Consider the following 57,671-nt stretch of genomic DNA (forward strand, 5'->3'; position numbering starts at 1 on the left):
AAAAAAGATTTTGACAAAACGCTGAATCTTCAAGCCATAAAACCCTACGGCGACACAATGAACGACGGCAAGGTTCAAGTTAGCTTCACATTACCAGTTCCAGATGGTGATGAAGCAGTCGAAGCCGCCAAACTGCTCATGAAAAAAATGGGGCTTGACAATCCGATGATAGTATATCACCACCAACTTACGCCGGGTTTTACATTCTTCATTGGTTATGGGGATTGTGTCTATACGATAGATTACACAGCAATTAAAGTACCTAAGGTCGAAGTACACAGAATGACAATGGAAGAAATTGACGAGTTCATAGAAAAGAACATTGGAAGAAAGCTTGTTGTGGTTGGCGCAACAACAGGAACGGATGCACATACCGTAGGACTGGATGCTATACTAAACATGAAAGGTTTTGCCGGACATTACGGACTTGAAAGATACAAGATGTTTGAAGTCTACAACATGGGAAGCCAGGTACCAAATGAAGAATTCGTTGCCAAAGCAATAGAAGTCAAAGCCGACGCTTTACTTGTCTCACAAACAGTTACACAAAAAAATGTGCATATAAAAAACCTAACAAATTTGATTGAAATACTCGAAGCTGAGGGAATAAGAAAAGATGTGATAGTCATTGTCGGAGGTCCAAGGATAACTCATGAACTTGCTAAGGAACTTGGATTCGACGCAGGGTTTGGTCCTGGTACATTCGCTGAAGACGTTGGTGCATTCATAGCTCAAGAATGGGTAAGGAGACATAAACAAGTATAAAAAATGGATGGATTGAGTTAAAAAAAGTTGTAAAAAAACACTAACTGAGTTATAATTAAGAAAAGAAACAAAAAGAGGAATCGCTCAATTTTGTTCACCGGGGAATGAAAATAGTAAGTACATTCCCAAGTTTTTTTGTTTTACTGTACTGTATTAATTCACACATCTTTGAGAGGAGATGTAATTTTGTGACAGTGGTAAACATCAACAAAATGTACCCACCTGAAATTGGCGGCGTTGAAGTGGTAACCGAAGCAATTGCAAAAATTGTAGCAGAACATGGATTCAAATCTAAGGTTTTGACTTTCAACTCCGAAAGACATTTAAAAATAGAACATCTCAACAACATAGAAGTGTGGAGAATCCCTGTGAACATAAAAATTGATCCTGTTAGAATATCTCTTTTTTATGCAAAGTATTTCAAGAATATTATAAACGACGCTGACAAATTGATTTTCCATTTCCCTTCTTTTCAACCGGAACTGAACTTCTTGTTACACCAGAGGTATATAAACAAAACCAAAATTTGCTTTTTTCACGCAGAAGTGTCAGGCAGGGGATTGGTTGGTCACTTTTACAATCACTTTTTAACAGACAAGTTTTTGAATAAAATGGAAAAAATTATTGTAACATCACCAATGATGATAGAAAGCAACGATGTTCTAAAGAAATACAAACATAAGATTGAAATAATACCACTTTTTGTAGATACCGAACACTTCTTTTATAGACCCCAAAACAAAAGATCTGTGATCATAGAATCACTTAACTTTAAGCACAGAAACCCAAAGATAGTTTTGTACGTAGGTAGATTTGGAAGATATAAAGGTTTGGAATATTTGGTAAAAGCCTTCGCAAAACTTCCAAATAATTATGTCCTTGTTATGATTGGCAAAGGACCAAAGAAACCTTTTGTCAAAAAGCTTTGTGAAAAATTGATGATACAAGATAGAGTTCTTTTCTTGGAGAATATTCCATATTCTGATCTACCGGAATTTTATAGCGCTGCCGATGTTTTTGTTTTACCCTCTACGGATAGAGGCGAAGCATTTGGTATTGTGGTATTAGAGGCTATGGCGTGCGGCATTCCAGTTATAACAACAGAGCTTGGAACCGGTACAACATATCATAATCTTAACAAAGTAACGGGGTTACACGTGAAACCAAGAGATGTAGAAGGAATCTCAAATGCGATAAAATTAATCACTACAGAAAATTGGAAGCAAACAAAGAAAGACGAAATAGTAAGTCGCTCGAAAGAGTTTGACTTAAAGATTTTCAAAAAGCGCATAATTGAACTCTTGGAAAGCACCTAAAATCTTTTGTGGAGGGGTAAAGTGAAGAAAACCATTGTTTTGGATTGTAGAATGTACGGAATGTCAGGTGTTGGAAGATACATAGAAAACCTGATAGATGAGATCGTAGAAAAAGAATTAGAAGAATATAACTTCATCCTAATAGGCTATAAGAACAAACTCAAACAATATAGCAATTCACCAAATGTACTTGCCGTCGTTAACACTAACCTCAAACCTTTCAGTCTCCGAGAGACTATCTTAGGTTATTTTTTCTTCAGAAGGCTATCAAAAAGATCCTCGCTCGTTCATTTCACGCACATCAACCTACCATTCATTGTTCCCAAAAATTCCATACTAACCTTACATGATTTAATTCCTTTCCTTTTTCCTCAGTATTTTTCAAAACTTAAGTTATTTGCTTACAAAACAATATTAAAAATAAATAAAAACAGATTTGCCAAATTCATCGTTGTCTCTGAATCTACAAAAAAGGATCTAATAAATTTGTTAAAGGTAAAAGAAGATAAAATACATGTAATCTACGAAAAAACATCGTTGTTCAAACGCATTAGAAATATTCAAGATTTGGAGACTCTCTGCAACAAGTTTGCTTCAACATTACCAGAGAACTACTTTCTTTACGTTGGAAATAGAAAAAAGCACAAAAATCTTGAATTCATGATAAAAGTTATGGACATGATATTTAATTTCTTTCCCGACTTCTACTTTGTGATTGCCGGAACTAAAGACAGTAGTTTTGATTTCGTAGATAAATCTCTTCTAAGCGTGAAGAACAAGAACAACTTTATCCAAATACTTCAACCATCAGATGATGAATTGATATGTCTTTACAAAAAGGCGTATGCACTTTTGTTGATTTCACAATACGAAGGTTTTGGTATCCCCATCATTGAAGCTGCTTTCTTTGGAGTACCTGCTGTTGTTTCAAATGTGTCCTCACTACCTGAAGTTGCGGGTGATTCAGGCATTTATGTAAATCCATACGATGAAAATGAAGCATTCGAAAAAATTTACAATTTTATAATCAATAAAGAATTAAAAAATGAAAAATCTTTAAATGCATTAAAAAATTATGAACGCTTCTACAATTATCCACAGTTAGAACTGTTAAAGAAAGTTTACAAAAGTCTCTTAGAAAACTAAATTAAATTTCGGTTAGAAGAAAAATGGAAGTGAGAATGATGTTAGGTACAATTCTTTGGAATGTTAAAAAATTGCGAAGTCTAATATCTTGCTTTTCCCAAAAAAACATACAAACTTACTTGAATAAAATGGAACTTTATAAGAAAAAATCACAATCAAATACAGCAAACGTTCAAGAATTAATAATCGATACTACCAAGAACACACCGTTAATAAGTGTAGTGACGCCAGCTTATAATGCTGAGAGATTTTTACCCTCGCTTGCCGAAAGTTTAAAAAGACAAACAGTCTCTAGAGACATGCAATGGGTAGTAGTTGACGATTGTTCGACGGATAATACACAAAGTCTTCTTTTATCTTTGGCAAAGCAATATAAAGATTTTTCAGTAAAAGTTATTAAAAATAAAATTAACAAAGGGGCTTCATTCTCGTTAAACAGAGGATTCCAAGTTTCAGATGGTAAATATATAGCTTGGATAAGTGCAGACGATGAATATCTTGATACGAAAAAGCTAGAAAAAGATCTACAAATCCTCGAAAAAGGCAGCGATGTAGTTTTTTCAAAGTACACCCTGATTAAATACAGCAAAGGTAGCTCAAAGCTGGTCGAAAGCATCATTCCTGAAGACAACACTGAACTATTTTTATATCTCACTTTCTCTTCAAATTTAAACGGTTCATCTTTGGTCCTGAAAAAGGAACATTACTTGATGGTTGGCGGATTTGATGAGAATTTGTGGAATGTCGACAGTGATTATGACCTTTTTGCTAAGCTATCACTCCTTAATCTAAAGTTTGCTTTGAGTGATTCGACGGTGTTACGACGTATCCATAAACACCAGACCTCTCAACAAATGCCTATAATGCGTTTGGGAACTTCTTTAACAAGAAGTAGATTTTCAAAGATAGAAACCCTCAGAGAACTTATGATTAAAAAGCTCCAGAATATCAGAAATTTCACGGACAGTTTCAACTTGGCTGCAAATTTTTCGTTCTTCTTCTTAGATATATCAGAAAATGCGAAATTACCGATACTTTTGCGGTTTTTGAAAAGCCTCTTAAGACCTTATTCAGAAACAACGGCTAATGTAATGCAAATTTACAAAAATTTTGTAGAATACATGACAAACTTAGATAACTTCTCTGCATTTAAGAAACTTATAGAAAATAAAAAAATGTAATTCTTTAAGAACGGAGGCTGAATTTATGGAAAATATAAGAGTCCTAATCACAGGGGGATTAGGTTTCATAGGTAAGTGTTTGAAATCAAAGTTGCAAGAAAAGGGATATGAAGTTGTCGTACTTGATTTGCAGGTTAGAGACTATGATGATTACGTTCGGGCCGATGTAACTGAATTTCTTGATTTATGGAAAACAGTTAAGAACTTCGGAAAATTTGATTATGTAATACACATGGCTGGTGAGGTTGGCAGACTAGTTGGGGAAGAACATCCTCACAAAATGATTTACGTCAATGACATTGGGACTTTGAATGTTATTCATATATGCTTAGAAATGGGAGCTAAGTTGGTGTACTTTTCAACTTCGGAAATATACGGGAAACTGTTCGAACAGGAAGAAGTTAGTGAAGAGAGTGTAAAACATTTGTCACCTTTTATGCTGACAAATGTTTACGCTATGAGTAAGTATTTTGGGGAAGCTCTCGTTAATCATTACGTCGTGAATTACGGATTAAAAGCAGTGGGCATTAGACCATTTATGGTTTACGGACCAGGTGTCGTTTCGAGCAAATACAAATCTGCTGTTGATCAATTCATATACAACGCACTTAACGGGAAAGAATTTTATGTCCATAAAAACACGGAAAGAGCATGGTGCTACATAGACGATTTTGTTGATGGGATTATATTAATCATAGAAAAACACAAATTCACTGAACGTATTTACGAGGCGTACAATGTGGGAACACAGGATTACAAACCCATGGAGGAAGTTGCTGAGATAGTGCTGAGATATACAAATGCACCAAGAAGCTTAATAAAGCTGATAGAACCACCTGACAAGTTTTTAGTCACTAAGAAAAGATTTTCAAACAAGAAAATTGCAAACTTAGGTTTCAAACAAAAAGTATCGTTAGAAGAAGGTATAAAGAAAACCATAGAATGGCACAGGAGTGCTATAAATGATAGCAATAATTGGTAGCGATGGATTTATCGGTAATTATGTAAAAAAATGGGCTGAAAAACTTAATATAGAACACAAGGGAATATACTTTAGTAATAATCTAAAGGGTGATATATCCTTTGAAGAATATTTAAATAGTGAGGAAAAGAAAATCACCACTACTTTGATTATAACTGCAGGAAATTCTGACCACAATTTACCAAGAACGGACTTTCTTAGCACCTTGGAGAAAGATCTAAGATATTTAGAAAGGTTAGAAAAATCAAAGGTATCAGCAGACGTTGTATTTTTGTCCAGTGCAGCTGTCTATTACGGTTGTAAGGGAGATGTTGACGAAAACACCGCAGTGCAACCCTTAGATTATTACGGGCTTAGCAAATTGTACGCAGAACACATGGTAAATTTCATGTGTAGAAAAGCAAATACAAGGCTAATCATCTTTAGATTGACTAATGCATTTGGAGTTAACGATAAGAGGAAAAGGCTTTTTGATAATATCTTAGAATGCTTGAAAGAACAAAGAACTTTTAGTTTATACGGGAAAGGCGAGTCTTATGTAAATCCTTTGCGCGTTGACAAAGTTTCGGAGATAATTCTCAAGAGTGCGCTGAAAATAAACGAATTAGTGAAGGAAAACAATACTGAGATTGTAAACCTATGCTCTTTATCGCCCTACAAGGTTGTTGACATAGTAAAATACATAAGCAAAAAATATGGATTAAAATTCCGATTCACTGGGCAAGAAGACTACATAGTAGAATTTAACACAACCACAAAAAAACTCCAAAAGCTGCTGGACATTTTGTCCGTGAAGATAAGTCCATTATACGATCAAATAGACGAATTATTAGAAAAAGCACTAAAGGGAGAGAATATTTAGATGTCGTTTTTGAGAAAATATTTCTCCTTTTCAACGGGAGTTTGGTTTAACGCACTAATAGGAATTCTTTGGACAGCTTATATATCCAGACACTTGAATCCTGACGAACTTGGCATTATAACCATGTACATGTCACTGTATAGCGGTCTGTCAGCGCTTGCACTAATGGGCTCTTCTGATACCATAATGAGATTTTACAGAGAATATGAATTGAAAAATTACTTAGTCTGGCTAACAAGTTTACCTTCATTAATAATGAGTCTATTGATTTTTTTGGCCATGTTGTTTCTGCGTAGTAAAGTTAATTTTATAATCTGGGGAGAAAAGACTGGTATATTTTTCCTTCTAATACCGATACAAGTGTCTTTAAACGTTGTATTCACGATAAACATGAGTCTGATAAGAAGTCAAGAAAGAGGATTGATCTATTCAGCTTTTAGTATACTCGATAATTCTTTGTACACTTTATTTACTATAATTGTTTTAACTCTACTTCGTAAAAATTTTATTTGGGTCATATTTTCAAGTTTTTTGAGTTTATCGATAACTTCGTTTTGCACTTATTTATATTTGGAAGATTACTGGAAGTTTTCAAAAGTCGGCTTGAAGGATCTAAGAGAGATACTCTCATATAGTTTTCCTCTGACATTTGGCTCTTTGCTATGGTGGTTTACAAATTGGACAGATAGGTTTATGTTAAGAGGATTATCAAATTTTAATGAAATAGGTCTGTACAGTGTTGGTTCAAAATTCGCAAGTATTTTGAATTTAATAACAAGTGGATTTTCGACACTTTGGTTTCCGTACGCGTATAGTTTATTTCAGTCCGAAAAGGCGAAGGATATGTTTAAAAAAATGTCAATGATGATATCTTTTCTAACTTTCAACATAGCTTTGATAATTAATTTAACGAAACATTGGATTTTTCAGCTACTATTTTCAAAAAACTACATCAAAGCAATCAACGTTGTCCCGTTTTTACTCCTGCCTGTTGTTTTAACAACCATCTTAGTAGTTGTCGGAAGAGGGATAAATTTCTCGAAAAAAACATACTTATCAATTTATACAAATGGTGCAGCAATAGTCACAAACATAATAATTAACTATCTTTTGATACCAAAGCTTGGTGCAATAGGTGCAGCTATAGGCACAGCCATAAGCTTTATAATATTTTTTACTGTAGAATACATATTTTCAATAAAGTTTTACAAAGTTAATTACCAAATTTGGAAGGTCTATACGTTATCCTTTTTGTTCATTTTTGGAGCCATCTTGGAACTTTTCAACAGCAGGATATTTTATTACTTTTTAAACTTTGTTATTTTTTTGCTTGCTTTATTATTCTACTACAACGAGTTTAAGATTTTACTTAAGAAATTTCTTTCTATACTAGAAAAAACTGAATCAAAAGGAGGCGATTAAACTTGCTTGTAGATATAACAGCATATATAGGGATAATACTTACAGCGTTGTTCTCACATATAAACTATTCAGTTAACATGCGTACACCGAAATATGCTATCTTAAGTATTTTTATAGCAGTATTTGCGTTGTATTTATCTATATTCAGTATAGAAAAAAAATCCATCAAGTTTAGGATCACCTTTGCCCATGTATTGTGGCTTTCATTCTCGTATGTTGCTTTCTTATCATGCATAAACGTGGCAATCAATTATCCAGCTTTTCTTAGAAGATCTGTGGATGTAGCTTTTTATATATTGCTAAATGTATTACTATCGTTTTTTATAACAAACTTTATGAATGACAAAAAAAGAATAGAAAAATACCTTCTCATATTTCTAATTACAGGTTTTGTTATAGCCTTAAACGGTGTTCTTAACTATTATACCTCCTACGACATATTTTTAGGTGTTGTGGAAGGGTTGCTATACAGAGATAGAATAAAATCTACTATCGGAAACGTTATATTTGTGGCAAATTACTTGAACATGTTAATACCAATATCTTTTTACTTCATAGTTAAAGGACAACCAGATGAACATACTAGTTATGGTAAGCTACCTTTTTCTCTGATTGCTGAAAAACTCTTTGCTTTGCTAAACGCCCTACTTTATATCTTTATCCTTACCATTGCCCAAGTGAGAGCGGAATTTATAGCGTGGTTGTTGCAGACTATTATCCTGGTCACATTAACTATTTGGTTTAGCTTAAATAGGGAAGAAAAACTCATGATTAAAATAAGAAGCTATCTTAATTACCTGAAAATTGGTCTTTTGACAATCGCACTCCTTTGGTTTGCCATGGTCTCTGTTTTATTTTACCTTGTTCCGTCGGTAGTTAACAATTATGGTGATCTTGGTGGTGGTGGAGTAACGTTAACAGAGAGGCTGGAATCGAAAACAATAAATCGTGACTTAACCATACGACTACTCGCATGGATTTCTGCAATCAAATTATGGCAGAGGCATAAATTATTAGGTAATGGCATAAATACTTATCAGATACTTGGTTCAAACGTCATATCGGATCTTGCAAACAGCAAACCAGAATACAATTTCGCATGGCAACCTTTCGATAGTGTCCACAATGATTACTTACAAATTCTATCGGAAACAGGAATATTGGGATTTGTTATAATATTAACCTTGTTTTTATATCTACTAATATATGTTATAAAAAACCTGTCTGTCCTAAGAGAAAATAACAACATGGATGACTTGATCTTATTTGTTTGTTTGATACTATCTGTTACTTCGTTTGCAGTCCAGGCGTTCTTTTCTCCCATAGTTCAAGTTTTACCAAGTTCATTGCTTGCAAATTTCATTATAAGTACAGGATTAGGAGTGTACTTCAACAAAGTTAAAATGAAAGAAATAGAACTGACTGGTAAAATAAAAACAGTAACTTGTTTGGTCATCTTATCAATAGCTTTATCCGGTGCATATTTTCGAACAACACACTATCTTTCAGAATATTATTACGGCAGAGCAAGGGTGGCTAATGAATTCCTCTCAACGTTCGAAGATCAGAAAGAAACGACAGAAAGTAAGTTGGAAGAACTCGAAAACTTAAAAAAGGACAATAAAATTAACTCAAGTGAATACGAGAAAAACAAGAGAGAATTACATACTCAACTGAGTACTATTACGAGGGAAATACGGCAAGCATATGTGCATGGGGAAAGTGCCTTTTTGGCGAGTATAAAATTTGACAGAACTAATGGAGCGTCGATGTTTTATTTTTCTGGCTTTGCGTACCATCCTTTAAGAATAGATAAATTATCACGCGATATGGAAAAACACTACGAAAAGATACTCAATCAAGATTACGACCGACTGCAAAAGATAATAGACAAAAACGAAAAAAGAACCGACTTGACGTTTTTATTGGAATACATAAAAAAGCATCCTTACTTGCTCAAAAGTAGAAATTTCACTGAAAACCTCTCAAAAGCCCAAGCATCACTTGATAGTTTATCCTTATTCTCTATGGCGTTGAAAAGATACGCGGAACCAAACACTTATAGTCTTATTTCAAGAAGATACCAGGTTTTGTGCGAATCCTTAGATGAATTAAGGAAATTTACAAATGATGACACGGTAAAGGCAACACTTCTAGAGAAGAAAAACTATTATTTCCAAGAGCTTACCAAGAATGGACACAGGTTGTTTTACCTTATTAGCGGCGGATGGTTCACTTATCCGGCTTATAAAAACCTTGATATAGAGCTTTCCAGTATATCTAATCAAGATATGCACAGAAACATCGCAAGCTTTGTACTAATGAGTAGGGTTGACTCATTTGACCTCTTGTACAAAACTCTGAAAAGCATAGCAGAAAAGGAAATACAAACGTGCTTAAATTTAGAAAAACAAAATATTCCCACAATTCCAGATGGAGTATTATCTTACCTCCACGCGTTGGTAGTAAAACAAATTAATAATCAAGATAAAGAAAAAGCTGAGAAGTTAATAAATGAGATTTTAGACTCATATCGCGAATGTTACTCAATAGCGTGCCAGCGTCTTGAAAATAAGAAAATTTACAAAGATTCTTATAAAAAACTCCAAGATGTTGTAATCAAAAGACTTAAAGGCTCGCTGAAAAATAAGTTGGCAAACAATGCTATAAACGAATTGATTAACGAATTAGAAGATTCAGGAAAGGAAGCATTCGAAAAGCTCACAAACTATGATTTCAAAAAGTACATAAATAGCTACATCGATTTACTTACAAAGAAAGACATCTCACAGTGGCCATTTGTTGGTTTGAACAGCCCTTGGAAATCTTTGATGCAACCACACATACAAAAGATAACATTTTCATCTTTAAGCCTAACAAATTCCTTAGACATTTTTGGGAAAGTAGGTAACGTACTTTCAGCAATACTCGATAGTAAATCCAATCAATCAGTTTTTGCCCTCGAAAGATACATGATGTTCAAAAACCATTACGAAATTATCGAAAGTTTGAAAAACAAGCTAAAGAAATAAAAAACCATCCCCAAAAGGGGATGGTTTTTTATTCTTTTCAACTTACCACCATTTCTGCAAATTAAATGTCAGCACAATGTTATTACCTGAAGAAGTAACTTCTCCCATTCCATTTGCTCTCACCAAGTTTATATCTACATCTTGGCCTGAGTATGTAATAGTTATGCTGTAAGTACCCGGTTGTCCAGTAACTGAACTTGGCGTACCAATAGTAAAGTTAGCTGGTATAGCGTTTATATAACCGGGAACAAGCTCAGCAGTACCTATCTGTGCTGTTGGGTTTGTTGGTTTTTGTGTGTTCCAGTAGTTTTCAATAGCTGCTTTAAGGTTTCTGAAGTTTTGAGCAACTTGGCTTGCTTTTGCGTTCCTAACAGCATTTAATGCAAGTGGTGTTGCAACTGCCATAAGTGCTGCTATAACTGCTAAAACTATCAAAAGTTCTACCAACGTGAAACCTTTCTTCATAATCCCAACCTCCCTAAGCTTAGATGTTCGATTTTATTATACCATAAATTTTTAAAATATTACAACAATTTGGAATGTTCCGAAGTCTTTTAATGATGAAATGCGCAAAATCAACGACAAACAGCAAATATTTTTGATTATCAAATTTTCATAGTTTTACTTTCCTAAAATATTTTTACACACTTCAACAGCTTGTTGTGCATCTTTCGCATAATAGCTACCGAATCTTTTAGCTAATTCTTCATTCATAGATGCACCGCCGGCGATCACAGGTATTTCTATACCAGCTTGTCTTAACGTTTTTACAACTTCACCAACTTGAAGAACCGTTGTTGTCATCATTGCCGATAGTCCAATTATGTCTGGTTTCAACTCTTTTGCCTTTTGAAGGATAGTACTAGCTGGTACATCTTTGCCTATATCTATCACTTCAAAACCTGCACTTTCAAGAATAGTAGCTACTATCTTTTTACCAATATCATGTATATCTCCTTCTACTGTTGCTAGCAATACTTTCCCAAGTTTTACAGATTCTTTGTCTTCTATCATGCTAAGTAACTTATCGAATATGGGTTTGACTGTTTCTGCCGCGAGTATTAGGTGAGGCAAGAATATTTTATTTTGCGCGTACAAGTTTCCTATTTCTTCCATAGTGTTTGTAAGTATCGTTTGTGCTATTTCAATTGGCTTCATCATTGGTAGGTGGTTCATAATATATTTTTCAGAATTTATTATATCACCGGACAATAATAATTTTGCAAGTTCGTTTTGTGTTACATGCGTATTTACAATCAACGATTCCTTTTTTAAGATCCTTTTCATCCCGCTAAGGACGGTCATAGTTGTTATTTCAGCTGTGTTGAGTATCGCTGCTGATAATCCAAAATGCATGGCAAGCGCAAGAAAAGATGCGTTTAGTTGCTCTCGGTTTGGCATTCCAAAGCTGAAGTTGGAAAGTCCGATGGATGTTTGTATGTCATCATTCGACAGTAATTTTATTGTCTCAAGGGTAACATTGTAGTCCTGATTTGCCCCAATTGGTAAAACGATGGGATCTACGAAGATTCTAGAGCGTTCTATTCCTCTTGATTCCACATACTCAACTGCTTTTTTGGCAACTGTGTATCGCTCGAACGCATTGTCTGGAATCTTTTTGTCCATAGCGAGAATTATTAGTATACCACCGTACCTCTTTAAAAGCTTGATTTTTTCATCGAGCTCATTACTGATTGCTTTTGATGAATTGATTATAGCCCTACCAGGATATTCAAATAACGCAGCTTCAAGAAAATTGTTGAATTGTATATCAAGTGATAATGGCAAACTCACTATTCTGTCAAGTTCAAGAACAATTTTCTTAAAGTGTTCATCCGTAAGCACATTCTCAAGTCCAAGGTTAACATCAAGTACCTGAGCACCTTCTCTTTCTTGATCTTTTGCGAGTTTTATAACACTTTCAAAGTTGTATTCTTTTATTTGTGAGTGCAATTTCTTCTTGGCCGATGCATTTATTCGTTCACCTATTATCAAGAAAGGCGAGATGTTAGACATATGGGTTCTATTAGTTACCACTTTCAGTTGTTGAACTTGCCTTTTCGATGGTTCTCGATCTCCTATGAAATTAACCATATATTTAATATGCTCGGGTGCCGTCCCGCAGCAGCCCCCAACGATGTTAGCGCCAAGTTCCACGTAATCTTCGATGTGCATAGCAAACTCCTCGGGTGTGGTCTTGTAAGTAAGCTTTCCATCTGTCGAAAGTGTGGGTTTTCCAGCATTTGGTTCGGCAAATATTGGTTTCCTTGAAAAAAGTGATAGTTTTCTTACCAAAGGTGTCATTTTGTCTGGTGTTAGCGTGCAATTTATTCCAATTGCATCAACATCCAAATCGTTGAAAAGTGCTACGTATAATTCCAAGCTTGTTCCTGTTACAGAAACACCATTTTCTTCCAAAGTCATACTAACAAGGATAGGTATATCATTGGAGACATCTCTTGCTGCTAAGTAAGCCAACTTTAACTCTTTAATGTCTGTCATAGTTTCTATTATTATTCCATCTACACCAGATTCAACAAGAAGACTTACCTGTTCTTTAAATACTTCATAAACATAGCGTGAGCTCAGTTCACCAATTGGTTCAAGCATTTCACCAACAGAAGATATATCGCCAAGTATATAAACTCTTTTTTTAGAACTACCTGCCGCTTGTTTTGCTATCTTGACAGCTTGTACATTGATTTCACAGGTGAAATCTTCGTAACCCAGCTTTTTCAATTTATGCCTGTTGGCGCTGAAGGTGTTCGTTAGGAGAAAGTCAACTCCAGCTTTAACGTATTCAGTCTGCAATTCCAAAACAGCTTCAGGATTTTTCAAATTTAAAATCTCTATTGGTTCTTTCCCTTTAATGTATCCCCTTTTGAACAATTCAGTTCCATACGCACCATCTAAGAAAAGTATTCGATTCTCAACAATTTTTGAGAATTCTTCTCTTGTCAAATCCGATCGCCTCCTTGTTGTACAACCTCCCAAATTCTCCAGGTTTTTGAATATATTATATATCTAATTTCTCGGTTGACAATCGCATGAGTTACGGGTTATAATTATACATGAATATATGCTCATATGTTCAATAATAAATTTGACAAGCGAATGTGGGGGTGGTATTTTTGTTTTTTGAACTGAACAAAGACTTGAGCGATATATCAGAGTTCTTTTCCTTACTTTCTGATCCAACAAGGCTGAAGATAATTATTTGTCTAAAAGAATCTGAACAAAGCGTTTCAGAGCTATCTAAAAATTTAGGAATTTCCCAATCTGCAGTATCTCATCAGCTGAGAATTTTGAGACAAGGTAGGGTAGTGAGGTATAGGAAAGTTGGAAAAAAAGTCCTGTATTCTTTGGATGATGAACACGTTGTGCGGATAATCGACCAAGCTATAGAACATCAAAAGCACGGGTAAAAGAATTTTTTATTCTTTGCTAAAGGAGAGTCGAAATTTATGAAAAGGTCAGATAATTGTCACATTCACAACGAAAAAAATGTAGATCACAAACACATTCATCAACACGAAACTCACACTTTAACAAGTTCCAAGATTTTGTACGTTGTTTTACTTAATCTCTTGATAACAGGATCGGAATTTGTTGGTGGTTTAATATCACGTAGTCTTGCGTTGCTTTCCGATTCTATGCACAATCTCAGTGATGTTTCTTCAATAATCATAAGTTATTTTGCACACAAAATATCTAAGAAGTCAGCAGATGAGAGAAACACATTTGGTTACAAGAGGGCAAAGATTTTAGCAGCATTTATAAATTCAACAGTGTTGATGATAATAGTTGCTTTTTTAACTAAAGAAGCCATCGAACGACTTATAAATCCACAAATAATAAATGCAAAAATCGTTTTGATTATCGGTGGAATTGGTCTTTTTTCAAATGTTTTAAGCATGCTGTTTTTGAAACCCCATTCCAGCAAAGATATTAATATAAAATCTTCATACTTGCACATGCTTTCAGATTCTCTTTCTTCTGTAGCGGTGATAATTGGTTCTGTGATGGTTCATTATTTTAAGATTTATAGGATAGATCCCATTCTAACTATAGGAATTGCTTTTTACATTGGAAAAGAAAGTGTTGAAATGTTCCTAAAAACTTTGAGGATTTTGATGCAGTCATCCCCAGAAGATATAAACATAGATGAGGTTGTTGAAGAAATTAGAAAAATTCCAGAGGTGGAAAATGTTCATCATGTTCATATATGGAATCTTGATGATAATATTGTTTTCTTTGAAGCACACGTCAATTTGAAAACAGATATGAATATAAGCACAACTATGGTTGTTCAAAAAGGTATTGAGAAGATTTTGATTGATTTTGGTATAAATCATGTTACTTTACAATTCGAGCACAATGGGTGTCCAGATTGTAATGTGATTTCACACAGGGCTAATCATTGATACCTGCAATAAATGTTGTAGTTTTTCGCGGAAGCATTACACCAAATCTGTTAACTTTCACTTTTTCCGCGATGTTAAGAAGCTCAACGTAAATGTTGTTCACAGTTATGTTTAAGTCACCATATCCAGGCGAAAATCTCATGCTTGTTTTAATCGAAAGACCTTGCAAGTAATGAAATTGAAAATAGTCATTTAAGGTTTCAAGTGCTTCGCTGCCCCAAGCATCAAGTAACATACCTATCATAGTTGACTCTTCGGAAAGTTTGTCAATTACTAAATCAAATTTATCACCAAGTGTTGAGGCACAGATAATGAATTTTTTGTAGTTTGAAAACTTTTCAGGTATTGCACCGTCTGGTATACTATCTTTGTCAAATACATCCCAGTATACAATAGGGGCGGCGTTTGAAAGACCTATCAAGTACACTTTGTTCACAAAATCCATTAATTTTTCATCGTTTATCACACTTTTGTATCTTGCGCCCGCTCGTGCAAGAAATATCTTTTTAGATGGCATGTAATGATATTTATCTGGAATAAATGTCTTCACAACTTCACCTCACATCGATTTGGAGGTAGATACGTGTATGAAGAAAGGTGTTGAAATAAACAATATTTGCAAGGTCTGTGGTGGAAAATGTTGTAAAACATTTCCTGGACCCGCCACCCCAGAAGACTTCGGAGCACCGGATCTTGAAAAGCTGAGAAAAAATTTATTGAATTCTCTTATTTCAGGTAGATGGACCGTGGATTGGATAAATCAAGAGAATAATCTTTACTTCGTAAGACCTGCCGTCAAAGGTTTTGAAAATGTTGTTTTTGATCATACTTACAACGGAATATGCACGTTTCTAACTGAGTCTGGTTGTGAACTGAGTTTTGAAAACAGACCAGAAAGTTGCCGAATGCTTGTACCAAAGTTGTATGAAAAATGTGATACCCAAGGTTATACAAGAATGTATGTTGCAAAATTGTGGAAAGATTATATAAATATCTTACTCGATGTTGCTATACAAGCAGAAAATGGTGAATTTTCAAATTTTCTATGATAGCGAAAGCGAACTAAAAATAATCTTCCGGATCACCAAATCTGTAACCTTGTGATATGGCGTAAGGTATCAACTCCGATAATATTTTAATAGTCTTTAGACCCCTATCTCTGCCGTCGTGAAATAGATAAATACCTCCCGGTTTCAAGGATTGTTTGTATCTTTCGATAGTCTGTTCGACAGGTTCCTGGAACCAGTCGTAACCAGCTGTCCAATTGATTATCTTATAACCGTATTCTTTGGCAATTTCCTTAACCCAGTCCTTAGAATACCCTTCCGGCATTCTGAGATATCTTATTTTTATCTCTGGTATTATTTTTTTTATATTCTCTTCAGTTTTTTCTATATCACTTCTCAAAGTTTCCTTGAGTGTTTCTAAATCAGCTGTTTTTTGTAATTTATAATATGATCTGTGGCAATAAGTGTGCGAACCTATTGAATGTCCTTCTTCGTATTCCCTTTTCAAATGTTCTCGATAACCCAAGACAGTATCCCCGGATACAAAGAAGATTGCCTTTATGTTATATTGTTTAAGTAAATCTAATATCTGCGGAGTGTAATTTCCTGGACCATCATCGATAGTAATAAATATGACTTTTTCATTTGTGCGTGCTCTGGTGAAAAAAATTTCATCGTTAGCATTATCATTTTTTCTAAGATCGATCATACTCTCTGTTTTCGTGGTTTCCGTAGTTACATCTTGATTTTTTGTCTGTTCGTTCGGAAAAGTTGAATAAATATCCTGTCTTTCATGTGCTGTAACACTTTCCGTTTTGGAAGTCGTACTTCCTGTGTCGGAGTAAGTCTTGCTGTTTGTAGTATCAGACACCTCAATTATTAATTCCGTGAATGTCTCCTTTTTTTCATTTGTGGTCTGAAAATCATGGCTTTTTGAAGTGAACGATCTTATATCTATGGTTGAGCTTGCATCAAATTTTTCGTCTTTATTCGACATTTCATGGTTACTTTTATCTTGACTGTTTTCTTGCTGCACAGTGGTTAGTTCTCTTGAATTATTCCACACATAGAAAGTTGCAAAAGAGATACTCAAAAGTATTATAGAGACTATGATCAAAATTATGGAGAATATTCTATTCACTTCTATTTACCTCCTTATAATTTTTAACGTCACTTTATCCTATTGTTTTTTTATCCATTCTTTGAATGCATTAGTTATAGGTAATCTTCTGTCTTTTCCAAAAGCTCTGTGTGTGATCTTTGGACCTGGAGGTGTTTGCCTTCTTTTGTATTCGTTGGTGTCAACCATCCAGGCTACTTTTCTTACCGTTCCTTCATCGAATCCTTCTTCTATAATATCGTTTATACTATGATCTTCTTCAACGTAAAGCTTAAGGATTTGATCAAGTGTTTCGTAAGGTGGTAATTTATCTTGATCAGTTTGATTTTCCCTAAGTTCTGCACTTGGTGCTTTTTCAAACACGCGTTTTGGTATGATTTCCTTTCCTGTCTTCTTATTTACATACTCTGCAAGTTTGTAAACAAATGTTTTGTACACATCTTTTATAACAGAATATCCACCAGCTGTGTCTCCATATAATGTTGAATATCCTGTGCTACTTTCACTTTTGTTTCCAGTTGTTAGTACAATCCAACCAAACTTATTTGATAAAGCCATTAGTATAACTCCTCGAATTCTTGCTTGGAGATTCTCCTCTGTTATGTCAAATGGCATACCCTCAAACACAGGTTGCAATGTCTTTAAATAAGTGTTGTATATATCAGTTATCGGTATAGTTAAGTATTTTATCCCAAGGTTCTCCGCCAATATTTTAGCATCTTCCTTACTATGATGTGATGAAAATGGACCTGGCATGGATACTCCAATAACATTTTCGCAACCAAGTGCGTCAACGGCTATACAAGCCACAAGACTGCTGTCTATACCACCACTAAGACCTATTACCGCCTTTTTCATTCCGTTTTTGTGTATATAATCCCTTGTGCTGAGTACAAGCGCATTGTACACCTCTGCAACAGTGTCGAGAGGAGCTTCTATTCGGTTTTCAATCCTTCGTTTTTCTTCGTGATATCTTATCGGTATACTCACCATTTCCAGTTCTTCACATGAAGATTTTAAGATGTGTTTATCTTGTCTTCTTCTTGGATCCTTCAAACGAGCTTTATTTATATTCACTAAATCAACGTCAACAATTAACAAATCTTCTTCAAATTGTTTTGCTCTACCTATTACCTCTCCTTTTTCATTTACAACCAAACTTGCACCATCAAAAACAAGTTCATCTTGTCCACCTATACAATTCACATAAGCAACAACGGCAAGGTTATCGTTTGCCCTAACAGAAAGCATTCGCTCTCTCCAAGCAAGTTTTCCCATATAAAATGGCGAAGCTGAAAGGTTAAGTATGATCTGTGCCTCGCCAATTAATGATTCCAACCTTGCTGGTCCACCAGGATACCATATATCTTCACAAATTGTAACTCCTACACGTGCTCCATACAGATCTACAACAAGACCTTTACTACCTTTTTGAAAGTATCTCATCTCATCGAAAACACCATAATTTGGTAAGTAGTTCTTTCTGTACACTGCATGTACCTTGCCACCACTTATCACCGCCGCTGCGTTATAAATATCACTATCTTCATCTACAAACCCAACTAAAACTACAGTTCTGTCAGGTACTTGCGCAGCAATTTCTTCAACCGCACGAATATTCTCAGTAATAAAATGTGGTTTGAAAAGAAGATCTTCAGGTGGATAACCAGGAACTGAAAGTTCCGGAAACAGTATCACATCCGCATTATACTCCAGTGCATTTTTGATATAGCTTAAAATTTTATTTTTATTACCCTCAATATCTCCAACAGTTGGATTTATCTGTGCAAGAGCCAGTCTAATTTTTCTCATATCTCTTCCTCCTTGCAGATTTCAGAATTTTCAGCTTTTCCTTTATTTGTTCAAACGAAAGCATGAAAGGTAACATCGTAAGTGTGAGAACTGTGGCTGTTGTTATGCCAAGCGAAACAAGAATAGAAATTCTTTTGAAAAGTGCCAGTTCACCACCAAAAAGCAAAGTCAGAAATCCACCAACAATTCCCAACGCGTTTCCTACGATTGCAGGTCCAACATTCTTGACAGAAGTTAGAATGTTACTACTTTTATTATAATCATGTCCTATATGTATTGAATAGTCGATGGCTAAACCTATAATTATGCTCGATGTTAGTGCGGTAGAAATTTCAAGTTTCATATTGAACAAAGACATGTACACAAAGTTAAGCACGGTTGCAAAAACAACGGGCAAAACAAGTTTCAAACTTTCCAAGAAATCTCTGAAAACTACTAAGATAGTTATAAATACGATTATAAGGGCGGCAACCAAACTCTGAATTTGACTAATAAGTATATTATCATTTACTGCTTTCCAAATAAATGGTGCCCCAGCTAAGTAATAACTATAGCTGTACTGTTCCAGCACCTCACGTATGAGCTGAGAAACTTTTTCAAGATTTTCGTTACCTTCTGTCGTTAAATTAACAGACAGTCTTATTGTCTTACCGTCTGCAATGTAATGTTTCAGCATCGGTTGGGTTCTCGAAGCTAAAACAAGTACGGTGACAGGCACGTTTCTTGGAAAATCAATACTTGATATGTATTTTGACTTGGAAAGTTCAGAGATTATTTTATCAAGATTGTAATTGTCAAACGGTAAGAATACACCTGTTTTTTTCTCAAGAACGATGTATATACTATCTCTCATTTTGAATTTTTCTTCCAAAATCTTGTATCCCCTATTTATATCTGAATTCTTTGCAAAATAATCCGTGCTTGTAAGACCTACTTTTATTTTAGGAATTAGGAACAATGAGGAAAGAACCAATATTAAGGTTAAGGTTAAAATAAGTATCGCAACTTTGTGACCAAAATAACGTATTCCAAAGGTCTTTGGTATTCGTTTCGATTTAGCTTTTGCAAAATGTAATAGCTCATGCCCAACTGTTATAGTCAGTACAAAATCAATCAACAATCCAATCGATACAAGGATACCAAATTCTCTGAAAGCAGGTATTTTTACGAATACAAACGACATAAATCCGATAGCGGTGGTGAGCATAGATAGAAATATTGGAATACTGATGTGTTTTCTCACATCGTCACTTCTAAACGTTGCATTGTAGTAATGCAATGGATAAGCAGAACCTATTATTATCAAAAATGATGGTACCATTGCAGTAAGTATATTAACAACACCACCAACTGAAAAGTAAATAGCGTAAGTGTAAATTGAAGCTAGTATTGGTATGAACAAAGACACTACCGCCGCTCTAATACATTGAGTTTGATAAAAAAATATGAGTAATATAACAACAAACATGGCAACAGGGTAAAAAAACATTGATCGCTTTAACTCGTCAAATAGTTTATTATTTACTGACGCTTCAGAAAGTACTATAACAGGCTCGTCTTTCAGTTCCGCTGTAATTTTTCTCACGATTGGTTCAACTTGTCCATTAACATCAACTATCGCAAGTAACATTGCATAGTAGCCGTCTTCAGAAACAAAAGTTTTCATGTGTTCAGGTAACTGGGACAGCTTTAGAGAGTCATTTTCAATATACACCTCACTACCCGGGTAATTGAGTATCGATATTACTACTCTAACATTTTTTAATCTTTCTATCTTTGATTGAAGTCTTCTAAGCTCTTTAAGTGAACCCTGCATATTCAATGGTACTTCTGATTTGTAAATAATTGATATATTTTCTTTATCGCCAAATTTCAAAGACATACGGATCATATTCTGAACCGCTGGATCTTCAATCTCTGTTATGGGTCTACCAGGTTTGTAACCTGGTAAAAATGTTTCTATCCTTGTTTCTATTCTTGCATAATTTAATATCAATATGATTGATAATATCAATAACAAACTCGATATTATAGTGAACTTGAAATTTTCAAGAAAGTGTATGGTTTGTTTAAGCACTTAGAACTCCCCCTAAATATAGATCATCTTTTTTGTCATTCCACCGTCAACAATAAAACACTGTCCAGTTATAAATCCACTTTTCGAATTATCGATGAGAAATTCCACAACGTTAACTACATCCTCTATTTTTCCAGCCCTTCCAACCAAATGTTGTTTGTGTTCCTTATCTGAAATCTCTTCATTATAGTGCAGTATCCAACCCGGACAAATAGCATTCACTCTTATCCTTGGTCCTAAGGAATTTGCAAGTGCGTGAGTTAATCCAAGTACCCCCGCTTTTGAAGAACTATAAGCCTCATTGCCAGGTTCAGACATAAGTGCACGTGTCGATGAAATATTGACTATCGCACCATTTCCTGGGTTCTCAAGTATAAGAGGAACACCAAATCTTGCCATCAAAAAGTAACCTGTTAGGTTTACTTCTATAACTCTCCTCCATTCAGATACAGTCAAGCTAAGGAAATCTTTGAAACCACCAATGGCTGCATTATTAACTATCGCATCAAGTCGACCAAATTGTTCTTTTATTTTCAGATAAAATTCGCTAACCGCATATTCGTCGGAAACATCACCATGATAGAGAAGCACGTTATTTGCCTTTGGAAAGTTATCAAGTGATCTCTCATTGAAATCTATTATTGCCACATTCCAGTTTAAATTAAGAAAATGCAAAGCGATTCCCTTTCCTATATTGCTTCCACCACCGCTTATAGCAATAACTTTTTCCACACAAATCACCTCACACAAATTGTGGATACAAAAAAGTTCTTCCAATTAATCATAAAACAAATGACGTGTCTGGAATATCTACGCTGCTATAATGTAATTATATACCAAACTAAAAAAAGACATTGGAAAACAACCATGAATATTTCTTAACATTTTAATTTACTTGCAGGTCTCACTACAACCATTCAGTGGTATAATTTCTTTTGAATTTGTTTAAATGGATGGTGGTTTTGATGTTTCGATTTTTGGGTTTTGTGATATTCATAGTTGTCTTTACCTTATCAGCCATTACCTTACCTGCAACTGTTCAGAAGGAGGTGAAGGGAATGCTTACAGTAACAAGTGTGTTTAAGCATGGCGAATTTATTCCAAAAAAGTACACATGTGAGGGTGAAGATATTAACCCAGAGCTCATTGTATCCAACATTCCACAAAATGCCAAAACATTGGCTGTAATATGCGATGACCCTGACGCACCAATAGGCACATTCGTTCATTGGGTAGCTTGGAACATCCCTGTGAATAGTCAAACAGTAAAAATCCAAGAAGGTATCAAAAAAGTGGAAAATTTTCAAGGTATTATGCAAGGGTACAACGACTTTGGTAAGGTAGGTTACAATGGTCCATGTCCACCGAAAGGCCACGGAATTCATCACTACCACTTTAAAGTTTACGCACTTGATGTAGTATTGGATCTTAAAGGAAAAGTTAAGAAGGTAGACCTTGAAAAAGCTATGAAAAGTCATATAATTGCTCAAGGAGAAATTATAGGATTATACGAAAGAAAGTAACTAAATATCAAAATTAGAAGACTAAGCTCGTGAATCGGAGGATTGAGAATGGAGAAGGTTTTTGTTGTACGATATTCAGAAATCGGTTTGAAAGGTAAAAACCGCGAGTTTTTCGAGAAGAAACTTATAGATAATATTATAAAAATAGTCCGACCAGCGGCCGTTAATAAAAGGTATGGTCGAATAATAGTGCGTATAGGTAAAAACGATCCAACAGCACTCGAAGAAAGATTAAAGTATGTTATGGGAATTCAAAACTATAGCTTAGGATATGCTCTACCACACAACTTGGAAGAAGTAGAAAACCTTGCCCTTAAATTGGCTAAGATTCAAGTAGAAAAGGGAGCAAAGAGCTTTAAGATCTCTTCTCAGAGGGGTTACAAAGATTTTCCGTTGAATAGTATAGAACTTAATAGGAAGATAGGTGCATTTGTTTATGAAAACATACCTGGTATAAAAGTAGATGTGCACAATCCTGACTTTGAAATAGGAATAGACGTTAGAGAAAAGGAAATCTTTGTCTTCACAGGTAAAAACTATCTTTCTGGTGGACTTCCCATAGGCGTTTCTGGCAGGGCTTTACTACTTCTAAGTGGTGGAATAGATAGTCCAGTTGCAGGATGGTACGCTATGAGAAGAGGGTTGGAATTACAAACACTCACATTTTTAAGTCCACCTATGACCACCGAAAAATCAGTTCAGAAGATACTCGACCTAGGTAAAGTACTGAGTAGGTACCTTCCAAATGGATTACGAATGTGGATAGTCCCTCTTACCAACGTACAGATGTACATAAAAGAAAATGCACCAGATGAGTACTCACTTGTACTCCAAAGAAGATCAATGATGAGAATTGCAAGTATGATAGCAAGAAGGATAAAAGCCAAAGCAATTGTCACAGGTGAAAACCTTGGACAAGTGGCAAGTCAAACTATAACAAATATGGCAGCAATAGAAGAAGCAAGTTCACTTATAATCTTAAGACCGCTTGTGGGTTTTGACAAGTTAGAAATAGCAAACAAAGCAAAAGAGATAGGTACTTTTGACATCTCTATACAACCTTACATAGATAGTTGTGTAGCATTTGCTCCAAAAAAGCCAGCCACAAAGTCCAGTATCAATGAAATAAAGAAAATCGAAGAGAAACTTGAGAAATTATCAGATCTTGAATACGAAGCGTTTAAAAATAGAGAAGCCTATAGAATTCAGAATGAATAAACACTAAAAAAGAAAACTACCTGCCGATTAAGGCAGGTAGTTTTCTCTTTCTTAATAAAATCTTGTATGGTATAATTATACAAGATTTTGCTGTAGTAATATTCTCAGTATTCTTAAGGAGGTAGATAAGTATGTACGTTAACACAAAGGATATTCTCGAAAAGGCAAGTAAAGAATACTATGCAGTCCCAGCTTTTAACATCAACAACATGGAGTTTTTCCATGCTATCTTGGAAGGAGCAGTTGAGAAAAAAGCACCGTTGATCATTGAAACAAGCGAAGGTGCAATAAAGTATGCAGGAAACGGTGACATATTTAAGGGCGCAAGATATTTTGTCGAATTAGTAAGATTATTTGCAGATAGTGTTGATATACCAATTGCGTTGCACCTTGACCATGGTAAGCACTTTGAGTATATAATAGCAGCGATAAAGGCAGGTTATTCTTCTGTAATGATTGATGCCTCAGAAGAACCTTTTGAAGAAAACATTAAGAAAACAAAAGAAATAGTTAAGATTGCCCATGCTGCAGGTGTCTCGGTAGAAGCTGAGCTTGGACAATTAGCAGGGGTCGAAGACAATGTCTCAGCGGCTGAAAATGTACTTGTGGATCCTGATCAGGCAAACCTATTTGTGGAAGAGACAAACATTGATTTCCTTGCACCAGCTATTGGCACAAGCCACGGTGCGTTTAAGTTTAAAGGTGAAGCAAAGCTTGATTTTGAAAGACTTAGAAAAGTAAAGCAACTCACCGGAATACCTCTTGTTTTACACGGAGCTTCAAGTGTCCTTCCGGAATATGTAAAGATGGCGGAAGAATACGGTGCAGATCTTGGTGGTGCAAAAGGAGTACCTGAAGAAGAGTTGAAAAAATGCGTAGAGCTTGGTATAAACAAAGTTAATACCGACACAGATTTAAGAATAGCCTTTATCGCCGGGCTCAGAAAATATTTGAAAGAAAATCCAAAAGAATTCGATCCAAGACACTACCTTGGAGCAGGAAAAAAACTTGTAAAAGAAGTTGTGATGAATAGACTCGAGTTCCTTGGATGTGCAGGCAAAGCATGAAATTTTTATCGCCTATAACAGGAGGGATTTTTTGTGCGAGTACTCGTTGTTAACTGTGGAAGTTCTTCAATCAAGTACCAGTTTCTTGATATGGATACAGAGCAGGTTCTTTGTAAAGGACTTGCAGAAAGAATTGGAATCCCTGGTAGCAGAATAGTCCACAAAAAAGATGATCAAAAAACAGTCATCGAGAAACCGATGAAAGACCACGAAGAGGCACTCAGATATGTTCTTGAACTTGTTGTTGACGAAAAACTTGGCGGTGTAAAGGATTTGAAAGAAATCGATGCCGTAGGTCACAGAGTAGTTCATGGTGGGGAGAAATTTTCCGGTTCTGTACTTGTAGATGATGAAGTCATGAGAGCTCTCGAAGAGTATTCTTACCTTGCACCACTGCATAATCCACCAAATATAATGGGTATAAGAGCAATGATGAAACTTTTGCCAAATGTCCCGAACGTTGCCGTTTTTGATACAGCCTTCCATTCCAAAATGCCAGCAAAGGCTTATCTCTATGCAATTCCTTACGAATATTACAAAAAATATAAGATCAGAAGATACGGCTTTCACGGTACAAGCCATAGATATGTATCAATGAGAACTGCCCAGATACTGGGACTTGATTATCATAAATCAAAAATAATAACTGTCCATCTTGGTAATGGCGCATCCGTTGCTGCAGTTATGAATGGACGTAGCATCGATACATCAATGGGATTCACCCCACTTGAAGGTCTTGTTATGGGAACTCGTTCTGGAGATATTGATCCATCGATTGTCACATTCCTAATGGAAAGAGAAGGATTAACAGCAGAAGAAGTTTACACGATATTGAACAAAAAAAGTGGGGTACTCGGACTAACAGATGGTTTTAGTTCAGACATGAGAGATATAGAGGATAAAGCACTTGAAGGAGATCCAGTGTGTAGATTAGCGTTAGACATATACGAATACAGAATAGCCAAATACATAGGTGCTTATGTAGCGGCGATGAATGGTGTTGACGCTATTGCCTTCACAGCGGGCGTTGGTGAAAATTCACCCGTGACAAGAAAAGAGGTATGCGAAAATTATCTCTCATACCTCGGAATAAAGATAGATGATGAGAAAAACAATGTGAAAGGTGAAGAAAGAATTATCTCAACACCGGATTCAAAAGTTAAAGTCCTGATCGTACCAACTAACGAGGAATTAATGATAGCTAAAGACACTAAGGAAATAATTGAAAAGGGAATTAAACAACTTGAATATTGATTCACGTATTAAACAAGATAAACAAGCGCTGGGGATACCTTCCCAGCGTTTTTTATTAAGTGTTACAAGATCTTTTCATTAACATGTGGTATAATATCTTCGAAATGGAGTTTAATTAGGAGTTGATATGGGTGCTAATTCGCAAAAGATTTGTTTACCTTGATGCACCGTTAAGAATTGAAGCCAAAGTAGACCATTTGAAAACAAATGAGTCAACACAAGAAGATGAAAAACAAAAAGAATTAATGGAAATGGTTGCTCGAGCAAACAAAGAGGCTGAGCAAATTGTTTTTCAAGCCCAACAAAAAGCAAACGAAATAATACTACAAGCTCAGGAAGAGTACAACAAAATAATACAACAAGCAAACGAACAAGCACAAAACATCTTGGAACAGACAAAACAAGAGCTTCAAATAAGCAAAAAACAATACCAGGACAGGATGATAAAAATACTGCAGTCTTTCGAAAATATTTTTGACGAGCTATTGTCCAATTACGCAGAAAAATTGTCAAATATTAGCAGCACACTGATAGAAAAATTTCTTGAAAAGCAAATAGATCCAGAGGTTACAAAAAGGAAATTAGAAAAAGTATTAGCTCACGTTATTGGAGCAACAAAAGTGAGAATACACATCAACCCGGACGATCTAAATCTACTTGAAAAAGATCTAATCAATGAAATAAAATCAAAGGGATACGAAATAGTTCCAAACGATTCCGTTTCGTACGGTGTAATTGCAGAAACAGACTTGGGTACCATGGATACTACATTAAAATTTCAGTTCACATTACTCGATGAAATATTCGAAGAAGTATTTAAAACGGAAAAGTGAGGTGCTGAGATTACGAGCAAGATAAGTGAGAGTATAAAAATTCTTGAAATTGTACAAAACAAAGTGAAGAAAATAAATCCATACGATTACATAGGTGAGGTTCAAAAAATAATAGGTCTAACAATAGAATCGCGAGGACCCGACGCTGCACTCGGTGAACTTTGCAAAATATTAGTCGGTAACAAAAAGGTGCTTGCTGAAGTAGTTGGTTTCAAAGAGGATTTTACAGTCTTAATGCCACTTGAAGATGTGACTGGCTTGAAAAAAGGTTGTGAAGTGATAAGAACAGGAAGGACTGTAAGTGTACCAGTTGGTGAAGAATTAAAAGGCAGAGTTATCGATGCACTTGGGAGACCTATCGACGGAAAAAGATTGATCTTGAAAGAATATAGACAAATCATAAACGAAGCACCTAACCCACTTGTAAGAAAACGCATCCTTGAACCTCTGCCTGTTGGAGTTAGATCTATAGATGGATTCCTTACTCTCGGTAAAGGACAACGTATAGGAATCTTTGCTGGTAGTGGAGTGGGAAAGAGTACATTGCTTGGTATGATAGCTCGAAATACAACAGCTGATATAAATGTAATAGCTCTGATAGGCGAACGAGGAAGGGAAGTCAGAGAATTTTTGGAGAAAGACTTAGGTGAAGATGGAATAAAACGTTCAGTTGTTGTTGTATCAACGTCTGACCAACCAGCGTTACTACGAATTAAAGCATTACTAACCGCAACAACCATAGCTGAATTCTTTAGAGACAAAGGTTACACCGTTATGTTAATGGTCGATTCCCTAACAAGATGGGCAATGGCTCAAAGAGAAGTGGGACTTGCCATTGGTGAACCACCAACGACGAGGGGATATCCACCAAGTGTTTTTGCACAACTTCCAAAGATACTTGAAAGAGCTGGTAATTCCGATAAAGGAAGTATAACTGGTATATATACCGTGCTTGTAGAAGCTGATGACTTCAACGAACCGATTTCCGATACTGTACGCGGTATAGTTGATGGACATATAATATTATCTCGAAAACTTGCTGAAATGAACCATTTTCCTGCCGTCGATGTATTGATGAGCATAAGTAGGCTTATGCCAGATATCGCAAAGCCTGAACATTTACAAGCTTCCCGAATTTTAAGAGACATCATGGCTACATATTATGATGCAAAAGATTTAATAGATGTTGGAGCGTATAAAAAAGGAACAAACCCAAAAATAGATAAATCTATAGAATTAATTGACGAAATAAATAAATTCCTTAGACAGGGTGTAAAAGAAAAAATGAATTTTCAAGACATTGTAGATTATCTTTTGTCCATAGCTAAAAAGACATGAAAAACTAAAAGTTTCCCCTACTTAAACTCGCCCTTCCATTCGCAACTTTCCTCTTAGATAGCTTATAAATTACCACGAAAAATCAGGAAAAACAAAGAACAACAAAGATAGGAGAAAAAAAATACCAGAATAGAGAAAGTTCCGTTATTAGTCACGGTAGAATAGATTTCTAAAAATTGCCACAATAGTGATATATTAGCAATGTAATCGATTACTGTAATCGATTACATTAATAAACAACAAAGGTAAAAGAAGGTGAAAATCAGTATGACAATAAAAGAAATTGCAAGTTTATGTGGGGTTTCCGTAGCGACAATATCACGAGTTTTCAACGAACCACAGAAGGTGAATCCGCAAACAAGACAAAAGGTCTTAGAGATAGCGCAAAAATATGGGTATACACCACATGCAGTTGCCAAATCTCTGAGAACAAAAAGAACGGGTGTTTTTGCACTTACTGTAATGAGTGGAGTTGAGAGAGTTTTTGAAGATTCCTACGTGGCCAAATTTTTGAAAGGAGCTGTTAATTATTTTTCAAAACACAAGCTTAAGTTGATTGTTGATGTTTTTACTGATGGTGATGTTATTGATTACTATAAAAACTTTGTTCTTTCAAAACTCGTCGATGGTTTTATACTCATGGATTTAAAAGATGACGATCCAAGAGTTGAGCTATTAAATAGCATGAAAATCCCGTTTGTATGCGTTGGAAGAAACAACAAGAACAATTTTGTGTTTGTAGATTCTGATAATTTTTCGGGTGGGTACCAAGCTGGGGAACATCTTAAAGAAATTGGATGCAAAAGCCTTCTTTTTGTTGGTGGTGATCCTTCTTTGCCTTTTGAACGTGAACGCTACGCTGGTTTTGAAACTGGACTGAAAGGAATGGATGAAGAAATAGTTATATTTAAAGAATATGCTTATTATGACGATGAATTGGTTAAGAGAATTGTAAGAAAGTATATTGAAAAGATAGATGGGATTTTTTGTACTTCCGATGTGATGGCTTACGCTTCTTTGAGAGCATGTGAAGAAGATGGAATAAGCATACCTATAGTTGGTTTCGACAATATTCTTTTGTCGGAAATAGCAGGTCTAACAACAGTGGACCAGAACATAGAGCTAATTGGCGAGAAGGTAGCACATAAGTTGCACATGCTTTCTTTAAATAAAAGAGTGAGTTCTGAAGTGGTAAAAACTAAATTGATTCTTAGGGGAACAAAAAAGTTCCTTACTTCAAAAGAGGGAGGTCGAAGGGTATGAAAAGGTTAGTAACGGTACTTTTGGCAGTTTTACTCTCAGTTGGTTTGATGGCGGCAACAAAGGTAACTATCTCTGGTTGGCCCGGAAACCCTGTTGAAGAAGCTACTATCAAAAAAGCAGTCGAAACTTTCAACTCTACGATCGGCAAGCAAAAAGGCATCGAAGTAGTTTGGGAACCTATCGCTGGCGATTACAAACAAGTTCTTATGACAAGACTTTCGGGTGGTACAGGTCCAGATATTTTCTACGTTGATGTTTACGTTTTCGAAGAACTTGCAAGAGCGAATGTATTGCTTCCACTTGATACATACGTAAAAAGGGATAACTTTGATTTGAACGATTTCTACACATCACTTATTGATGCATTCAAATACCAAAACAGACTTTATGGTATAGCAAAAGACTTCTCAACACTTGCACTTTGGTTCAACAAAGAAATATTCGATAAATACAAAGTACCATACCTTACAAACGATGAAACTTGGGATACATTCCTTAACAAACTCCTCCAGCTTAAGAAAGCTGGTTATGATACTCCACTTGGGCTTGCTCCCGACTTTAACAGACTTATACCATTCATCATCAGCTTCGGTGGAAGACTTGTTAAACCTGATCTTTCCACTGCCCTTGGTGAACCAAACTCAAAAAAGGCGATCCAATTTTACATTGATCTTGTTGTAAAGCACAAAGTTGCAAAAGAACCATCAGCACTTGGTTCTGGTTGGCTTGGCGAAGCTATAGCTACAGAAAAGTGCGCTGTTGTTATGGAAGGTCCATGGACAGTTGGTTTCATGAAAGGATCGTTCCCAGATACATTTAAGAAAATGGGTATAGTTGAGATGCCAAAAGGAATAAAGAAAGCAACAATGATTTACACAGTTGCATGGTCAATTAACAGGGCAACTCCAAACAAAGATGCCGCTTGGGAAGTTCTCAAGTTCTTGGTAACAGAAGGTCAAAAGATATTTGTTGAAGGCGCTGGAGTGCTTGCGTCAAGAAAATCAATAGCAGCGCAAGATAAAGATCCTATTAAACAAGTATTCTACAAAGGTGCCGAATACGGTGTACCTTGGAAGGTTTCAACACCAACAGGATTATTCGCAACCGCAAACGATCAAATTAACTCTTTACTCAAAGACTTGTTCTACAATAAACTAACAGTTGATGAAGCAGTAAGATTAATCGAAACAAACTACAACAAATGGATAGGAAAGTAAGTATCTAAGTTAATTCTAATTATGGTGAGGGAGGCTCTCGCCTCCCCTTTATTAAAACCTGTTGGAGGTTGTGCTTATGAAGTATAAAACTAAGGAAGCAATTGTCGGATATATATTTGCGACACCGATCATTTTAACAGTGCTTATATTCACAATATACCCTATAATTGCAGCGTTTTATTACAGCCTCACAGACTATCAGCCACTTGAGGCAAGGAAATTTACATATTATTTTAATCCATACGATACTTTGGAGATTCATACAGGAATTCTCAGAGAAGAAGCGAAAAACTACAAAGTTGATGAAATAATCAAATTTTTCGACCCTGTAAGCTTCGTAGAAATTGATGTTGGCGTTAAGCTAAGTGAAGAGGAAAAAAAGATAATAAAAGAAAACTTTGACTCACTTAATTTGATAAATGATTACAAAGCTCAAAAATTGCCGAAGGAGATAAAAATTTCTGAATTTTTAAAGAAATATGTAAGAAACGACGGTAAAAGATTCACAAGGTATATTCCAAAATTCGTTGGTCTCGAAAATTTTAGACAGATGTTCAAAGACATGTATTTTTACACATCTTTCTGGAATGCCATACTTTATTCTCTAATAGTTGTCCCAGTCCAAACATTATTGGCAATAATCCTTGCAGTCGCTGCTAATTCAAAGATAAAGGGAGTAAATCTATTTAAGTCTATCTTCTTTTTGCCTGCTATAACCTCTTCGGCGGCGTTATCTATGATTTTTTGGCTTATATACTCTAAACCTGGCATATTGAATAAAATATTACTCAGTCTCTTTGGATGGGCTGGGTTTCAACCAATAGATTACTTAAACGAGCCAAACATTGCACTTTTTGCAATTATGGCAATGAACATCTGGTCCACAGCTGGATATTTTATGGTTACATTTTTGGCGGGTTTACAAGATATTCCATCAAGCATATACGAAGCGGCAAAGATAGATGGAGCAAATGGTTGGCAAACGTTCTGGAAAATCACAATCCCTTTGTTAAGACCACAAATTGTGTTTGTCTCAATTATGGGAACAATAGGTTGTATGCAAGTGTTTGACCAAATATATTTCTTGATAAGAAGCCTGAGAAATATAACAATATCTTTTTACATCTATAAAAATGCATTTGAATATGGAAAGATGGGATATGCAAGCGCACTTGCAGTTGTACTTTTTGCAGTTATTTTGCTGTTGTCACTTGTTCAAAGAAAAGTAATCAAAGAAGAATATTGAGGGAGGCTTGCTGTGTGAGAGTAAAGGTTAATATCTTTCTTTTTGTTCTCTTCGTTCTGTTCTTTTGGAATATAACATTTGCTCAGGAAATTGTGGTCGGAGTCACACAACCATTGAGTGGAAAATTTGCTGAGTATGGACAATATATACTTAGAGGTATCTCGATGGCTTATGAAGAGGTTAAATCTGTTCTTGGCAAGCCAATAAAACTTATGATTCTCGATAATTACAGCGACAAAACACAGGCGGAAAAGATTGTTGAGCGTTTGGTAAAGGAGTATAAAGCTATTGTAATTATTGGAAGTTACGATAGTTCACTGAATATCCCCTCCACAGATATGGCAAACAAAATGAAAATACCTTATGTAATACCAACGGACACAAGTCCTATGGCAACATTTAACAAGCCTTTTGTTTTTAGAATATGTTTCAACAACAACACGCAGGCTAAAGCTATGGCGCAGTACGCAATTAAAAGTCTCGGTGCCAAAACAGCGGCAATACTTTACGATTCAGGAAATGATTATTCTGTAGGACTCGCCTATGCGTTTAGAGAAGCGTTTGTGAAGGAGACTAAAAACGATAAATCAGTCGTTGCCGTAGAGTCATACAAAAGCGGTGAAAGAGATTTTAAGAATAAGCTTAACATCATAGCCAGCGCTAAACCAGATGTACTTTTTGCTCCAACGCCAACTGGTTATGAGGGTGCTCTGATTATAAATCAGGCACGAAGTCTTGGTATGAAACAAAATATATTGGGCAGTGATACCTGGGATGCGCCGTTGTTTTATCTGGAGTTGGACAGTTCTGCTGAAAACGTTTATTTCTCAAGTATGTTTGATACCAAAGCTAAACTTTCTGATAAGACACCTTCATTTGTTGAAAAGTACAAAAGCCGATATGGTGGAGAACCATCTTACCTTGTTGCTTACGGCTATGATGCTTATATGGTGGTAGTTGATTCAATAAAAAGAGCAAATTCTTTGAATCCGGAAGAGATAAGGCGCGCTTTGATTACAACAAATTATACAGGTGTGACAGGTAACATAAGGTTTGATCAGAACAGAGAAGCCCTTACTGATGTAATAATAAAAAGTATTAAAAAAGGGAAGGCTGAAGTGGTAAGCATCTTCAAAGTTCAGTAAACATTCCGTAGGTGGTGATTTCAATGGATAACAAACCCGAAAAAAACAATTGGTCTATCGTTGTTTCTTACTTAATATTAATTGCATACGCAATTGCTACCTTGTTTCCGTTTACATGGGCAATTCTCGTCTCTTTGACACCAATTACGTACGTTGACAGCCAAGGTAATGAAAAGGGGGTTAATATATTCGATTGGCCACCAAGGATAAGACTTTTCCCAAAACCATCAGCTTTTGGTTCTCCTTTGACATTCGCCAATTATAAACTCATATTCGAGGTAGTTCCTCTTTACAGAAGATGGCTTTGGAACACGATAGTCTATGCAGGACTGTTGACAATAGGAAATATATTACTTAATTCACTTGGTGGATATGCATTTGCAAGGTTGAATTTTCCATTTAAAAATGTCTGGTTCACACTGTTTCTTGCAACAATGATGGTACCAGGACAGGTAACTCTAATTCCTCAATACAACTTACTGGTTAGATATGGACTAATAAACACTTATACAGGTCTTTTCTTACCAAAGTTAACGAACGTTTTTGGTTTGTTTTTGATGAGACAGTTCTTTCTAAACTTTCCAAAAGAGCTCGAAGAAGCGGCACGTATTGATGGTTCAGGAATCCTCAGAACTTATTTCAAGATAGTCTTACCAAATGCACTTCCGGCTGTAAGTGCACTTGCTATATACACTTTCCTTGGAGCATGGAATGACTTCCAATGGCCATTAATAATAATGAGCAGAAAAGAAATGTACACTTTAACACTTGGTTTGAACTTCTTCAAAACTTCCTACTATACTTATTGGCAATATATGATGGCAGCTTCCATTTTCATGACGATACCCATGATAATAATATTCCTATCTTTCCAAAAGTATTTCATAGAAACTGGAAAAGCTGTTGCAGTAAAAGGTTAAGAGGGAGGTCAGTCAGATGGGAAGAGTTAAAGCATGCATTTTTGACCTTGACGGAGTAATTGTAGATACTGCGAAATACCACTATCTTGCGTGGAAAAGGCTTGCACAAGAACTTGGTTTCGAATTTACCGAAAAGGATAATGAAAGATTGAAAGGCGTTAGCCGTATGGAATCACTTGAAATACTCTTGTCTGTTGGAGGAATAAAGATAGATGATCAAAAGAAGAAGGAAGAACTTGCAGAAAAGAAAAATAATTGGTATGTCGAGTACATAAGTAATATGACAGAAGAAGAGATATTACCGGGTGTGAAAGATTTTCTCGAGTTACTTAAAAGAAATGGAATAAAAATAGCGATCGGTTCGGCAAGTAAGAATACGATGACTATTCTAAATCGTATAAATTTATCGACGTTTTTCGATGTCATTGTTGATGGTACAAAGATAACAAAGGCAAAACCTGATCCTGAAGTATTCTTGAAGGCAGCTCAAGAATTGAACATTCAACCCAGCGATTGTTGTGTTTTCGAAGACGCCGTCGCTGGTATTGAAGCAGCAAAACGAGCGGGTATGAAAGTTATCGGTGTAGGAAACCCTGAGATATTAAGAGGAGCCGACAAAGTAGTTACTTCGCTTCAATCGTGTGGCATTGAACTGATAGAATTCTAAATTTCCAAGATTGGAGGGAAGATAAAGTGTGGGAAGTCCTGAGGAAAAGTTACGATTACAAAGATAACTATGTGTACGAAACACTTTTTACACTTGCAAACGGTTATTTGAGTTTGAGAGGTACAGAAGAATTTTCAAAAAATGTTATGAAAGGAACTTACATAGCAGGTATATTTGACAAATCAGAAGCACAAGTTACAGAACTTGTCAATTTACCTGACCCACTTGAGTTCACCATATATGTTGATGGTACAGCTTTGAACTTGGATAATGTTGAGATTCTCTCCTATGAAAGAAAACTTGATATGAAAAATGGTACTTTAAATTCAAAGTACGAAGTTAAGGTAAAAGACAAAATACTCGCTATTGAATCCACAAGGTTTGTAAGTAGAGTTAGCATACATCGATTTGGTGTTAAATACAAAATAACTCCTGTCAACTTTTCCGGTAAAATAATGGTTGAAAATTCTATAGACACAACAACATTTAACGGTTTACTCGATCCATACAATAAGGTACAACATTACAAAATTTGTAAAATAAAAGATTTACAACCAGGTATAGCCACAACAGTTAAAACAAATGATAAGGGACATGAAATATCATTTGCAACAATGATATGTGCAAGGAATAGCAAAGGAGAAAACTTATTAAAATTTAGAAAATATAGGGAAGTTACCTATAAACCAGTAGAGATATATACAATATTTGTCTCTGAAAAGGAATCAATAATAATTGAAAAACTCGGTACAGTCTTTACTTCTTTTGAATCGCTTGAAACACTCAAAGATGCAAAATGTGAACTCGAAAAATTCATCATTGAAGGATTTGACAAAGAATTAGAAAAACACAAACTGCATATGGAAGAAATTTGGAATAGGATTGACGTCATAATCGAAGGTGATGAAGCAGCTCAGCAAGGTATAAGATTCAATGTATTCCACCTTTACGCTTGCGCACCGGATAATCCAAGAGTAAGTATAGGTGCTCGTGGATTACATGGAGAAGGGTACAAGGGACATGTCTTTTGGGACACGGAAATATTCATGTTTCCATTTTTTCTCTATACACTACCAGAATATGCAAAAAACTTGCTCCTTTACAGATATAACACACTGAACGGTGCAAGAAGAAATGCCCAAATAAATGGATACAAAGGTGCACAGTTTCCATGGGAATCCGCTGATGATGGTAGCGAAGTAACACCTAAGTGGGGAGAAGATTACCTTGGCAATCCAGTCAGGATTTGGACAGGGGATGAAGAGTACCATATAAACGCAGATATTGCTGTTGCACTTGTACATTATTTTGTAGTAACTGGTGATGAACAGTTCATGAAAGATTACGGAGTGGAAATGCTCCTCGAAACTGCTAAATTCTGGGCATCCAGAGTTGAATACAATAAGGAAAAAGATAGGTATGAAATAAATAAAGTTATAGGACCCGATGAGTTTCATGAACATGTTAACAACAACGTTTACACAAATTACTTAGCAAAATGGAATATGATTAAAGCAATCGAATTTTACAATTGGCTAAGGGAAAAAGATTTAGTAAAATTCCAGAAGCTGAAAAATTACCTCGGATTAACCGATGAGGAAGTTGAAAACTGGAAAGTAATAGCGGAAAAGATTTACATACCAAAGAAAGAGAATGAAAAGCTAATAGAACAATTTGAAGGATATTTTGATCTTGAGGAACATGAAATAACCGAATGGGATGAGAACGGACTACCAAAATGGCCAAAAACTGTCGATTTGACTAAGCTTGGAGAAACTAAATTGATAAAACAGCCAGACGTTGTGATGCTTATGCTTGTTCTTCCAGAGGAATTTGACAAAGAGGAAATGAAAATTAACTATGAATACTACGAAAGACGCACAATGCACAAATCCTCACTCAGTCCATCGATGTATTCAATAATGGGACTCAAAGTTGGTGACACACATAACGCGTATAAATATTTTATGAAAACGGTGCTTGTAGACCTTGAGGATAACCAAGGAAATACAAACAACGGATTTCATGCAGCTTCCGCAGGCGGTGCATGGCAGTGTGTTGTCAACGGATTTGGCGGCATGACACTTAATAGTCAAGGTATACTCGAATTCAATCCGTGGTTACCAGAAAACTGGAAAAAACTCGAGTTCAAGATCAATTATAAAGATGCGCATATTAACGTAAAGATAGTAAAAGAACAGAAAACAACGTTGGAAATCACCACAGATAGAGAACTAACAGTTAAAATAAAAGATGAAATGAGAAATCTTTCCAAAGGCGGAAATACGTTTGAATTATGATTCAAAAAAGGTAGGCATCCGCCTACCTTTTTTCATTAAAAGTTTCTATTTTAATACCCATCCATTACCCATCCATGTAAATTCAAATTCAGCTAAGTAAAAGTAACTCGGTTTCAAACTATTTACAAAAAAACTAGCTAAACTACTGGGAAAAAACTTTTTCAACTTTACTCTCCAAAATATAGTACTTGGCATTGTGATGTTTTAATTGACTTATCTTTGTTTTAAACGTGTAGACTATTGAATAATCTTCCAAAACAAGCAAATTTATCTGACAGTTTTTAGCTTTTAATACAGCACCTCTGAAAATACTTGCTGAATCCAAAGTTGTGTTAATAACATTTGCCTCTGAGAGATCCGAAGTTTGCAAATTGCCAAAATACGAATCACTGATTATTGCTCTTGATAATGTGGTAATTGATGAAGATTGTATGTTTGAGCGTACAATGAACACAGTTCCACAATTTTGTATGCTCAAATTTTGAATGTTAGAATCTATTATGTACAAGGCGTAAGCACCATTTACTGAGACCTTCTCCAACTGAGATTTTCTTATTATTACAAAATTAGTCATAGACAAATTTGCGTTATTTGCGGTTGCTCCATCTAAAAAAACCAACGCACCTCTGTCAGACATAATGTCTGTGTTGTATGCATTTCCCTTCAGGTAAAGAATACCTTTGTCTGAAATATTCAACGTTCCACTTCCAATGATACTTATAGGTCCTGTTGTTATAAACGTTCCTTTGATGGTTAGTTCAGAGTTGAGCGTATTTATTAAAGTCACTCCTTCTTCAAGAATTAGTCCATTTTTATCAGTGATCAGCACTTTGCTAAGTATTCTGTACGGAGATTTTGAAGAGAGTAAAAACTTTCGTCCTGTAATATTTGTTATAGGCAACTGAGAATCAAGTATATCGAGTTTTTCCAAAAGTGGAAATATGAAGATAGCATCAACAATATTGTTAAAATCATCTTGGAAAAGTGCTATCTGTGGGTAGTCCGCCAACTTTACATCTTTCCCAACTAAGGTAGGTTTTAAAGAACGATTTTCTGGATTAAATATTCTTACCTCTTTATTAAACATGTATGCATACGGTGAGGTTGATATTTCAATAGTATCTTTCTGCGGTGAAGTTCTAACTTCAACTAAGTAATCCTTACCATCAATGGTAACTCTCCTTACTCCATCGTCAATTAACATACCATCCAAAAAGGAGAAATAATATTTCTTACCATCAATGTTGAAAGTTCTATTTATCTCAATTCTTTCTACGCCCATTTTAGGAGGTAATCTAAGAGATTCCCCGGTGGCAAACCCCACCGAGGACAAAATTAGTAAGACTATTCCAAGTTTTATGAGTTTTCTGAAAGAAACTTCAGATTTTTTTTCAAACGTCATTTTTTACTTTCTTTCTCCTTTCAAAACAGCACTACACCTTGGACAAGTGTCGGGGTATGACTCATCGTTACCAGTTTCAGGGCTGTATTTCCAGCATCGCTGGCATTTCTTACCATCAGCATGTTCAACGTAAACATTTACAAACTGCCCATTTAAACTACTCTCAGGAAGCCTATCTACAAAAGATACCTTAGAGACTATGAAGAACTCATCTAAAATCGCGCGGTATTTCACCATCAGTTCCAGTATCTCAGGGTTCTTCGCTTCTATCAAAACATGTGCATCAAGAGAATGCCCAATTATATCTGACGCTCTTGCATTTTCAAGAGCTTTTAATACGTCATCTCTGACTAATAACAAGTGCTGGAATTCTTCAAGTAATTTCTCATCAATAAATTCATTTTTCACTTCAGGCCAATACTCGAGATGAATACTTTCGTATCTTTTCAATGGACTTTCTTGGTATGCTTCTTCTGTAGTAAATGGCATTATTGGTGCGAGAATTTTAACAAGTGCTTCAAGTATATAATACAAAACAGTTTGTGCAGATCTTCTGTAAATCGAGTCTTTCGCTTCAACATAAAGTCTGTCTTTTAGTATATCCAGGTAGATCGCACTCAACTCTGTTGTGCAGTATTTAACAGTTGCGTTGTATACTTTTGAATACTCAAATTCTTCAAAGAATTTGGTTACCTGATCAATATATTTTTGTAATCTACCAAGCGCCCATTTATCAAGTGGTAAGAGTTTTTCATACGGTACAATATCATTTTGTGAAAAATCATACAGATTACTTAAAAGATATCTTAGAGTGTTTCTTAATTTCTTGTAAACCTCTACCTGCTGCTCTATTATACTTTTCCCAACTCTTATGTTATCGAAGAAATCTGTACTTGCAACCCAAAGCCTCAATATGTCTGCCCCGTACTTACCTACAATATCCATCGGATCGATGACATTTCCAAGTGATTTGCTCATTTTTCTACCTTGCTCATCTTTTATGAAACCGTGAGTAACAACAGATTTAAAAGGAGCGCAGCCACTCTTTGCAGTGGCAAGGAAAATAGAACTTTGGAACCAGCCTCTGTGCTGATCGTCACCTTCTAAATACAGATCAACTGGGTATTTTTCCCCTTTTGAGCGTACCGCGGCCTCCCACGAACAACCAGAATCTATCCAGACATCCAAAGTATCGTATGTTTTTTCGAATTCTTTACCTTCACACTTTGGACACGCAAAATCTTGTGGGATAAGCTCTTTTACATCCAATTCAAACCACGCGTCCGTTCCTTTTTCCTTAACTATGTTTGCAAAATACTCTACAACTTTTGGATCAAGAATGACTTCTCCACAGGATTTACACATCACAGCTGGGATTGGAACTCCCCAAACCCTTTGTCTTGATATTGTCCAATCTGGTCTTTCCTGCACCATGGCAGTTATTCTATTCTCTCCCCAAGCTGGATACCATTTAACATTTTTGATCTGCTCAAGTACTTTCCGTCTGAGATTATTCTTATCAACGGAAATAAACCATTGTGGTGTTGCCCTAAACATCACAGGACCTTTACAACGCCAACAATGTGGATAACTATGGCTTATTTTTCCAACTTTTATAAGTGCATTTGCATTTCTTAAATCATCTACAATAATTTTATTGGCATCCCAGATTTTTATTCCTTCGTATTTTCCAGACTCCTTAGTAAACCTTCCTTCATCATCTACTGGTGACAAAACTGGTAAATTGTATTTTAAACCAGTTTGATAGTCTTCCTCACCATGCCCCGGTGCTGTGTGAACACACCCTGTACCATCTTCTAAAGTAACGTATTCAGCAAGAACAACAACAGAATTCCTGTCGTAAAGTGGATGTTTCGTTAACTTACCTTCTATTTCTTTTCCTTGGAATTTTTTAACTAACTCGAAAGCTATATTTGTTTCTGCAGCAAATCTCTGCAATAATCCTTCAGCTACAATCCAGTACTCGTTATCTACTTTTATTTTAACGTATGTATAGTCCGGGTGAAGTGCAATAGCAACATTTGCTGGAATTGTCCAAGGCGTTGTTGTCCATATAACTATATATGTATCTGGATCTTCTATCATTTGGAATTTAACGTATATAGATGGTGATTCGTGATCATGGTATTCAATCTCTGCCTCTGCTAACGCTGTTTTACATGTTGGACACCAATAGACAGGTTTATTACCACGGTAAACATTACCACTCTCAACAAGTGTTTTGAATACATCGAGTATATGATATTCATAATCAGGTGTTAAAGTTATATATGGATTGTCCCAATCACCTTTCACACCTAATCTTTTGAACTGCTGTCTTTGTAGATCTACATATTTTAGAGCAAATTCCTTACACAATTTTCTTATTTCAACTGCGCTTTTGTTTTTTGCTTCTTCACCAAGAGTTGTTGTAACACGATGTTCAATTGGTAACCCATGAGTATCCCAACCTGGCACATATGGAACGTTGTACCCACGCATTGTTTTGTATCTGATAACAAAGTCTTTTAAAATCTTATTCATTGCGGTGCCAAGGTGAATATCACCATTTGCATACGGTGGACCATCGTGGAGAACATACTTTGGTGCATTTTGACGAGTTTGTAAGGTCTTTTCGTAAATTTCCTTTTCCTCCCAAAATTTGAGAATACTCGGTTCTTTTTGAACGAGATTCGCTTTCATTTGAAAATTAGTTTGTGGTAAATTTAAAGTCTCTTTGTAATCCAACTTTGACACCTCCGTTTGTTTATACCGAATATCCAAAACTGGTTTCCAAATTTTGTAGAACTACTTCCAATTTCTAGCTTTTGCAATGGATATAATTTGGTAATTTCAAATCTGACTTTAGGTTTCAAATGCTAAAATACATAACGAAAAAGGGGTGTGTGCCCACCCCTTTTTCGTTTGGTGTGGGCACAGAATTACATGTTAATTAACCTACTTATAACTTCCTTCAATTCTGTCAAATCCGAGGATTTAACAACATACGCATCGGCTGCCCATGAAGCCATATCGCTTTTGTAATGTGAATAAGCTGTTAAGAGAACCAACTTTGCTTCCCTTTTAATTTCTCGTAATTTTCCAGCCAATTCAAGTCCATTCATGCCAGGCATCTCTATATCAATCGTAACGAGGTCATATGGTTTATCACTAAATTTTCTCAATGCTTCTTCAGCATTCTCGGCTTCATCAACCTCATATCCAGCGTCAATAAGCTCTTCGGTAACCAATAATCTCATGTTCGGTTCATCTTCCACTACAAGAATTCTCTTGGGCATATTCCTACCCCCTTTCCTTGGGGATATTATATCATAAATATTATAGCTTTTTCAATAACTTTTGTTTTTATCTAGCTTTGTACATAACCATTGCTGAAGTAGATTTAACTGTGATTTTACCATTTAGTTGATAAAGCACATTTGTACCTGCTTTGTTCTTATCTACCACAACATTCCATGTACCTTCTGGAAGTGTATATTCTTGATCTTTTGTATCACCATTGTAAATAACCAATATTTCTTTCCAAGGATCTAGGTCATCTTTTATGACAAAAGCAACCATCTTTCTTGGAGTTGACAAGAAGGATATTTTCTTTCTGATATCTTCCGCTGTTCTTTGTCTGAATGCAATGTGTGCCTTTCTTAATTCTATTAATCCCTTATAATAGTTAAACATGTCTATGAACTCTGCCTTTCTTGCATAATCAAGTCCATTGATGGAAATTGGCGAACTATAAGAATTCTCATCGAACTTTTTCGTTCTTCCGAAGTCCTGACCAGCGTGTAAGAATGGTATACCTTGTGATGTTAATAATATCGCACCAGATAATTTTTGAGCATCTTTCAACATTTCTTCTGTCCATTTGACCGTTGTATCCGCTTGCGCTGCCAAGTAGTTCTTATCCCAAAGAGTGTGATTGTCGTGACATTCAACATAGTTTATTGTCTCTTCTGGATCCTTTGCAAAACTTCTTATAACTTCATCATATTCTATACTTCCCACCACACCTCTTCTAACTGCCGTTTCCTTTGCAAGAGCCCCCATCAAAAATCCTTTAACAGTTGCATTAAAAACCGACCCTCTGAGTGCATCTCTAAATTCATCATTAAAGGCCGCTATTTTTGTACCACCAACGTCTGCCTTTCCAAATCTAACAGGTGCACCCCAACCGCCCCATGGTTCACCGTAAAGCACTATTGTTGGGTCAATTTTGTGAAGTTCCCTTTCAACAGCAAGCATAGTTTGTTTGTCCATAAGTCCCATCTGGTCAAATCTAAAACCATCAACATGATATTCAAGTACCCACCATTTGAGTGTATCAATCACGTATTTTCTAAGCATTGGTCTTTCTGTTGCCATAACATTACCACAACCACTTTCGTTCAGATAAGCGCCTGTTTTATCTATTCTGTAGAAATAATACGGAACAGCCGTATCAAACGGTGACATTACACCGACTCCCCAGGTATGTGGGAAAACTATGTCAAGTATGACTCTAATTCCATTCTCGTGAAGTGTCTTTATCATCTGTTTGGCTTCTATTATCCTTGTGTACGGGTTAAACGGATTTGTCGAATATCTACCTTCCGGAACTGTGAAAAGGTATGGATCATAACCCCAGTTGTAGCTTTTTTCAAAATCTCTTTCTGCTTCGTCTCCGGTCCAGAAATCAAACATTGGTAGGATATGCACATGAGTGATACCAAGTTCGACAAGATGATCAAGTCCTGTTGTTACTCCATTTGGACCTCTCGTTCCTTTTTCTGTTAAACCTAGGTACGTTGCTTTATTTTTCACATTAGAATTATCTAATCCAGTCATATCTGCGATGTGTATCTCGTATATTATGGCATCTTCCAAGGCAAGCATTGGAGGTCTTACATCTTTATCCCAGTCCTTTGGATTGGTTTTTTTCAGATCTATGATTGCACTTTTTGCCGAGTTTTTCGCAACAGCTTTTGAGAAATAATCAACTCCTTCTCGATATTCACCGTAACTGAAATATCTCAATTTATAGAACCAACCTTCCCAATCGCCATCGAGTACCGCTTCCCATGCGCCGTTACCGATCGACTTCATCGGAACAACTCTTGCTGGTTCTTTATCATCCCAATTTTTGTAAAGCAAAACATCAACTGTTTTAGAAACAGGAGACCAAACGCGAATCGTTGTCCTTTGAGGCGTATATTCAAAACCAAGAGGACCATCATAATAGATTTTGTCAAGTATTTCCATCATTATTACTCTTGCCGGTTTGTATCCTTCAATCTCAACTTGTATATCTTTATTCACTTCATCAAGTCTAATGGGCTCAGCCAGCACAACTTTAACATGATTTGTCTTGGAAATGTCTGTTGGGTTTGCCTTTTCAATTCTTGCAACCTTTCTTTCAACTCCCTCAACTCTAACTTTTGCACTAACTTTTGTTGTATCAACCTGACCTGTAAGATAAGCCTCTATGACATCTTGCGCCCTTGCTTGAGCGAAAAGTACCCTTGGACTTGTATCAGGTTTTGAAGTGTAAATTTGTTCTATACCTTGCAACAGCCACACCTCCGCTTTACCATCTTTTACTGTTATGAATCTATCCATTGCCACATCTTTTTCTTGCCACTCTCTAAGTCTAACAATTATACCAACTTTTGTCAAAGTTTCATTAAATTTTACCCTTGCTACTACACCAAAATCATCTCTTTCTGTGAATTGGTAGGCTGCACCTTCTTTTGATATTGGCTCCACCCACCATATCCAAAGGTTCCAACCATCATAGTTGCCATCCCAACGATGGTAGTGAATGATAAGTTCCGTCCCCGCGAACATAATCACAACATAAAACAGTACAAATAAAACACTAAGTTTTCTCAACTTTTCAATCATACTCGCACCTCCACTTTAAAATGTTTAAACCGTTTTTTCACCACCTTTGTTATTATATCGCAACTTTTAACTAGTGAATATAAGATTTGGAAATATTTCCAGTTCTAATTAACATTTCTTAACAATTCAAAATTTTCGCAAAACATTTAGGTAGGATAATAAAACTGCAAGTTATAAACCTAATACGTGGAGGTGTTAGTGATGAAAAGGTTCTTAGTTGCTATTTTGATGTTAGTGCTTTCATTGAGTATCTTTGCAAACACACTTGTCATCAAAGGTTCAAACACACTCTTAGATGTTGCTCAGCTTTGGGTTGAAGCGTTTAGTAAGATGTATCCAAATGTAAAAGTAACATTGGAAGGTGCAGGTAGTTCCACGGGAATCGCCGCACTTTTTAACAACACTACAGACATAGCAAATTCCAGTAGATGGCTTAAAGACGCTGAGATTCAAAACATGTTTAATTCAAAGAAATGGTTTGCTCCAATTCTCGTTGCTTGGGATGGTATTGCGATAGTAGTACACAAAGACTTACCAATAACCAACATAACAATTCAACAATTGAGAGACATATACACAGGTAAGATTACAAGATGGAATCAAATTGATCCAAACCTTCCAGCAAGAGATATTGTAGTATTCTCAAGAAACACTGCTTCAGGAACATTTGAAGTCTTCAAAGAAAAAGTACTTGGCGATGAGAAAATGTCTCCAAGAGTAAGAATGCTTGAATCATCAATGGCAGAACTTGAAACGGTTGCAAAAACGCCATTCTCAATAGCATACTTCGGTGTTGGCTACGTCGATCCAAACCAAGTTAAAGTACTCACAGTAAATAACATCGCTCCAAACAAGACAAATATACTCGCCGGTAAGTATCCTCTTTCCAGACCACTTTTCGTGTTCGTTGATGTAACAAATGGTTGGCCAGAAGAAGGTCCTGTTGCCGAATATCTGAAATTTATTGTGTCAAAGAGAGGACAAGAACTTGTAGAAAAGGCAGGATTTGTCGCAGCTCTCGGTCAGTAATGATAAAATGATAATAATAACAAATTCAATTAACTAATCAAGGATATTTTGTTGTATAATTATATCAGATTATATGAGGGTAGTAGGTGTTACAACACCGCTACCTTCATTCTTAGAGTTTTCGGAATACAAAACTACTTTAGTTCACAAAGTAGTTTAGAAAGGAGAGAAATATGAAAAGAGACCTAAAAGATGCAAGTAGGAAAACATTACTTGGTGTATCAGCAATATTAGCCATAAGCGCTCTCTTTGGCATATACGCTTATCTCATTAAAGAATCTCTTCCTGCCCTTAGGCAAGTTGGGGCAGAACTTTTTCTTTCTGATCAATGGTATCCTGTATGGGATCCACCGGAATTTGGTATGAGGGCCTTAATTACTAATTCTTTGATTGTCACCGTCTTTGGTTCGTTAATCGTAGTACCAGTTGCTTACTTCACAGCGATTTACTTGCACGGTTACGCCGGTGTAAAAGAAAAATCTGTTATTAGACGATTTTTTGAATATCTTTCAGGAGTGCCTTCCGTTATTATAGCTTTTGTGTTTCTCAGATTTTTAAGCCCCGTCTTTCCACAGATCGGTATTTATTCACCTCAAAACTTACTGCTGGCATTGATAGGTTTGTTTTTTCTTACGATCCCACTGTCAACGATACTGATTCTCGAATCTCTTGATAGTGTACCTCGAGAAATCGAAGAAGCAAGTGCAGCACTCGGTGCTCCTGAGTTCAAAACGTATACGAAAATCACTTCAAGAGCAGCCTTACCAGGCATTCTAAACGCTATCGTTCTTACAGCAAACAGGATAGTGGGAGAAACTATAGTCGTTTTACTTCTTGGTGGTGGTGCTTCAATGGTTCCACAGAAACTCACAGATCCTATGAAAACATTAACAGCAGCAATCGCAAGTGAAATGCCAGAAACGGCAAAAGGTTCGATGCATTATTATGCGTTATTCGCAGCTGGATTAATTCTTATCATTTTTTCAACGATATTTGAGACTATTTCAATATCGATACTAAGGAGGCATAAAAAATGAACGAACTAACAAATCCAAGCAAAGCCTCTAGAAAAGACACAAGAGCAAATAAGGTTCTAAAAGTTTTAAGCTACTCAATATCCGCGTTGATAGTGATATTATTCTTACTGGCACTTATTCCCGGTTTAAAATACTGGAACATAGAATTTTTCACCCAGTTTCCTACGGATGGAATGAAAGCAGGCGGTATTTTTCCTGCTATACTGGGTTCTTTCCTAATTACAATCGTAGCATTAGCAATTAGTATACCGCTTGGTATACTACTTGGTGTGGTACTTTCCGAGTACAATCTGGAGTATATAAAATTTGTTGTTACTATTTTAAGCGGAATACCCTCTGTTGTCTATGGCTTGTTTGGGCTTGGACTTTTCTGTATCACCATGGGTATGAGAACATCTATACTCGCAGGAGGACTTACACTGTCTTTGATGGTCTTACCGGTCATTTCATCTTCCGTATATGAAACAATGAGAGCGATCCCAAGAGAATTAAGGGAAGCTGCTTACGCACTTGGCGCAAGAAAGAGCGAAGTAATTTTTGAAATGCTTTTACCGGCTGTAAAAAAGACTATAATAACAGTTTCGCTGGTCTCAGCAGGAAGAGTAATAGGAGAGACAGCACCTCTAATATTGACTGCAGCTGTTTTTTACGCCACAGACTTGCCAAGAAGCTTATTATCACCCGCCATGACCTTACCTACACATCTTTACTTCTTAGCAGCAGCTTACGGTGAAAAAGCAAGGTGGATGGCAGAAGGTACAGCTTCTGTATTGATCCTCTTTGTAATATTAGTTTACACAATAGCATTCGCATTTAGGAGGGAAGGTAAATGAATCAGAGAAATTCAGACTTTACTGAAGTTGTCATAGAAATAAAAGACCTCAGCGCATATTATGGACCGAAGAAAGCGGTGAAAAATGCCAATCTAAAAGTATACAAAAATAAAATCACAGCAATAATGGGACCATCTGGTTGTGGAAAATCTACACTTTTAAGAAGTATTAACAGGATAAATGATTTGCTTCCAGATTTTAGAGTCGAGGGCGAGATACTCTTCCATGGGAAAAACATATACGACAAAGATATAGATATTTACACCCTTAGAAGGAGAATAGGGATGGTTTTCCAAAAGCCAACCCCCTTCCCAATGTCTATATATGATAATATTGCTTATGGACTGAAACTTATCGGTGTAAATGACAAAAAGGAGATCAAAGAAAAGGTTAAATGGGCTCTTGAAAAGGCAGCACTTTGGGGAGAAGTTAAAGATGAACTTGAAAAGAATGCTACGAGACTTTCTGGTGGTCAACAACAGAGACTGTGTATCGCAAGGGCAATAGCAATAGAACCAGAAGTTATCTTGTTTGACGAACCAACAAGTGCTCTCGACCCTGTTGCAACACAGAAAATTGAAAGTCTAATTGAAGAGTTAGCTTCTGAGTTCACCATAATAATAGTGACACATAACATAGGTCAAGCTTCGAGAATATCGGACTACACTGTCTTTATGTACCAAGGTGAAATTATTGAACAAAACTTCACTGCTGAAATTCTAAGAAATCCACAGCACGAAATTACCCAACAATTCCTAAGTGGTAGAATAGGATAATTTGATTGACATAATTAAGGAGGGCAATAATCATGGTCGAACAAAGACACCATTTTGAAAAAGAATTTTCATTGCTTAGAGCTGAACTTGTAAAAATGGTTTCGCTTGTTAGTGACGCGGTAGATATGTCATCCAAAGCATTTGAAAATTTGGATAAGAGCTTAGCTAAGAAAGTAATAGAACTTGACGATGAAATAGATAATCTAAACAGAGAGATAGAAAACTTAGTTTACGAAATTATCGCAAGATTTAACCCTCTGGGAAAAGACCTTAGGTACGTTGTTGCGGCTATGAAGCTTGCAAACAACCTTGAAAGAATTGCTGATCACGCCTGCAATTTTGCTGAAAGAACTGTTTGGATTACAGATAATCTTCCTGATTTTCAGCCTTCTTTGTTGATAAAAGAAATGTTTGGAGTTGTAATCAACATGTTACAAAAGACCGTTATAGCCTTTTCAAGAAGGGACATAAACTTAGCAATTGAAACCTGGAAAGCAGACGATATCGTTGACGGACTTGACAAAAGAATTACAACCGAAATTGAAAACATTGAACCTCACACACTTGTTTTGTATGTACTTTTCTCAAGGGACTTAGAACGTATAGCAGACCATCTTACAAATGTGTGCGAAGAAATTGTTTTCATCGAAACTGGTAAGGAGTTGAGGAGTTATCTATGAAGATCCTCATTGTTGAAGATGAACGAATTTTAGCTGAAAGCTTACAGAAAGCATTAAAGACTGAAGGTTTTGACGCAGATGTTGTGCATGGCATAAATGACATGTACAGAAAGCTTGAAAACAACGAATACGACTTATTGTTATTAGACCTCATGTTACCTGATGGTAATGCAATAAACGAGGTTCAAACAATAAGAAACGAATTTCCGGAAACAGGTATCATAATTATCTCTGCAAAAAACACGGATATAGATAAGATCCTTGGAATCGAACTCGGTGCGGATGACTATGTTGGTAAACCGTTCAACCCGAGGGAAGTTGTTGCCCGTGTAAAAGCTTATTTCAGAAGAACAAAAGGCATCAAAGAAGTAATTAGATATGGCAAATTGGAGATCTATCCAAGTGATTATGTAGTCACATACAACGGACAACCTGTAGAACTAACATCAAAAGAATTTGAAATCCTTAGATTGCTCGCTCAAAGACCAGATAGAGTCTTTTCAAGGGAAGAAATTCTTGAAGCAGTTTGGACTGATGAATTTGAGGTATTTGATAGAGTAGTAGATGTACATATAAACAGTTTGAGAAAGAAACTCGGCAAAAACTGGATCGTTACAGTCAGGGGAGTAGGGTATAAATTTTCAAAAAAAGGTGATACACAGGTGAGTGAGAATGAATGAAAAAACGTTGGAATTCTTACTTGATAACATAGATGAATGCGTTTTCATGCTTGAAGGAACTACAATTGTCTATGAAAACAAATTATCAAGAGAATACTTCGGTGAGAGCGTAGGCTCAAATGTATTTGACTTTCTTATATTTGAAAAGTCAACAGTGTTGGTTGATGCTATTCACAGTAAGAAATCAAACAGTTTTGAAGCGAAAATATTCTTAAACAAAAAAGGCGGATGGCATGATTTTCTTGTTAAATACTTAGCACATATAAATACATTAATTTTGAAAGATCTTACATTTTTGAAAAACGTTGAAGAGGCAAAAATCAACATGTCAGTTCTCATATCACACGAGCTCAAAAATCCTCTCGGAGTTATAGAAAGCTTACTTTCCGAACTAATTGAAAATGAAGAAGATGAGGAAAAATTAGACAAACTTTGGAAGATTCAAAGGCAAACTAAAAGATTAAATAGAATAATTCAGCAAATTGAATATATCACAATGGCACAATTGGGACTTTATATACCAAGAAATGAAACTGTAAACGTTCAAAAATTAGTTTCAGAAGTGCTTGAAGATGTAGAACACATAAGGCAGAAAAAGAACATAAAGATAAATCTGAATATAGCCGAAAAAACCTTAGAAGCAGACATGTTTATTATTAGAACAATCTTAAAAAACTTGGTTTCAAATGCTCTGAAGTACTCATTTGAAAACTCACAAATTATCGTTGAAATCGACAAAGAAAAAATAATAGTTCAAGATTTTGGAATAGGAGTCCCAAATTCTGAAAAAGAGAAAGTTTTCAGCCGTTTTTACAGAAGTCAAACAGCAGTAAAGATGGCATCTGGTTCGGGACTTGGACTTGCTGTTGTAAAACACCTTTCAAATATCGCTGGTTACAAGATTGACTTTGAATCGCAGCACCTGATAGGTACAAAAGTAACAGTATGGATTAAAAAAGAATGATTCCGGATTCAGTCCGGAATTTTTTGTTAATAAACCACCCTCCACTAGTTTTTTTCATTAATCCTGTTGCACAGCACTTCACTCCTAAATCAATGCGTGTCACTCCTTTTCTATTTTCCTTCCACTTTTAGGTGATAGAATATACTCAGTGAGTGTAAATATACACAAGGAGGGTGGAAAAATGGAACTTGGTCTAAAAGAATGGATAGTCATGTTCTTGGCTGGAATATTTCTCTTCGTATTTTTGTTTGATGTACAAGAAGGAAAGCCTCAAAAAAATTTAGATGAAAAAAAACTAGTTCAACATGAAATTCAAGCGGTAAAACAATTCAAAATTTCGTGCATGAAACTAAATCTTAAACTGGATAACGAAGAAGAACGTATATATATGAACCCAGAATTAACCTTCGAAAATGACAAAACACAAGCCATTATTTCCGGAATTAGTGGAAATATCATCCTGGCTGGAAAAGAGATTAAGAGTCTCACCATTTCTTGCGTTTCTGCCGACATTTCTGGAAAAAGTACCGTTGAAGTAATCTATATTTCATGTACAAATGTGAATTTCAACAACTTTGTCATAAAAGCTGGCGGAAATGTCAAAATATCAGCCGCAGCTGTTCAAGGCAGTATTTACATAAGCGATGAAGTAAATGAAAATTTGTACTTTGATATATCAGCATCATCAAGCGATTTGGTTATCTTTCTCAGTCAGTCTGTAAAAGATAAAATTAGATTCACAGGTATCGTACCAAAGGTAGTGATTAAATAGTTCAAAACACTTCCCCACTTTCAAAAGAAGGAGGTTGATAGTATGTTAAAGCGTGTACTTACTGGGGCATTTTTGGTGATTCTACTTAGCATAGGACTGGCTTTTAGGTTTGGAGGCGGCGGTCCTGCGGTTTATTACTTCCCTGGCGGTACGTTTTTTGCAGATTTCAAAAACATTAACGTGCCAATCGTTGAAATCCAAACATTTGATAACGGTATCATCGCATTTGGTGGATACGGTTATGGTGGTATTCCAGGGGGGATGTACAATGGAGGCTATGGTTTTGGCGGAGAGAAAGAATACACAACAAGTTCTGGAACATACAGAGTGACAGTTAGTGGTGGATTTGGTGGCGGCATGAAAAAAATCAATTTCAACAATTTTTCTTTAACTGCCGCACTTGGTATCGGTGGTCTGGACTTGTCTATCGAAAAGAAAGTTAATGAGGGTAACACAAGTGTGACAAACCTTCAAAACGGTAACTTAGAAGGTTATCTTGGTGCAACAATAAGTTACTTTGCCATCAGTGCAGATCTTGGAATGGGGATTCAAGTATTTCCATTTATGGAATTACAAATTGGTGCCATTGCCTTTGTAGGTTATTCTTTCGATGGCTGGGTTATTAACAACAAGCCATTGACAGGTTTAACAAATGACTATAAGTTCTTACTCAATTATGCACTCTACGGAGGAATAGGTTTTGGATTCTAGAAAAAGAAAATTATTCATTCTATTTTTTGGAATTATGAGCACTTTGATAGTTTTTTCAAATAGTTTAGAGATCGCTTTGGAGGGTGCTTCCTTACTAAAAAAAAGTAAGGACACCCTTTTTCCGTTAAACATATTATTCTACTATGTAGGGATATCTCAACTTTCAAATGCTGTATCTTCGGATCCAACTAACCTTGACGTTAGACTGGTCAGAGCAAGCGCTATATTTGACTTTGTCGAAAACAATCCCATAGCTCAAGACATTGTTCAAGAAGATCTGGAGTTTTTCTTGCTTTTTAAAGATAGGTATAAGTACTCTTCCAAAATCAGTTTAGATGTGGTCTACTACATGTTATGCTACGTGTATGCATTGAAAAAAGATTACCCAAAAATGTATTTTTACCTTGACAAACTCAGTAAAGAACAACAAGCAAACACCTTTATCGAAAAGTTGAAACTCAGATTTCCAAAGATAATCAATAAATAGGTGATATATATGATAATAAAGAAATTAAACAACAACTTCCGAAAATGGTTAATAATTGAACTACTGGGACTTTCCATTTTCATAATCTTTCTTTTCGTTGTAAATTTCAAAAGTTTCTTAGCACCTTTTATGATGTCTGTGGTGCTTGTAAATCTCTCAGCTATTTTATTTAACTTATTCAGAAAAATTTACGAAAACCAAAGAAATTTGACAAAAAAGATAACTTTAGACATCCTTAATGTCTGTTACTCATTATTCCTATGCATAAATTCCTTGATCAGTTTACTAAACATTTTAGCATTTCGTCGAAATCGCTTGTATGCTGAAAATCTGTTTACTTTAGTACTCTTAGTAATCTCTGTCATATTTGCCTTGTATGTTCTTAGACTCAAACAAGCTATAGAATTAGAAAGAGCAAATAGGCAGTCGTTGGAAAATTACACAAAATTTCTAAAATCTCAATTCGACCCACACTTTTTGTTCAATGTACTAAATTCACTCGCAGAATTAGTTAGAAAATCACCGGAAGAATCTGAAAAAGTAATAATACACTTATCAGAGTATTACCGAGCTATACTCAAAAGTCCACAAATGTGGAGTATTTCAGAGGAGATAGAATTCATAAAAAAATACATAGAATTACAAAAGAGCATATTAACCGATATAGCATTTGATTACAGTATCTCTTCATCGATACTATCGAATGATATCAAAATACCAGCTTTCATCTTACAACCATTGGTGGAAAATGCTATTAAATACGGTATACGAAAAAACTTAGGTGGATTCATCAAAATCTCAGTTGACAAGAACGATAATGAAATAAGGATAGATATAGAAAATAACGTTTCAGAAAAAGTAGAGCGCATCACCTTCGGTAGTGGCTTAACAATAACTTTCGAAAGATTGAAGTTACACTCAAATGGAATCTTACAATGGAACTATTCACCGAACAAAAGTAGTATAACCTTTACAGTAAAGATACCTCTGCAAAATAACAAAAAATACAAATAAGGAGGGCGGATAATGCTCACATGCGCCATCGTAGATGATGAAAAATTGGCTGTTGAAAGGTTGGTTAGACTATTAGATGAAATAAGTGAAGATATACAAGAAAATATACAAATTCTCTTTACAGCAAACTCCGCAGAAGAATTCGACGAAAAGATAAAGAAACACTCGCCAGACCTTTTACTTCTTGATATCAGACTTGTTAACAAACTTATTTTCGAAGTATTTGAAGACACAATCAAGAAAATCGATTACAATCCTTACATTGTACTTGTAACAGCGTATGACGAATACGCCATTAAGGCATTTGAAAACGGTGCAATTGATTACGTACTCAAACCAGTTTCAAAAGAAAGGTTACAAAAAACTATTGAGCGAGTACTTAAAAATCGTCAATCTAACAAATCAAACGTTCTACAATATATAAAATCTCAACAAAAATTGAGCAAAATACCCATTAAATGCAAAGATGACATACTACTTTTAGACGTCGACGAAATAATTTACATCATGGCTGATAACAAAGATGTTTTGATAGTAACTAAAAATGGAGAGTACAAATATCACACTCAATTACACGTTCTTGAAGAAAAATTACAGCATCACGGATTTGTCAAAATTCATAAAAGTTACTTGATTTCGATAAACCATATTGAGAAAATCAAAAAATGGTTTGGAGGTAGTTACATAGTACAAATGAGCAACAAAGACGAGATAAAAATATCCAGAAAATATCAGGAAGAATTGTTCAAACAGATTGGCTATCATTGAGCGAAAAAATTTTCAACGTTAATTCTCTTTGTAAATATATCAAAAAACTGTACAGGTGTATGTACTAAGATTACAGTTTAGATCAACAGTTTTCCTAACCGAATCATAGGATTCTAAGCAATCTTGAATCTTTCAGTTTCCACTTTCCTTCCATATAAACTTCTCCGTCGTCAAGCTTCATAAATCTTGCATGCAATTCGTCATCGTTGGTTTCGATTATCATAACACTCTTTGGTGTGTTACCTTTCGGCAAAGAAGGACTACCCGGGTTCAAGATTACCTTACCTTCCAACTCTTGAATTTTTGAAATGTGTGTATGTCCGTGCACTAAAAAATGTACATTCTTGGATTTCAAAAATTCTCCAACATCATTTTCTTCAAAAACCTCGCCATGAACAAGGAATAAAATAAAATCTCCAAAATATTCCATACTTACCTTAGGTACCTCTGGAAGCTCAAGCACCTTTAAATCAACATCGGCATCGCAATTCCCTCTGATGTATGTAATATTGTATTTTTTCAATTTCTCAACTAACACTTTTGGATCATATCCATCTGGCAACGGATTTCTTGGGCCATGGTAAAGTACATCACCAAGATGGTATATTCCATCAAAATCGTTTAGATTAAACAGTTCTTCGATGGTTTGAAACGCTTTTACAGAACCATGCGTATCGCTTATAAATAAAAATTTCATACATTTAACCTCCTTTGCTTCTCAGAGCATGTTTCTGTATTTGTTTACGGTTCTTCTTGAGATATCTATCCCTATAGATCTTAGCAAAATTGCTAACTGATTATCTGTAAGTTTTGGATCCAACCTCAGAAGTTCTTTTATCTCTTCTTTCAATATTTCGCTACTTATTACCCTACCAAAGAACTGTCTTAAAAGTAACGTACCTCTTGGGGTACTAACATACTTATTTTTCACAGCTCTGCTAACCGTTGATATACTCAACCCTATATTTCTTGCAACATACCTCATAGTTAACAACTGTGGATACTTTCTGTAGCCTTTTAAAAAATACTCATTTGCACTTCTAAGTAATTCACAAATTCTTGTCAAAGTCTCTTCTCTCAATGCCAACGCTTTGGAAACAACCGGATCTTTTACCTCTATTTTTTTTACTTCAACATATTCAGGTGTCATTATCACGTCTGGAATTATGTATTCATCTTCCAAAGAAGAAAATTGATTTATCTCTTGGAAAAATTCCTCGTATATGGTATTAATAAGATTTTGAGCTTCTTCAACAGCCACACCAAATTCATCGCTTAATTCTTGTGCCGTTATTCTGATTTTACCTTTGCTATCTATATTGTAGATTATGTATTCTGCAATCTTTTCTTGCTCATCCGTCAAATTAAGAAATGGCAAGAGCATCTCAAGTTCGTGATGCAAGTCTTTCATCGACGTAAAATATTCTTCTCCAAACTCTGTGAGATATTCTTTGGAGCCGTAACGTTGCGCCAATAGATAAATTGGCGTCTCTAGTACTTGAAGGTATGTCTTCTCTACAGTGGTTAACAAGAGCTTTTGCTGAATCTTTGGACCTATTTCATTACCTTTAGACCTTTTGCTATCTGACATGCCAACACCACATTGCTCTTCAGAAGTTCGATATTTGCCTTCAAAGTTTTTCCGTTACTTAATTCAACTATTCTTGAAAGAAGGTATGGTGTTACTTGTTTTCCGACGATGCCTTTCTCAAAACATTCGTTGATTGCTTGCTGGATATAGCCTTGCACTTCCTTTTCTGAAATTGCATACTGACTTGGGATTGGATTGGCTACCAACAAAGCACCCTCAATTCCCAGATTCGTCTTTACCTTAAATATTTCTACAATTTCTTCTGGCGTTTCTACCTTATGTTCAATTGTATAGTCTGAAAGCCCTTCGTAGAACAAGGGAAACTTATCAGTCTTATATCCAACCACCGTTATTTGGAACGTTTCAAGAAATTCAATTGTTTTTCTAATATCAAGAATAGACTTACACCCTGCACTAACAACTATAACATTGCTTTTTGCCATCTCTGTAATATCCTGAGATACATCCCATTCGCCAATATGAACACCGCCAATACCACCTGTTGCAAATACATCTATACCAGCAATTTTCGCAATCCTCATAGTTGCGCTGACCGTAGTTGCAGCACTTTTCTTCATGCCAACAACATAAGGTATTTCCCTTGTACCAACTTTTAGTGGTTCATCATCGAGTAATTCCAAAATTTCTTCATGAGTCATACCAACGATAATATTACCTTTTAATATTCCTATAGTTGCCGGTATAACTCCCATTTCAAACGCAATTTGCTCAAGCAATTGAGCAGTTTCAATATTATGTGGATAAGGCAATCCATGTGCAATTAGCGTGCTTTCAAGTGCGACAATAGGTTTTCCTCTTTCTAGAGCCTCCTTTACCTTCCCGGAAATTATCATGCAAATCTCTCCTTTTCAAGTATTCACGGTGTTTAAAATTATTATAGCACTTTTCAAACAAGAAAAAACCTCGAGACTTTATCTCGAGGTTGATCGAAGCTTAAAATTTCGCAATTTCATTTTACACTGAAGGTTAAATAAAATTCTCCCAAATCTTTTATTTTCACATGCAAATCATAGTCACCAGAAGGTAACTTTCCCAAGGGAACGCTCTTAGTTGGCGTTGTAAAAGCTTGTGTTACCATGTCACCTTTTCCAGGTCTATAGAATACTCCCGTTATCGTTATCTTCCCCCTCTTACCGGCTACAGGATAAACAATATCCGGTTCATCCACTTCTATCCTGTATCCACCCGTTGGGAACGTACCAGCTATTATTTGAACTATCACCTCTTCATCTTTTGATGCAGTCATTCCGCTCGAAATCTCGGTAAAACCGGAAATTGTTCTTTGCAAGATTTTAACCATTGCTCCTCCAACCTCACCCGCTGAAGCTGTCGGTTCTGGAATAATATCACTTGTTGATGTTTTTTCTTCAGGAATTAGCTCATTATTGATATAAATTTTAAAATTCGCAGGACAAATAACGAGTATGTTCTTCATCCTTATGTACGATTTATCTCTGATCCCCTGAAACTCGTAGGAATACTCTTTCTTACCTTTCTCATCTACCAACCTTAATTTGAAATTCATAATACCTGTGCCCGGCTGAAAATACCAAGCCTTTACAATGTATCCTTTCCCTTCCAAGTCAGAGAACAGTTTAATATACTGAACATTAAACGTTTTACTCCCAGTTGATTTAAACAGAGCATCCGGAATTGAAACATCTATACTCCGAACTAAGATTTGCACTGGTTGCGAAAATACGCTTGTAAGCAGAACAAAAACCAAAAACGCTGAAATTCTCTTGTAAATAAAAACCACTCCTTTCATTTTTGTCGCTTTAAGCGCTGTTTTCGCTCATACATGATCTTATCTGCAATTGAATAAGCTTCGTCAAAATCTTTCATTACAGCGTATCCGTAAGAAAAACTCA

General features: G+C 35.8%; 52 protein-coding genes (2 of these 52 running past the window's edge). 36 read left to right on the forward strand and 16 right to left on the reverse strand.

Going from position 1 to position 57,671, the window contains the following annotated elements; all coding sequences use genetic code 11:
* The 8 genes from N2Z58_05405 to N2Z58_05440 all read left to right on the forward strand — a co-directional run.
* Nucleotides 1-765: the 3' portion of a cobalamin-dependent protein gene (locus tag N2Z58_05405; GenBank protein MCX7654091.1), read on the forward strand. Its footprint begins 27 nt before the window's first position; 765 of the gene's 792 nt are visible here — the last part of the coding sequence; its start codon lies beyond the left edge, outside the window; the stop codon is at nt 763-765.
* 188 nt (nt 766-953) lie between these two features.
* Entirely contained in the window at nt 954-2,081 is a 1,128-nt protein-coding gene (locus N2Z58_05410) for a glycosyltransferase (protein MCX7654092.1), read from the forward strand.
* 21 nt (nt 2,082-2,102) lie between these two features.
* Nucleotides 2,103-3,227 carry a glycosyltransferase family 4 protein gene (locus N2Z58_05415; protein ID MCX7654093.1) on the forward strand — a complete coding sequence of 375 codons (1,125 nt, stop codon included), beginning with the start codon at nt 2,103-2,105 and terminating at the stop codon, nt 3,225-3,227.
* Between the two features lie 38 nt (nt 3,228-3,265).
* Entirely contained in the window at nt 3,266-4,408 is a 1,143-nt protein-coding gene (locus tag N2Z58_05420; protein ID MCX7654094.1) for a glycosyltransferase family 2 protein, read from the forward strand.
* A 25-nt stretch (nt 4,409-4,433) separates the two neighbouring features.
* A complete protein-coding gene (locus N2Z58_05425; GenBank protein MCX7654095.1) occupies nt 4,434-5,390 on the forward strand; it encodes an NAD(P)-dependent oxidoreductase in 957 nt (318 codons plus the stop codon).
* Nucleotides 5,371-6,252, forward strand: a complete 882-nt coding sequence (locus tag N2Z58_05430; GenBank protein MCX7654096.1) for an NAD(P)-dependent oxidoreductase — start codon at nt 5,371-5,373, stop codon at nt 6,250-6,252. The genes N2Z58_05425 and N2Z58_05430 overlap by 20 nt, the downstream gene beginning before the upstream one ends.
* On the forward strand, nt 6,253-7,674 hold the full coding sequence (locus N2Z58_05435; GenBank protein MCX7654097.1) for an oligosaccharide flippase family protein: 1,422 nt from the start codon (nt 6,253-6,255) through the stop codon (nt 7,672-7,674).
* 2 nt (nt 7,675-7,676) lie between these two features.
* Nucleotides 7,677-10,706 carry an O-antigen ligase family protein gene (locus N2Z58_05440; protein ID MCX7654098.1) on the forward strand — a complete coding sequence of 1,010 codons (3,030 nt, stop codon included), beginning with the start codon at nt 7,677-7,679 and terminating at the stop codon, nt 10,704-10,706.
* Between the two features lie 42 nt (nt 10,707-10,748).
* Here the strand turns inward: N2Z58_05440 and N2Z58_05445 are convergent, their stop codons facing one another.
* Together N2Z58_05445 and N2Z58_05450 are read right to left on the reverse strand one after the other, a co-directional pair.
* Nucleotides 10,749-11,171, reverse strand: coding sequence for a type II secretion system GspH family protein (locus tag N2Z58_05445; GenBank protein MCX7654099.1), 423 nt, complete (start codon nt 11,169-11,171; stop codon nt 10,749-10,751).
* 156 nt (nt 11,172-11,327) lie between these two features.
* Nucleotides 11,328-13,667 carry a homocysteine S-methyltransferase family protein gene (locus N2Z58_05450; protein ID MCX7654100.1) on the reverse strand — a complete coding sequence of 780 codons (2,340 nt, stop codon included), beginning with the start codon at nt 13,665-13,667 and terminating at the stop codon, nt 11,328-11,330.
* 170 nt (nt 13,668-13,837) lie between these two features.
* On the opposite strand from N2Z58_05450, the gene N2Z58_05455 reads away from it, so the two are divergent.
* Together N2Z58_05455 and N2Z58_05460 are read left to right on the forward strand one after the other, a co-directional pair.
* A complete protein-coding gene (locus N2Z58_05455) occupies nt 13,838-14,131 on the forward strand; it encodes a metalloregulator ArsR/SmtB family transcription factor (GenBank protein ID MCX7654101.1) in 294 nt (97 codons plus the stop codon).
* A gap of 39 nt (nt 14,132-14,170) precedes the next feature.
* Nucleotides 14,171-15,130, forward strand: a complete 960-nt coding sequence (locus tag N2Z58_05460; GenBank protein ID MCX7654102.1) for a cation diffusion facilitator family transporter — start codon at nt 14,171-14,173, stop codon at nt 15,128-15,130.
* Here N2Z58_05460 and N2Z58_05465 read toward each other — a convergent pair.
* Nucleotides 15,120-15,680: a methionine synthase gene (locus N2Z58_05465; GenBank protein MCX7654103.1), complete on the reverse strand. Its 561-nt coding sequence runs from the start codon at nt 15,678-15,680 to the stop codon at nt 15,120-15,122. The two genes, N2Z58_05460 and N2Z58_05465, sit on opposite strands and share 11 nt — an antisense overlap.
* Nucleotides 15,681-15,717: 37 nt before the next feature.
* Between N2Z58_05465 and N2Z58_05470 the strand changes: the two genes are divergently transcribed.
* Nucleotides 15,718-16,179: a YkgJ family cysteine cluster protein gene (locus tag N2Z58_05470; GenBank protein MCX7654104.1), complete on the forward strand. Its 462-nt coding sequence runs from the start codon at nt 15,718-15,720 to the stop codon at nt 16,177-16,179.
* A gap of 13 nt (nt 16,180-16,192) precedes the next feature.
* Here N2Z58_05470 and N2Z58_05475 read toward each other — a convergent pair whose 3' ends face one another.
* From N2Z58_05475 to N2Z58_05490, 4 genes are read right to left on the reverse strand one after another with little or no spacing between them, the layout of a single operon-like run.
* Nucleotides 16,193-17,278, reverse strand: coding sequence for a polysaccharide deacetylase family protein (locus N2Z58_05475; GenBank protein ID MCX7654105.1), 1,086 nt, complete (start codon nt 17,276-17,278; stop codon nt 16,193-16,195).
* Nucleotides 17,279-17,317: 39 nt separating this feature from the next.
* Nucleotides 17,318-19,069: an NAD+ synthase gene (locus N2Z58_05480; GenBank protein MCX7654106.1), complete on the reverse strand. Its 1,752-nt coding sequence runs from the start codon at nt 19,067-19,069 to the stop codon at nt 17,318-17,320.
* Nucleotides 19,056-21,146 (reverse strand): MMPL family transporter, encoded by a 2,091-nt coding sequence (locus N2Z58_05485; GenBank protein MCX7654107.1) that lies wholly within the window; start codon nt 21,144-21,146, stop codon nt 19,056-19,058. The genes N2Z58_05480 and N2Z58_05485 overlap by 14 nt, the downstream gene beginning before the upstream one ends.
* A 12-nt stretch (nt 21,147-21,158) precedes the next feature.
* Entirely contained in the window at nt 21,159-21,878 is a 720-nt protein-coding gene (locus tag N2Z58_05490; protein ID MCX7654108.1) for an SDR family oxidoreductase, read from the reverse strand.
* Nucleotides 21,879-22,111: 233 nt separating this feature from the next.
* Here N2Z58_05490 and N2Z58_05495 point away from each other — a divergent pair, with 233 nt between their 5' ends.
* The 13 genes from N2Z58_05495 to N2Z58_05555 all read left to right on the forward strand — a co-directional run bounded on the left by N2Z58_05495 (nt 22,112) and on the right by N2Z58_05555 (nt 37,137).
* On the forward strand, nt 22,112-22,669 hold the full coding sequence (locus N2Z58_05495) for a YbhB/YbcL family Raf kinase inhibitor-like protein (protein ID MCX7654109.1): 558 nt from the start codon (nt 22,112-22,114) through the stop codon (nt 22,667-22,669).
* 48 nt (nt 22,670-22,717) lie between these two features.
* Nucleotides 22,718-23,887: a tRNA 4-thiouridine(8) synthase ThiI gene (gene thiI / locus N2Z58_05500; GenBank protein MCX7654110.1), complete on the forward strand. Its 1,170-nt coding sequence runs from the start codon at nt 22,718-22,720 to the stop codon at nt 23,885-23,887.
* 131 nt (nt 23,888-24,018) lie between these two features.
* Nucleotides 24,019-24,954 carry a class II fructose-1,6-bisphosphate aldolase gene (gene fba, locus N2Z58_05505; protein ID MCX7654111.1) on the forward strand — a complete coding sequence of 312 codons (936 nt, stop codon included), beginning with the start codon at nt 24,019-24,021 and terminating at the stop codon, nt 24,952-24,954.
* Between the two features lie 33 nt (nt 24,955-24,987).
* The gene (gene ackA / locus N2Z58_05510; protein MCX7654112.1) at nt 24,988-26,208 is read left to right on the forward strand and encodes an acetate kinase; all 1,221 of its coding nucleotides are present in this window, start codon (nt 24,988-24,990) and stop codon (nt 26,206-26,208) included.
* Between the two features lie 131 nt (nt 26,209-26,339).
* A complete protein-coding gene (locus tag N2Z58_05515) occupies nt 26,340-27,041 on the forward strand; it encodes a FliH/SctL family protein (GenBank protein ID MCX7654113.1) in 702 nt (233 codons plus the stop codon).
* A 39-nt stretch (nt 27,042-27,080) separates the two neighbouring features.
* Nucleotides 27,081-28,379 (forward strand): flagellar protein export ATPase FliI, encoded by a 1,299-nt coding sequence (fliI, locus tag N2Z58_05520; protein ID MCX7654114.1) that lies wholly within the window; start codon nt 27,081-27,083, stop codon nt 28,377-28,379.
* Between the two features lie 267 nt (nt 28,380-28,646).
* Nucleotides 28,647-29,642, forward strand: a complete 996-nt coding sequence (locus N2Z58_05525; GenBank protein ID MCX7654115.1) for a LacI family transcriptional regulator — start codon at nt 28,647-28,649, stop codon at nt 29,640-29,642.
* Nucleotides 29,639-30,859 carry an ABC transporter substrate-binding protein gene (locus N2Z58_05530; protein MCX7654116.1) on the forward strand — a complete coding sequence of 407 codons (1,221 nt, stop codon included), beginning with the start codon at nt 29,639-29,641 and terminating at the stop codon, nt 30,857-30,859. The genes N2Z58_05525 and N2Z58_05530 overlap by 4 nt, the downstream gene beginning before the upstream one ends.
* Before the next feature lie 76 nt (nt 30,860-30,935).
* Nucleotides 30,936-32,105 carry an ABC transporter permease subunit gene (locus tag N2Z58_05535; protein MCX7654117.1) on the forward strand — a complete coding sequence of 390 codons (1,170 nt, stop codon included), beginning with the start codon at nt 30,936-30,938 and terminating at the stop codon, nt 32,103-32,105.
* A gap of 14 nt (nt 32,106-32,119) precedes the next feature.
* Nucleotides 32,120-33,250: an ABC transporter substrate-binding protein gene (locus N2Z58_05540; GenBank protein ID MCX7654118.1), complete on the forward strand. Its 1,131-nt coding sequence runs from the start codon at nt 32,120-32,122 to the stop codon at nt 33,248-33,250.
* A gap of 23 nt (nt 33,251-33,273) precedes the next feature.
* Complete coding sequence (locus tag N2Z58_05545; GenBank protein MCX7654119.1) at nt 33,274-34,170, forward strand: carbohydrate ABC transporter permease; 897 nt, start codon at nt 33,274-33,276, stop codon at nt 34,168-34,170.
* Between the two features lie 16 nt (nt 34,171-34,186).
* Entirely contained in the window at nt 34,187-34,837 is a 651-nt protein-coding gene (gene pgmB / locus N2Z58_05550; protein ID MCX7654120.1) for a beta-phosphoglucomutase, read from the forward strand.
* Between the two features lie 26 nt (nt 34,838-34,863).
* Entirely contained in the window at nt 34,864-37,137 is a 2,274-nt protein-coding gene (locus tag N2Z58_05555) for a glycoside hydrolase family 65 protein (GenBank protein MCX7654121.1), read from the forward strand.
* A 142-nt stretch (nt 37,138-37,279) separates the two neighbouring features.
* On the opposite strand, the gene N2Z58_05560 is transcribed toward N2Z58_05555, so the two are convergent.
* From N2Z58_05560 to pulA, 4 genes are all read right to left on the reverse strand, one after another.
* Nucleotides 37,280-38,539 carry a hypothetical protein gene (locus N2Z58_05560; protein ID MCX7654122.1) on the reverse strand — a complete coding sequence of 420 codons (1,260 nt, stop codon included), beginning with the start codon at nt 38,537-38,539 and terminating at the stop codon, nt 37,280-37,282.
* Between the two features lie 3 nt (nt 38,540-38,542).
* On the reverse strand, nt 38,543-41,287 hold the full coding sequence (gene ileS, locus N2Z58_05565) for an isoleucine--tRNA ligase (GenBank protein ID MCX7654123.1): 2,745 nt from the start codon (nt 41,285-41,287) through the stop codon (nt 38,543-38,545).
* A 194-nt stretch (nt 41,288-41,481) separates the two neighbouring features.
* Complete coding sequence (locus N2Z58_05570) at nt 41,482-41,838, reverse strand: response regulator (GenBank protein MCX7654124.1); 357 nt, start codon at nt 41,836-41,838, stop codon at nt 41,482-41,484.
* Between the two features lie 67 nt (nt 41,839-41,905).
* Nucleotides 41,906-44,437, reverse strand: coding sequence for a type I pullulanase (gene pulA / locus N2Z58_05575; GenBank protein ID MCX7654125.1), 2,532 nt, complete (start codon nt 44,435-44,437; stop codon nt 41,906-41,908).
* A gap of 201 nt (nt 44,438-44,638) precedes the next feature.
* On the opposite strand from pulA, the gene N2Z58_05580 reads away from it, so the two are divergent.
* The 12 genes from N2Z58_05580 (at nt 44,639) to N2Z58_05635 (ending at nt 54,188) form a co-directional block, all read left to right on the forward strand.
* The gene (locus N2Z58_05580; GenBank protein MCX7654126.1) at nt 44,639-45,466 is read left to right on the forward strand and encodes a phosphate ABC transporter substrate-binding protein; all 828 of its coding nucleotides are present in this window, start codon (nt 44,639-44,641) and stop codon (nt 45,464-45,466) included.
* Between the two features lie 173 nt (nt 45,467-45,639).
* Nucleotides 45,640-46,503, forward strand: a complete 864-nt coding sequence (locus N2Z58_05585; GenBank protein ID MCX7654127.1) for an ABC transporter permease subunit — start codon at nt 45,640-45,642, stop codon at nt 46,501-46,503.
* Nucleotides 46,500-47,336 (forward strand): phosphate ABC transporter permease PstA, encoded by an 837-nt coding sequence (gene pstA, locus N2Z58_05590; protein ID MCX7654128.1) that lies wholly within the window; start codon nt 46,500-46,502, stop codon nt 47,334-47,336. The genes N2Z58_05585 and pstA overlap by 4 nt, the downstream gene beginning before the upstream one ends.
* A complete protein-coding gene (gene pstB, locus N2Z58_05595; protein ID MCX7654129.1) occupies nt 47,333-48,112 on the forward strand; it encodes a phosphate ABC transporter ATP-binding protein PstB in 780 nt (259 codons plus the stop codon). Before pstA ends, pstB begins: the two co-directional genes overlap by 4 nt.
* 32 nt (nt 48,113-48,144) lie before the next feature.
* Nucleotides 48,145-48,792 carry a phosphate signaling complex protein PhoU gene (phoU, locus tag N2Z58_05600; GenBank protein ID MCX7654130.1) on the forward strand — a complete coding sequence of 216 codons (648 nt, stop codon included), beginning with the start codon at nt 48,145-48,147 and terminating at the stop codon, nt 48,790-48,792.
* The gene (locus N2Z58_05605) at nt 48,789-49,472 is read left to right on the forward strand and encodes a response regulator transcription factor (protein MCX7654131.1); all 684 of its coding nucleotides are present in this window, start codon (nt 48,789-48,791) and stop codon (nt 49,470-49,472) included. Before phoU ends, N2Z58_05605 begins: the two co-directional genes overlap by 4 nt.
* The gene (locus tag N2Z58_05610) at nt 49,465-50,436 is read left to right on the forward strand and encodes a HAMP domain-containing histidine kinase (protein MCX7654132.1); all 972 of its coding nucleotides are present in this window, start codon (nt 49,465-49,467) and stop codon (nt 50,434-50,436) included. The genes N2Z58_05605 and N2Z58_05610 overlap by 8 nt, the downstream gene beginning before the upstream one ends.
* Nucleotides 50,437-50,617: 181 nt before the next feature.
* Entirely contained in the window at nt 50,618-51,208 is a 591-nt protein-coding gene (locus N2Z58_05615; GenBank protein ID MCX7654133.1) for a hypothetical protein, read from the forward strand.
* Nucleotides 51,209-51,250: 42 nt separating this feature from the next.
* Nucleotides 51,251-51,919, forward strand: a complete 669-nt coding sequence (locus tag N2Z58_05620; GenBank protein MCX7654134.1) for a hypothetical protein — start codon at nt 51,251-51,253, stop codon at nt 51,917-51,919.
* Complete coding sequence (locus N2Z58_05625; protein ID MCX7654135.1) at nt 51,909-52,406, forward strand: hypothetical protein; 498 nt, start codon at nt 51,909-51,911, stop codon at nt 52,404-52,406. Before N2Z58_05620 ends, N2Z58_05625 begins: the two co-directional genes overlap by 11 nt.
* A gap of 9 nt (nt 52,407-52,415) precedes the next feature.
* Nucleotides 52,416-53,420 (forward strand): histidine kinase, encoded by a 1,005-nt coding sequence (locus N2Z58_05630; protein ID MCX7654136.1) that lies wholly within the window; start codon nt 52,416-52,418, stop codon nt 53,418-53,420.
* A 12-nt stretch (nt 53,421-53,432) separates the two neighbouring features.
* Nucleotides 53,433-54,188, forward strand: a complete 756-nt coding sequence (locus tag N2Z58_05635; protein MCX7654137.1) for a LytTR family DNA-binding domain-containing protein — start codon at nt 53,433-53,435, stop codon at nt 54,186-54,188.
* A gap of 103 nt (nt 54,189-54,291) precedes the next feature.
* On the opposite strand, the gene yfcE is transcribed toward N2Z58_05635, so the two are convergent.
* From yfcE to N2Z58_05660, 5 genes are all read right to left on the reverse strand, one after another.
* Nucleotides 54,292-54,885, reverse strand: a complete 594-nt coding sequence (gene yfcE, locus N2Z58_05640) for a phosphodiesterase (GenBank protein ID MCX7654138.1) — start codon at nt 54,883-54,885, stop codon at nt 54,292-54,294.
* Between the two features lie 21 nt (nt 54,886-54,906).
* A complete protein-coding gene (locus tag N2Z58_05645) occupies nt 54,907-55,779 on the reverse strand; it encodes an RNA polymerase subunit sigma-54 (protein MCX7654139.1) in 873 nt (290 codons plus the stop codon).
* The gene (locus tag N2Z58_05650; GenBank protein ID MCX7654140.1) at nt 55,743-56,633 is read right to left on the reverse strand and encodes a pseudouridine-5'-phosphate glycosidase; all 891 of its coding nucleotides are present in this window, start codon (nt 56,631-56,633) and stop codon (nt 55,743-55,745) included. The genes N2Z58_05645 and N2Z58_05650 overlap by 37 nt, the downstream gene beginning before the upstream one ends.
* Nucleotides 56,634-56,749: 116 nt before the next feature.
* A complete protein-coding gene (locus N2Z58_05655; GenBank protein MCX7654141.1) occupies nt 56,750-57,568 on the reverse strand; it encodes a protease complex subunit PrcB family protein in 819 nt (272 codons plus the stop codon).
* On the reverse strand, nt 57,565-57,671 hold the 3' end of the coding sequence (locus N2Z58_05660) for a GGDEF domain-containing protein (GenBank protein ID MCX7654142.1). It continues 1,426 nt past the right edge of the window; only the last 107 of its 1,533 coding nucleotides appear in the window; its start codon lies beyond the right edge, outside the window — the gene reads right to left on this strand; it ends in the stop codon at nt 57,565-57,567. The genes N2Z58_05655 and N2Z58_05660 overlap by 4 nt, the downstream gene beginning before the upstream one ends.

The sequence above is a fragment of the Fervidobacterium sp. genome (genome assembly GCA_026419195.1).
GTDB lineage: Bacteria > Thermotogota > Thermotogae > Thermotogales > Fervidobacteriaceae > Fervidobacterium.

Excerpts from the sequence above, each read along its gene's own strand:
- N2Z58_05620 (MCX7654134.1), top strand. The coding sequence starts at position 51,251 with ATGTTAAAGCGTGTACTTACTGGGGCATTTTTGGTGATTCTACTTAGC.
- N2Z58_05530 (MCX7654116.1), top strand. The coding sequence starts at position 29,639 with ATGAAAAGGTTAGTAACGGTACTTTTGGCAGTTTTACTCTCAGTTGGT.
- pgmB (MCX7654120.1), top strand. The coding sequence starts at position 34,187 with ATGGGAAGAGTTAAAGCATGCATTTTTGACCTTGACGGAGTAATTGTA.
- N2Z58_05605 (MCX7654131.1), top strand. The coding sequence starts at position 48,789 with ATGAAGATCCTCATTGTTGAAGATGAACGAATTTTAGCTGAAAGCTTA.
- N2Z58_05525 (MCX7654115.1), top strand. The coding sequence starts at position 28,647 with ATGACAATAAAAGAAATTGCAAGTTTATGTGGGGTTTCCGTAGCGACA.
- thiI (MCX7654110.1), top strand. The coding sequence starts at position 22,718 with ATGGAGAAGGTTTTTGTTGTACGATATTCAGAAATCGGTTTGAAAGGT.
- N2Z58_05580 (MCX7654126.1), top strand. The coding sequence starts at position 44,639 with ATGAAAAGGTTCTTAGTTGCTATTTTGATGTTAGTGCTTTCATTGAGT.
- N2Z58_05460 (MCX7654102.1), top strand. The coding sequence starts at position 14,171 with ATGAAAAGGTCAGATAATTGTCACATTCACAACGAAAAAAATGTAGAT.
- N2Z58_05545 (MCX7654119.1), top strand. The coding sequence starts at position 33,274 with ATGGATAACAAACCCGAAAAAAACAATTGGTCTATCGTTGTTTCTTAC.
- N2Z58_05635 (MCX7654137.1), top strand. The coding sequence starts at position 53,433 with ATGCTCACATGCGCCATCGTAGATGATGAAAAATTGGCTGTTGAAAGG.
- pstA (MCX7654128.1), top strand. The coding sequence starts at position 46,500 with ATGAACGAACTAACAAATCCAAGCAAAGCCTCTAGAAAAGACACAAGA.
- N2Z58_05495 (MCX7654109.1), top strand. The coding sequence starts at position 22,112 with ATGTTTCGATTTTTGGGTTTTGTGATATTCATAGTTGTCTTTACCTTA.
- N2Z58_05425 (MCX7654095.1), top strand. The coding sequence starts at position 4,434 with ATGGAAAATATAAGAGTCCTAATCACAGGGGGATTAGGTTTCATAGGT.
- N2Z58_05445 (MCX7654099.1), bottom strand. The coding sequence starts at position 11,171 with ATGAAGAAAGGTTTCACGTTGGTAGAACTTTTGATAGTTTTAGCAGTT.
- N2Z58_05470 (MCX7654104.1), top strand. The coding sequence starts at position 15,718 with ATGAAGAAAGGTGTTGAAATAAACAATATTTGCAAGGTCTGTGGTGGA.
- pstB (MCX7654129.1), top strand. The coding sequence starts at position 47,333 with ATGAATCAGAGAAATTCAGACTTTACTGAAGTTGTCATAGAAATAAAA.
- N2Z58_05615 (MCX7654133.1), top strand. The coding sequence starts at position 50,618 with ATGGAACTTGGTCTAAAAGAATGGATAGTCATGTTCTTGGCTGGAATA.
- N2Z58_05420 (MCX7654094.1), top strand. The coding sequence starts at position 3,266 with ATGTTAGGTACAATTCTTTGGAATGTTAAAAAATTGCGAAGTCTAATA.
- N2Z58_05570 (MCX7654124.1), bottom strand. The coding sequence starts at position 41,838 with ATGCCCAAGAGAATTCTTGTAGTGGAAGATGAACCGAACATGAGATTA.
- N2Z58_05645 (MCX7654139.1), bottom strand. The coding sequence starts at position 55,779 with ATGTCAGATAGCAAAAGGTCTAAAGGTAATGAAATAGGTCCAAAGATT.
- pulA (MCX7654125.1), bottom strand. The coding sequence starts at position 44,437 with ATGATTGAAAAGTTGAGAAAACTTAGTGTTTTATTTGTACTGTTTTAT.
- phoU (MCX7654130.1), top strand. The coding sequence starts at position 48,145 with ATGGTCGAACAAAGACACCATTTTGAAAAAGAATTTTCATTGCTTAGA.
- N2Z58_05535 (MCX7654117.1), top strand. The coding sequence starts at position 30,936 with ATGAAGTATAAAACTAAGGAAGCAATTGTCGGATATATATTTGCGACA.
- N2Z58_05480 (MCX7654106.1), bottom strand. The coding sequence starts at position 19,069 with ATGAGAAAAATTAGACTGGCTCTTGCACAGATAAATCCAACTGTTGGA.
- N2Z58_05435 (MCX7654097.1), top strand. The coding sequence starts at position 6,253 with ATGTCGTTTTTGAGAAAATATTTCTCCTTTTCAACGGGAGTTTGGTTT.
- N2Z58_05610 (MCX7654132.1), top strand. The coding sequence starts at position 49,465 with ATGAATGAAAAAACGTTGGAATTCTTACTTGATAACATAGATGAATGC.
- fba (MCX7654111.1), top strand. The coding sequence starts at position 24,019 with ATGTACGTTAACACAAAGGATATTCTCGAAAAGGCAAGTAAAGAATAC.
- N2Z58_05430 (MCX7654096.1), top strand. The coding sequence starts at position 5,371 with ATGATAGCAATAATTGGTAGCGATGGATTTATCGGTAATTATGTAAAA.
- N2Z58_05585 (MCX7654127.1), top strand. The coding sequence starts at position 45,640 with ATGAAAAGAGACCTAAAAGATGCAAGTAGGAAAACATTACTTGGTGTA.
- N2Z58_05630 (MCX7654136.1), top strand. The coding sequence starts at position 52,416 with ATGATAATAAAGAAATTAAACAACAACTTCCGAAAATGGTTAATAATT.
- yfcE (MCX7654138.1), bottom strand. The coding sequence starts at position 54,885 with ATGAAATTTTTATTTATAAGCGATACGCATGGTTCTGTAAAAGCGTTT.
- N2Z58_05650 (MCX7654140.1), bottom strand. The coding sequence starts at position 56,633 with ATGATAATTTCCGGGAAGGTAAAGGAGGCTCTAGAAAGAGGAAAACCT.
- N2Z58_05560 (MCX7654122.1), bottom strand. The coding sequence starts at position 38,539 with ATGACGTTTGAAAAAAAATCTGAAGTTTCTTTCAGAAAACTCATAAAA.
- N2Z58_05655 (MCX7654141.1), bottom strand. The coding sequence starts at position 57,568 with ATGAAAGGAGTGGTTTTTATTTACAAGAGAATTTCAGCGTTTTTGGTT.